Here is a 54,682-nt window from a genome sequence, read left to right as displayed (position 1 = left end):
CTGGGAGAGCCGCTCGACGGTGTCGTTGATGGCGCCCTTGAGTTCGGCAAATTTTCCGCGATAGGCGGTGTCGATGCGGGTGGTCAGGTCGCCACCTGCGATCGCCTGCAGGGCCTGCGAGAACTCGCTGGTGGCGCTGTCGACAACCCCGTTGATCTCGTTGATGCCCTCGACAAGCTCCTTCAGCGGCCCTTCGATCGCACCGGCATCGGCAGCCTGCGAGAAGTCGCCGGCGCGAGCCGCGTTGACGATGATGCCGACCTCGCGGACCAGCGCTTGAATCTCGGCGGCCTGCTCGGCCTCCGCGCGCAGGCCGATCTCGCGGTCATGCCGCGACACTTCCAGCTCGCCGGCATTGCGACGATAGGTTTCGAGCCCGCCGCTCAGCGCACCGATTTCGTCCTGGCAGGGCGCGAGCGGGATTTCCTTTGAGAAATCGCCCGACTGCATTGCCACCAGCGCAGCGTTCAGCGAGACCAGCGGCGTCGCGATCCGGCGCTGCACGCCACGCCAGCTCAAGCCGCATAGGACCAGGAGCGCCGCGAGCAGCCCGCCCATCGCCAGGAGCTTGGTCCAGGCCCAGCTCAGCTGACGGGCGTTGAAGGCTTCCATCTGGTCCAGCGCCTCGACGACGGTCGCAACGATCTGCGTGAAGGGCGCATTGCATTGCTGCGTCCAGTCCTCGGCCCCGATCACGGCGCCCGATCCCTGCCCGAGCTTGCCGACCAGCGCGTCCATGCGCGTATTGGCGGCCTGCACCTCGGTCACCATCACGCCGACCTTGCGGGAGAGTTCAGCCGGCACGCCGCTGCGCGCAGTCAGCTGTTGGAGCTGGGCGATGCCGGCATTGCTGGCCCCGCGCAGTTCGCCGAGAGACCGCAGCTGTGCGGGCTCCAACGCCTTGCCGGAGCCGAGTGCGGGGCGCAGCAGCGAGCATTGCGTGCCGTAGCTCGAGCGCACGCGCCACCCCGCGGATTTGAAGCTCTGGAGGTCGGCCAGCGCGGGATCGGCCAGTCGGACCGCGTTGGAGGTCGCATCGGAAGCCTTGACGATCGCGCCCTCGATCTCGCCGACGCCGTTGTACCAGGGCATGGTCGCAGCCAGGCTGCGCTGGGCCTTTGGTTTGCTGGCCTCGGCCACCATCTGCGGCAGCTTCGCGCGGGTCTGTGCCTCGCGCTCGAGGATGCCCTCGGCCAGCGTGGCGCGCTCGACGAGATCGGTCGCGCGCAGACGGGCGACCATGGCCGCTATCTCGGCCGTGCTGGCCTTGTCGATCGCCTCGATGACAGGCAGCGGGTTGTCGGTCGCCTGGATGCTCGTCTGGGCCTGCCCCCGGTTGGTGCGGATGAGATTTCCGGTCAGCAGGAGCGCGCGGTCTGCGCTGATCAGGGTCGACAGCCGGGAGTTCGTGCGGACATCCGTCAGCGCATCCTGCGCCAGATAGGTCAACGCACCCACGCCCGGGATACAGATGCAGGCCATCGTCGCCAGCAGGTAGCGCTTGATCGAAGTCGAGAACATGGTCGCTGATCGCCCTGGAAATCTGATCGGCCGATGCGACGGCCGTCCGCGATCGGTGAGCGGCATCGCGCCGCTTACCGATGGTCAGATACTGGGTCAGCAATGATAAAATTCGTCCTAACGGCCTAGGCCGCCAGGCCGCACGCTAGAGGTTGAAAACCCTGTGCGGCACGAACTCGCCGTTCTCGATCGATCCGGTGGCGATCAGTACGCCGCCGGCGGTCGCATAGACGGCGCCGGCCTGGATTGGGGCATCGCGCCCGCGCAGCAGCACGCTCTGGCCGCGCTTGAGACGCAGGGCCGCATCGCGATGCATCACGATCTCCGGGATCAGCGAGAGGGCGGTCTCGACCGGCAGCAGCGCCGCGGCCGCAGCCTCGGGGCTCTCCCTCAGGGCATCGACGCTGGCGGCTTCCGTCACCGAGAAGGGGCCGACCCGGGTGCGACGGAGATGCGCGACGTGACCGAGGCAGCCCAGCGCCACGCCGAGATCGCGCGCGATCGCCCGGACATAGGTGCCCTTGCCGCATTCGGCCTCGAAGGTCGTCGTATCGGTCGTATGCGAGACGATGCGCAGCGCGTCGATTTCGACGGGACGCGCTTCGAGCACGACGTCCTCGCCCTCGCGGGCCAGGTCATAGGCGCGCTCGCCGGCGATCTTGATCGCGGAGAACTTCGGCGGGACCTGGCTGATCGTGCCGGTGAAGCGCGGCAGCAGGGCTGCGATGGCCGCCTCGTCGGGACGCGCCTCGGAGGTCGCGATGACCTTTCCCTCGGTATCGTCGGTGTTGGTCTGGGTGCCCCAGGCGACGGTGAACTGGTAGGCCTTCCGTCCGTCCATGACGAAGGGAACGGTCTTGGTCGCTTCGCCAAGGGCGATCGGCAACAGGCCCGACGCCAGCGGGTCGAGTGTCCCGGCATGGCCGGCCTTCTTGGCGGAAAAGGCGCGCTTCACCACCGCGACCGCATGTGTCGAGGTCATGCCGACCGGCTTGTCGAGCACGATCCAGCCATGCACATCGCGCTTCTTGGGCCGAGGCGCAAAGCTGCGGCCCTGCTCCTGGATCGCGTCCTGGGGAGCTTCGCCGCCGTCCTGGACGATCTCGACTTCGCTTTCGGATAGGGTCGCGTCACTCATCGCTCTCACCCTCCTGCTGGATGCGCAGGGGCTGCTTCAGGATATCCTGGCGCACCTTGTCCGAGTAGAGCAGCGCGTCGACGCGCTCGGCCTCGGCAAAGCTCTGGTCGGCGAGGAAGCGGATGTCGGGTGCGTATTTCGCGTTGACGCGATGGGCGATCTCGCCGCGGATATAGCGCTTGTGGTCGGTCAGCGCCTTCAGCACCGGCTTCACGTCACCGCCGCCGAGCGGCATGATGTAGCAGGTCGCGAGCTTGAGATCGGTCGAGAGCCGCACTTCGGGGACGGTGACGACGTGCTTTGCAAGCACCTCGTCATGGATGTCGCCACGGGAGAGCATTTCGGCCAGCGCGTGGCGGATCAATTCCGCGATCCGCAATTGCCGCTGCGACGGGCCGGAGGATTTTGCAGGTTTTGCCATGATTCTCGTCTCTCCGGGATCGGACCGGATCAAACGCCACGGTCGGGCATGACCCGACCATCTCCTGAAAGATGAGGCGCTGGACGCGCTCTTATCGTCACGAGATGGCCGGGCGCGAGCCCGGCCATGACGCGCTGCCTATGGGAAAGCGAAACGCCTTACAGCGTGCGCTTGATCTCTTCGACGCGGTAGCACTCGATGACGTCTCCAGGGCGCATGTCCTGGTAGTTCTCGAAGGACATGCCGCATTCCTGGCCCGCCACGACTTCCTTGGCGTCGTCCTTGAAGCGCTTGAGCTGGGAAAGCTTGCCTTCGTGAACCACGACGTTGTCGCGGATCAGGCGGACATTCGCGCCGCGCTCGATCGTGCCGTCGGTGACGCGGCAACCGGCGATCTTGCCGACCTTCGAAACCGCGAAGATCTCGAGGATCTGCGCGTTGCCAAGCATGGTCTCGCGCAGGGTCGGAGCCAGCAGGCCCGACATCGCCGCCTTCACGTCATCCACGAGGTTGTAGATGATGTTGTAGTAGCGGATTTCGACGCCGGCCCGTTCGGCCGCTTCACGCGCTTCCTTATGGGCACGCACGTTGAAGCCGATCACGGCAGCACCAGAAGCCTGGGCCAGCGTGATGTCGGATTCGGTGATGGCGCCGACGCCCGACTGCAGCACGCGGGCGCGCACCTCGTCATTGCCGACCTTTTCCAGCGTGCCGACGATGGCTTCCACGGAGCCCTGCACGTCACCCTTGATGACGAGCGGGAATTCCTTGCGGCCAGCGCCTTCCTTGAGATCGCGCATCATCTCGGCGAGCGAGCGACCGCCACCCGAGGCACCGCCGCGTGCGGCGACACGATCGCGACGCTGACGCTCGCGGTAGTCGGTGACTTCGCGGGCACGTGCCTCCGACTCGACAACCGCAACGCGGTCGCCGGCCTCGGGTGTGCCGTTGAAGCCGAGCACCTCGACCGGCATGGAGGGCGGAGCCTCCTTGATCTGGGCGCCGGTGTCGGCGATCAGCGCGCGGACGCGGCCCCATTCGGCGCCGGCCACGACGATGTCGCCGGTGCGCAGCGTGCCGCGCTGGACCAGAACCGTCGCCACCGGGCCACGGCCGCGGTCGAGCTTGGCTTCGATCACGGTGCCTTCGGCCGGGCGCTCCGGATTGGCCTTGAGGTCGAGCAGTTCGGCCTGCAGAGCAATCGCCTCGAGCAGCTTGTCGAGATTCATGCGGGTCTTGGCCGACACCTCGATCTCCAGCGTCTCGCCGCCGAGCGACTCGACCTGGATCTCGTATTGCAGCAGCTCGGAGCGCACCCGGTCGGGGTTCGCATCGGGCTTGTCGATCTTGTTGATCGCCACGATCAGCGGCACGCCGGCCGCCTTGGCGTGATTGATGGCTTCCACCGTCTGCGGCATGACGCCGTCATCGGCGGCAACCACGAGCACGACGACGTCCGTCACCTTGGCGCCGCGAGCACGCATCGCCGTGAAGGCGGCATGGCCGGGGGTGTCGATGAATGTCACCTTCGCGCCGTTCGGGGTCGTGACCTGATAGGCGCCGATATGCTGGGTGATGCCGCCGGCTTCGCCCGACACGACATGCGTCTGGCGGATGGCGTCGAGCAGCGAGGTCTTGCCGTGGTCGACATGGCCCATGATGGTCACGACGGCCGGACGTGCCTCGAGCATCTCGTCGGTATCGGGCGTGTCGAACAGGCCCTCCTCGACGTCGGACTCGGCGACGCGCTTGACGGTGTGTCCCATCTCCTCGGCGACAAGCTGGGCGGTGTCGGCGTCGATCACATCGGTGATCTTGTGCATCGCGCCCTGCTTCATCAGCAGGCGGATGACATCGACGCCGCGCTCCGACATGCGGTTCGCGAGTTCCTGGATGGTGATCGTCTCGGGGATGATCACCTCGCGCATCACGCGCTCCTTGGCGACGTCCGAGGCGCGGTGCCCGGTCATGCGCTGGACGCGGCGACGGAAGGCCGCGACCGAACGTGTCCGCTCGTCATCGCCACCCGTGGCGGTGGAGAGCGTCAGGCGGCCGCGCGGCTTCTCGCCGACCTTGGGTGTCTTGGGAGCCGGAGCGGGCGCGCCACGCGGCGGGCCGCCGGCACCACCGCCGGGACGGCGGAAAGCGGGCCTTGCCTCGCCGTCGTCGGGACGGGTGCGGGGCGTGGCGGTAGAGGGAGCCTGGCGCGTCGGGCGGATGACGGCGGGCTCGGCCGGAGCCGTGGTATCGACCGGACGCGGCGGACGCGGCGTGTCGAGACGCGGCGGACGCGAGTCCAGGCGCGGCGGACGGGCGCCGACGTCGCGCATCGGCGAGCGTGGTGCGAAATCGGGACGCGGGCCCGACGATGCGGGACGCGGGGCCGGCGAATGGCTCGGTGCGGGTGCCGACGGCGCAGTCGTCGCTGCGGGTGCAGACGACTGGGCGGGCGCTGCGGCGGGCGCGGCCTGCTGCACGGGGCGGGGAGCCTGGGGCTGCTCGTCCATGCGCTGGCGTGCAGCGCTTTCGGCGCGGCGCTTGCGCTCGTCTTCCTGGCGGCGGCGCTCTTCTTCCTCGCGCTGGCGGGCAAGGGCGGCTTCGCGTTCGCGGCGCTCCTGCTCGGCGGCGAGGGCACGCTGGCGCGCATCTTCCTCGGCGGCGCGACGGGCTTCCGTCTCGCGCTGGCGGGCGTCGGAGAGGACGCGCGAACGGGCGTCCTTCTCGTCATCCGAGAGGGTGCGCAGCAACATGCCGCCGGCGGGACGGGGTGCCGGGGTCGGAACCGGGGGCGCCTGCCGCGGCGCGGCCTGCTGCACCACTGGCTGCGGCGCGCGGGCAACCGGCGCCTGCGGGGAGTCGGGTCCTGCTACGCGCCGCTTGACCTCGACGACGACCTGCTTCGAACGCCCATGCGAAAAACTCTGCCGAACAGTGCTCTGTTCGACAGGACGCTTCAGCGTCAGGGTCTTCGGGGGGCTGACCGTCAAGGTCTTGTCGCCCGGGGTCTTGGTATCGCTCATTATGCTTTCGGTCCTACCGCTTTCGGCCCTGCCGCTTCGGTCGTCAGTTCGTCTACTTCGTCGGGGTCGCCTGGATGATCCAGTTCGATCGCACCGGCGTCGTCTGTCCTGTATCGGACGAGTCGACGCCAGCGGGAGAGGACACCCTCGACCGCCGGTCCCGGAGCAAGCGCCGCATGTATCACATGTGGACGCCCTAACGCCAATTCCAAATCGGCCGCCGCGAAAATTGCGACAACCGGGATTTTGCGCGGCTTCAGTCCGGCCGTTTCGCGGGCCAATTCCGCCCGCCGCAGGGCCTGGCCGATCTTGCGGCGGCCGTCTTCGGCCCCATCACTTGCTTCGAGTACCGCCTTGCAGCGACCGGCCTCGGCGACCGCCTCGACCTTCGAGAAGCCGCTCTGCACCAGCCCGGCCTTGTTGGCCATGGCGAGCGCCTGGAGGGTGTCCCGCAGCATCAAGCCATCCACCATAGCAACCAGATCAGGCGGAACCGTGACCTTCGCCTTGAGCGAACGCTCAAACGATTTGCGCTTGATCGCCTCGGCGACCGTCTTGGCGCTCAGGCTCGTCCAGACGCCGCGACCCGGCAGCTTGCGCCGGATGTCGGGCGTCAGGACACCGTCGGGGCCGACGACGAAGCGGATCAATTCGTCAGCGGGCTTGACCTCCCGGCTGACGACGCAACTGCGCTCGGGGCCGGCCTTGCGGATTTCCTGCCTGGCGGCCGCCCGTTCCATGATCTCGCTCAGGCCTCGGCCGCCTCGCCTTCGGCTTCCGCGTCCCCTTCGGGCGCGGGCTCCTCGGCCGGAGCCTCGATCCAGCCGGCCTTGACGCGCGCGGCCATGATCATGGCCTCGGCATCCTGGCGCGACAGGTCGAAGCCGTCGAGATAGCCGGCATGGCGGGTGGATTCGCCGTCCTTGCGCTCGGTCCAGCCGACCAGGTCGTCGGTGGCGCAGCCTGCGAGGTCGTCGACGCTCTTCACGTCGTTCTCGCCGAGCGAGACCATCATCGCCGTGGTGATGCCCTCGACCTCGCGCAGATTGTCCTCGACGCCCAGCGCCAGGCGCTTTTCGTCGAGCTCTGCCTCGATGCCGGCGAGATATTCCTGCGCGCGCGACTGGATCTCGCCGCCGGTGTCCTCGTCAAAGCCTTCGATCGAGGCAAGCTCGGAGGGGTCGACATAGGCGACCTCCTCGACCGTGCGGAAACCTTCCGAGGCGAGCAACTGGCCGACGGTCTCGTCGACGTTCAGGGCGTTCATGAAGATGTCGGTGCGCGCCACGAATTCCTTCTGGCGACGCTCGGATTCCTCGGCCTCGGTCAGGATGTCGATATCCCAGCCGGTGAGCTGCGATGCGAGGCGCACGTTCTGTCCGCGACGGCCGATGGCGAGCGAGAGCTGCTCGTCGGGCACCACGACCTCGATCTTGTCGGCTTCCTCGTCGAGCACGACCTTGGCGACCTCAGCCGGCTGCAGCGCGTTGACGACGAAGGTCGCCACGTCGGGCGACCACGGGATGATGTCGATCTTCTCGCCCTGGAGCTCGCCGACCACGGCCTGCACGCGCGAGCCGCGCATGCCGACGCAGGCGCCGACCGGATCGATCGAGGAATCGCGCGAGATCACGGCGATCTTGGCGCGCGAACCCGGATCGCGGGCGACAGCCTTGACCTCGACGATCCCGTCATAGATCTCGGGCACTTCCTGGCCGAACAGCTTGGCCATGAACTGCGGATGCGTGCGCGACAGGAAGATCTGCGGGCCGCGCGGCTCGCGGCGCACGTCGTAGACATAGGCGCGGGCGCGGTCGCCGACCTTGAAGGTCTCGCGCGGGATCATCTCGTCGCGACGGATGATGGCTTCTCCACGGCCGAGATCGACGAAGACATTGCCGTATTCGACGCGCTTGACCGCGCCATTGACGATCTCGCCGATGCGATCCTTGTATTCGTCATACTGGCGGTCGCGCTCGGCCTCGCGCACCTTCTGCACGATGACCTGCTTGGCCGACTGCGCCGCGATGCGGCCGAAATCGAAGGGCGGCAGCGGATCGGCGATCACGTCGCCAACCTGCGCTGCCGGATTATGGCGCTTGGCCTCGTCGACGGTGATCTCGGTGGCGCCGTTCTCGACGAGCTCGACGACCTGGAGATGGCGAGCGAGCCGGAGTTCGCCGGTCTTGGTGTTGATCTCGGCGTGGACGTCGGTCTCTATGCCGTAGCGCGAGCGTGCCGCCTTGGCGATGGCATCCTGCATGGCATCGACGACGATCTGGCGATCGATCGACTTTTCGCGGGCAACCGCATCGGCGATCTGCAGCAGTTCGAGCCTGTTGGCGCTGACGACCATGACGCTCACTCCTCTTCGTTCGTGTCTTGCGGATCGGGTCCGCGCTTCTTGTCCGTGCCGGGCTTTTTGTCCGGGCGAGGTCCGAGAGACTTGCCGTGGCCCTTCTTCGGGGTCGCGATCTCATCGGCGGAGGGCATTTCCGGCGGCAGGCCTGCCTTGCCGCGGCGCAGCGATTCGGTGACCAGCGCGTCGGTCAACACGAGGCGTGCATCGGCGATCATCTTCATCGGGATCGCGACGTCGCGCTCTTCCTCGGACTTGGCGTCGTCGCGGGAGAGCAGGGCGTTTTCGCCCTCGACACCGCGCAGGATGCCCCGGAAGCGCTTGCGGCCGGCGACCACCTGCTCGGTATCGATCTTGGCAAGATGCCCGGCCCAGCGCTCGAAATCGCTGGCACGCACGAGCGGGCGGTCGATGCCGGGCGAGGAGATCTCGAGGTGATAGGCGGCCTGGACGGGGTCGTCGACATCGAGCGCCGGCGAGACCGCCTGGCTGACCGCTTCGCAGCCTTCGACGTTCATCGTGCCGTCCGGCCGCTCGGCCATGATCTGCACGGTGCAGCCGTTCTGGGCGCTGATGCGCACGCGCACCAGGCGGTAGCCGAGATCGGCGATGGCCGGTTCGACGATCGCGGCGACACGCGCGGCGACGCCGGTCTCGACCACGAGGCGGGGTTCTGGATGGTCCATGTTTGCTGTCGGCTCGTTCATGCCCGGGCTGCCGGCTCCAACATTGTCGGGAGCATGATGCCGCTGGCTGTCAGGGCCTGTCATGCTCCAGCCCTGGCGGGGCTGCGGCCAATAAAAAAGAGCGGGCCGGTGGGCCCGCTCTTGATCATCGGCTGATACCGAAACCAGAGCTGTTGGCCTCTATTTAGTCTGGCTTGCCCGCGCATGCAAGGTCTCGATGCGCAAGGTCACGATACGGGCTGGCGCCGGCATATCTTTTTGCACTCCCGCTAACCCGATGGTCATTCTTGTCAGCCATAGGTTTCCGCGACGGCGTTGTGTGAGGATTGCGGGATGAGTTCGGTCAGTTCGCTTTTGCGCGACCTCGAAGCCACTGTGCAGCGCGGCTCTGCCGATGACCGTGTCCAGATCCTGTCGCGCCTGACAGATCTGTTCCTTTCGACCGCCGCAGGGATGGATGACGACCAGGTCTCGATCTTCGACGTCGTGATCGGCCGGCTGTCGCGCGCCATCGAAGTCCGTGCACGCATCGAACTGTCCGAGCGACTGGCCCCGATCCCCAATGCGCCCAGCGGCGTGGTGCGCCAGCTCGCGCTCGACGATATCGGCGTCGCCCGCCCGGTCCTGGTCGGCTCCAAGCGCCTGAGCGACCAGGATCTCGTGGCGATCTCGGCCGCCAAGGGCCGCGATCACATGCTCGCCATCACCGAGCGGCCCGATCTCGGCGAGCCCGTCACCGATTTCCTGATCCTGCGGGGCGGCCGCGTCGTCACCCATGCGGTCGCGGCCAACCAGACCGCTCGCTTCTCGCGCCATGGCATGGGCGTGCTGGTGATGCGCGCCGTCCAGGACGACGCGCTGCAGGCGACGTTGGGATCGCGCCGCGACATTCCGCCCGAACTCGTCGACCAACTGATGTCGGCTGCCAAGAATTCCGCCAGGCGTCGTCTGGCGGCGAGCCTCGAGCCCTCGATGGCTGGCGCGGTGGACAGCGCGGTCGAGAAAGGCGCTCATGCGGTGGCTGCCGACGCCGAGATGCAGGAAGGTCTCGGCAAGGTCAGCGCAGCGCTGATCGAGGTCAACCGCCTGCACGATGCTGGCCTGCTCGACGAAGCCAAGCTCGCCGAATACGCTGATTCAGGCTCGAGCGAATATGCCATCTGCGCCGTGGCGGTGCTGGCCCAGCTCGGCCTGCCTGCGACGGAACAGATCGTTCTGGGAGCCGATCGCGATGCGGTGCTGCTCGCGGGGCGCGGCATGGGCTGGTCCTGGGAGACGACGCGGGCCCTGATCGGCCTGCGCAAGGACCACGGCAAATCGGACGCCGCCATCGAACGCGCTCGTCAGAGCTTCCGCAATCTCAACGTCACCACGGCCCAGCGCGTGCTTGGCTTCCTCAGGATGCGCGACGCACAGCCGTGAGATAGCTCGGCACGCGGCCGGCGGCGACAGCCTTGGCCTCGTAGCGCGTCCTGATCCAGCCGGGATAGGGTTTGCGCCAGTCGTCGGCGGCCTCGTCGGTCCAGTCGAAATCCGGCGACTGCAGCAGGCGCGACAAGGTCCAGCCGACATAATCGTCGATATCGCTGGCGAAGCGGAAGCGACCGCCCGGCCTCAGGGTCCGCGCGAACAGGGCGAGCGTCCGCTCCGAGACGAAGCGACGCTTGCGCTGGCGGCGCTTTGGCCAGGGATCGGGGTAAAGCAGGTCGATCGCATCGAGCGAGCCCGCGGGCAACCGCGGCAGCATCAGCGCGGCATCGGCATCCCAGAGCCGGATGTTCTTCAGTCCCTCGCGCTCGATCACCGCCAGGAATTTTGCCATGCCGTTGATGAACGGCTCGACGCCGATGAAACCGATATCGGGGCTTTCGCGCATGCGGTGCAGCAGATGCTCGCCGCCGCCGAAGCCGATCTCCAGCCGAACCGCCGTCACGGGCTGCGGGAACAGCGCATGGAGATCCGCGATCGCGCCATCGGGCAGGCGCAGTCGCGGCAGCGTGCCCTCGATTTGCGCGCTCTGGCCCTCGCGCAACGCTTTGCCCTTGCGCCGCCCGAAAAAGGCGCGGTCGGGATCGTAGTCATGTGTCATGCGGATCGTTCTCGTGGCCTGACCAACCTGGATTGGGCTGCTCTCTAGAGCATTTTCGAGCCAAGTGGGTACCGGCAAAAGAAAAAGGGCCAGAGCGATGCGCTCCGGCCCGATCGTCTCGCCCCGGGTGTGAAGCTCAGGCGACGGCCTTCTTCAGCGCGTCGACGAGATCGGTCTTCTCCCAGGAGAAGCTGCCGTCGCGGCCGGGCTTACGGCCGAAATGGCCATAGGCCGCCGACTTCGCATAGATCGCCTTGTTGAGCTGCAGATGCGTGCGGATGCCGCGCGGGGTCAGGTCCATGACCTCGCCCAGGACCGCCTCGAGCTTGGCCTCGTCGACCTTGCCGGTGCCGTGCAGGTCGACATAGATCGAGAGCGGCTTGGCGACGCCGATGGCGTAGGAGAGCTGGATCGTGCAGCGCTCGGCGAGCTTGGCCGCGACCACGTTCTTGGCGAGATAGCGGGCCGCATAGGCCGCCGAACGGTCGACCTTGGTCGGATCCTTGCCCGAGAAGGCGCCGCCGCCATGGGGAGCCGCGCCACCATAGGTGTCGACGATGATCTTGCGGCCGGTCAGGCCGGCATCGCCGTCGGGGCCGCCGATGACGAACTTGCCGGTCGGGTTGACATGCCAGACCGTGTCCTTGCTGATCCAGCCCTCGGGCAGCGTGGCGCGGATATAGGGCTCGACGATCTTGCGGACGTCGGCGGAGGTCAGGCTCTCGTCGATATGCTGGGTCGAGAGCACGATCTGGGTGACGCCGACCGGCTTGCCGTTCTCGTACTTGATCGTGACCTGGCTCTTGGCGTCGGGGCCGAGCTTGGCGGCGCCGCCCTCCTTGGCGTGGCGGGCCTTGCCCAGCACTTCCAGGATCTTGTGGGCGTAGTAGATCGGCGCCGGCATCAGCTCGGGCGTCTCGCGGCAGGCGTAGCCGAACATGATGCCCTGGTCGCCGGCACCTTCATCCTTGTTGCCGCTGGCGTCGACACCCTGGGCGATATCGACCGACTGCGCATGCAGCAGCACGTCGATCTTGCATTTCTTCCAGTGGAAACCGTCCTGCTCGTAGCCGATCGCCTTGATCGTCTTGCGCGCGGCCGACTTGACCTTGCTCTTCATCGTCTTCTCGTCGAGCGAGGTGCGGACCTCGCCGGCGATCACGACGCGGTTGGTCGTCGCCAGGGTCTCACAGGCGACGCGAACCTGGGCCGCATCCATGCCGGACTTGGCGGCTTCCTTGAAGAACAGGTCGACGACGGCGTCGGAAATCTGGTCGCAGATCTTGTCGGGATGGCCTTCGCCGACGGATTCGCTGGTGAACAGGTAATTCTGGCGGGACACGATCGGTTATCCTTCAGCGGCGGGGAGCGCTCTCCGGCGAGAAGGGCCGAGTGCCAGCGCGAAAACGGGCAAGTTCATTACAGCGGACGGATACGACGTCAAGCCTGATTTCCGTTAATCGGGAGCGCCGTTCGTCTTGCCGAACGAAATGATCGCGAAATCACGTGTTTTCGCCATCACCCTCGGCCAGTGCCTCGACCAGGTCGACGATCCGGCGCCGCACGCGCGCGCTCTTGATCCGCACGAAGGCCTTGGTCAGCTGCACGCCCTCGCTGGTGGCGAGGAAGTCCGAGACATAGGCCGTCGAGGCTGAATCGGAGAAGCCGCCGCTTGGCATGTCGCCCGCGGGCGCCCCGTCGAAGAAGAACGCGACCGGCACGTCCAGGATCTTGGAGATTTGCTGCAGGCGGCTGGCGCTGATGCGGTTCGAGCCCTTCTCGTATTTCTGGATCTGCTGGAAGGTCAGGCCGAGGCCTTCGCCGAGTTTCTCCTGACTGACGCCTGCGAGCATGCGGCGCATCCGAACGCGACTTCCGACATGGCGGTCGATCGGGTTGGGAGTTTTCTGGATCATGATCGCCTGCCTTCGATGCTGTCCGCCTTTGAACCTTTTCGGGGTCAATAAGCCAATTATTTCTGTGGAATTGCACAGTTTGGCGGATAACGCCATCCCGGCCAGAAATGAGCCCTTTTTGTGGCTTCAACGACGCCGGAGGTGCGCCAGCGCCAGCATCAGGAGCATCCCGGCCGCCATGATCAGGTCGCCGAACCGGCCATAGGGCGTGATCGGCTGGGCGCGCGGCAATCCGGCATCGAGGACACCTTGCGTGCCCAGGGGCAGGCTTGCGATGACCCGGCCATGCCCGTCGATGACAGCGGAAACTCCGGTATTGGCGACGCGTACGAGCGGCAAGCCCTCCTCGATCGCGCGCAACCGCGCCTGGGCGAGATGCTGGTAGGGCCCGCTCGTCTGGCCGAACCAGCCATCATTGGTCAGGTTCAGCATCAGCCCGGGGCGGGGCCCCTGACCCGGCACGGCCTCGGCTGGAAATATGACCTCGTAACAGATCAGTGGCGCAACCGGCGGCAGGCCGCGAATGGTCATGGGCGCATGCCGGGCGCCGGCCGCGAAGCCGCCGGGCACCGAGACGAATTCGGAGAGTCCGACGCTGCGGATCAGGCTGGCGAAGATCGCCGGCAGATACTCGCCGAAGGGCACGAGATGCACCTTGTCGTAGCTGCCGGTGATGACGCCCTCGTCATTGACGACCTGGATGGCGTTGAAGATCGGCGGACGGCTCTCGCCCGGCAGTCCCTCTCCGGCCCGGGCCGCGCCGGTGATCAGGGTCGTGTTGGCGGGCAGGGCAGCCGCAATGCGTGCCAGCGCCTGCGGGGTGCGTCCGAGCAGGAAGGGGAAGGCCGATTCCGGCCAGATCAGATGGGTGACGTCCTGGACACCCAGCGTCGTCGGGGAAGTGGCCCGGTCGCTCAGCGCGAGATAGCCGTTCAGGATCGCTTCGCCATTGGGCGAGGTGAACTTCGCATCCTGGGGCAGATTAGGCTGCACCAGCCGCAGCTTGACGCCGGCGACGAGGGGCGTCGCTGCCGCCGGGATGCGCCACGCGCCAAATCCAGCCATGACTGCCAGCGCGAGCGCGGCGAGTGCCGGCGCATGCCAGCGCCGACGTCCGGCCTCGCCGGTTCCCAGCGTTGCCGGCGCGGCGCCGATGGCGACCGCGAGCAAGGTCAGCCCGTAGAGGCCGCCGACCGAGGCGAACTGCGCGAACCAGGCCGGTCCGGCCAGCATCATGCCGTAGACGTTCCAGGGAAAGCCGGTCGGCACATGCCCGCGCAGCCACTCGCTGGCGGTCAGAGCCACGGCCAAGACGAGGATGCGTCCCGCGCCGCTCGTCCAGAGCAGGCGCGCGAGCGCAAAGCCCAGCGCCGGGAAGAAGGCAAGGCAGGCGGGCAGGGCGACGACGCCGAGCGGCATGGCCCAGGCGAACTTGTCGGCCTCGACCAGGAATGCCGCTCCCAGCCACCAGAAGCCGGCCAGGAAGAAGCCGAAACCCCACCACCAGCCAGCGGATGCGGCCGCTTTCAAGCGACCATACAGGGTTTCGCCGACACTGCCGTCGATCAGCCAAACCGCGACCGTCATCGGCACCACGATCAGGGGCCACAGGTCGAGCGGTGCGAGCGCGAGCGCTCCGCTGGCGCCGGCCACGAGCGCGATCAGGCGCTTGCGCCATCCCCAGGCGAGGATGACCCCGTCGGCCAGCGTCGACATCTGCATCAGCTGGCTTCCAGTTGCTCTGCGCTGTCTGGCGCGATCGGGCCGCGCCTGTGGATGCTGAGCCGCTTGATCCGGCGCGGGTCGGCCTCGATGATCTCGAAGGCGAGGCCCTCGGGACCTTCTATCACCTCGCCCGGCGCGGGCACGCGGCCTGCCAGCGTCACGATCAGGCCGCCCAGCGTGTCGATCTCCTCGGCGACCTCGGTCTCGGACAGGTCGATCCCCGTTGCGTCCCGGAGATCGTCGAGCGTGGCGCGTGCGTCGGCGGTGAAGCGATCATCGCCGATCGGCACGATCGCGGGCGCCTCGTCGAGATCATGCTCGTCCTCGATGTCGCCGACGACGATCTCGATCAGGTCCTCGATCGAGACCAGCCCATCGGTGCCGCCATACTCGTCGATCACCAGCGCGATATGGGTGCGGGTCGCCTGCATCCGGACCAGCAGGTCCACCGCCGGCATGGAGGGCGGGACATAGAGCACCGGGCGCAAGATCTTGGCAGCCGAGAGGGTGATCTTCAGGTCGACCGCGCCGAGATCGTGCAGCACCGGCGCCGACAAGCCGGCGCCGGGCTCGACATAGCCACGCTCGGCGATGAACTCGAGGAAATCGCGGATGTGGACCATGCCGCGGGGGTCATCGAGCGAATCGTCGAAGACCGGAAGGCGCGAATGGCCTGCCGTGCGGAACAGCGCGAGCAGTTCGTCGAGCGTCGCATCGGCCGGCACGGCGATGATATCGGCGCGCGGCACCATGACGTCGCCGACGCGTCGCTCGCGCAGGCTGAGCACGTTGGAGAGCATCACGCGCTCCTGCGCGCTGAGATCGGACGACTGGCCGTTCTCGCTGTCCTGCGCCAGCGCCTCGGTGATGTCCTCGCGGATGGTTGCGCCGCTGCGCATGCCGAGACGTTCTAGGAATTGCCCGAGCCAGTGCGACAGGCCGCGGCCCGACTCGGTGGGAATAGATCGACTGTCGTCGCTCATGATGCTGAAGGTAACATGGTTCGAGTGGGGGGATTTGCCGCGGCGACGAGGTCGCTGTCGGCATAGGGGTCGGCGATGCCAAGCCTGGCGAGCGCTGCGACTTCGAGGGCTTCCATCTGCTCGGCCTGGGCCTCGGTCTCGTGGTCCTCGCCGAGCAGGTGCAGCAGTCCGTGGATCACGAGATGGCTGAAATGATCGGCCATCGCCTTGTCCTCGGCCATCGCCTCGCGCTCGACCGTCTCGAAGGCGACCACGATGTCGCCGAGAACGGGACTGCCGGCGATCCGGTCGGGCGGCGCTGCCGGGAAGGACAGGACGTTGGTCGCCTTGTCGAAGCCGCGCCAGTCGCGGTTGACGATGCGGATGCGCTTGTCGTCGGTCAGCAGCAGGCTGAGCTCGGCGCCCTCCAGCGGCTTGAGCGTGGCGACGCTGAGCCCGGCTTCGACGGCGTCAGTGATGCGCGCGCGGAAATCGGCCAGCTCGCGCCAGCGCCTTGCCTGTACCCTGATCGCCAGGCTCAAGGCCGGCGACGTCCCCGGTCGCGGCGCTGAACGCCGCGTGGGAGGTCGATCCTTCATCGCGGCCGCTCCCGCGACAGGGTGCGACGCAAGCCTTCGGCGTCGTCTTCGATCGGTGACTGCACGGATGCCTCGATTGCGCGCATGCGCTCTTCACGTTCGTCCCGCTCACGGCGCGACGCGCTCTCATAGGCCATCACGATGCGGCGCACGAGATCATGACGCACGACGTCGCCTTCCTCGAACTTGGCATGGCCGACGCCTTCGACGCCCGAGAGCAGCTTGACCGCCTCGACCAGCCCCGAGCGCTGGCCCGATGGCAGGTCGATCTGCGAGGGGTCGCCGGTGATGATCATGCGCGAGCCCTCGCCAAGGCGGGTCAGGAACATCTTCATCTGCACCGACGTCGCATTCTGCGCCTCGTCGAGCAACACGACAGCATTGGTCAGCGTCCGTCCGCGCATAAAGGCGAGTGGGGCGATCTCGATCATGCCGGTCTGGAGCGCGCGCTCGACATGGCGGGCCTCCATGAAGTCGTTCAGCGCGTCGTAGATCGGACGCAGATACGGATCGACCTTTTCGCGCATGTCGCCGGGCAGGAAGCCGAGGCGCTCGCCGGCCTCGACAGCCGGACGCGACAGAACCATGCGCTCGACGACGCCCTGCTCGATCAGCGAGACCGCATGGCCGACCGCGAGCCAGGTCTTGCCGGTACCGGCCGGACCTTCCGCGAGCACCAGTTCATTGCGCTTGAGCTGGCGCAGATAGGCGTCCTGCGCCGCATTGCGGGCGCGCACAGGGCCGCGCTTGCGCGTGACGATCGCCTCGAAGGAGGCTTTTCCGGCATTGTCGACCGGGAACAGGGAGCGCTGCACATTGCTCTCCTCGATCGCGCCATCGACCTCGCCCAGCGTGACCGATGCGCCGGCCTTGGCGCGGGTGTAGAGCGTCTTGAGCACGCGGCCGGCCTGCTCGGCGGTCTCGCGCGGGCCCTTGATCGTCGCGTGGTTGCCATTGGGGCTGATCACGACGCCGAGCCTGCGCTCGAGATGAGCGAGGTTCTGGTCGTAGTGACCGAACACCAGGCTTGCGAGCCGATTATCCTCGAAGGAGAGCACGACCTCGGTGGCGGGCATCCCGTCGCGCGTCAATGTCTCGACCTGCACCTGCGAGCCGCTCGCATCGCGCCGCGGGCCTCGTTCCGATCTCGGGTTCACCTGGTCAGCCTGTGCCAAAAGCGTCGTCTCCCTGGCGGTTGGGCCGGCCTGACGGGATCGTGAGGCCGGTTCGGCGTCTCATAAACACGACTTGCAACGACTCATCCTGCTCATAACCGGACGCGACCGCTTCACTGTGATGACAGTCGATCCATCCGGAGCCAGAGATGGGGGCGGGAGGGACTGCGCTCAAGCCGCAAGGTCCTTGCCGTCGCCATCATCCGCTATCCGCCCGAAAAGCGAGTTCGAACCGGCCCGCTCGATCACCACCTGCACGGTGTCGCCGATCTGATTCGTCTGCGTCTCGATCTGCACAGCCTGAAGGTAGGGCGTCTTTCCCGCAAGCTGGCCTGGATGGCGGCCCGCCTTCTCCAGCAGCACCGCGACGGTGCGGCCGACCATGGCATGGTTGAAGGCCTGGCGGTGATGCTCGATGCGCTCCTGCAGGCGCAGCAGGCGCTCATGCATCAGCTCGGGCGCAACCTGCGTGCCGAGCTCGGCGGCCGGCGTGCCGGGGCGCGGCGAATACTTGAACGAGTAGCTCGAGGCGAAGCCGATCTCGTCGACCAGCCGCATGGTGTCATCGAAATCGGCGTCGCTCTCGCCGGGGAAACCGACGATAAAGTCCGAGGACAGCGCGATATCGGGCCGTGCGTCGCGGATGCGTGCGATCAGGCGGCGGTATTCGTCGCCAGTATGCTTGCGGTTCATCGCCGCCAGGATCCGGTCCGAGCCGGCCTGTACCGGCAGATGCAGGAACGGCATCACCTGCGGCAGGTCGCGATGGGCCGCGATCAGCGCCTCGTCCATGTCGCGCGGATGGCTCGTGGTGTAGCGGATGCGCGTGATGCCGGGGATCTCGGCGACGCGATACATCAGCTTCGCCAGCGTCCAGACGCCGTCGGGACCCTCGCCATGATAGGCGTTGACGTTCTGGCCAATCAGCGTGACGTCCTGCACGCCCGATGCGGCAAGGCGCTCGACTTCGGCCAGGATCTGCGCCACGGGGCGCGAGAACTCGGCGCCGCGCGTATAGGGCACCACGCAGAAGGCGCAGAACTTGTCGCAGCCTTCCTGAACGGTGACGAAAGCCGAGATGCCGCGCGCGATGATCGCGGCGGGTTTTGGCGCGGGCAGGTAGCCGAACTTGTCGTCGGCGGGCAGGTCGGTGTCGACGACGCGGCCGGTCTGGGCCAGCAGTTCCGGCAGGCGATGATAGGCCTGTGGCCCGACGACGAGGTCGACGGCCGGCTGGCGGCGCTGGATCTCGGCGCCCTCGGCCTGCGCGACGCAGCCGGCGACGACGATCTTGCTGTGCTGGCCGTCGGCGAGTTGCGCGATCTTCAGCTCGCGCAGCTTGCCGAGCTCGGTGTAGACCTTCTGCACGGCGCGATCGCGGATATGGCAGGTGTTGAGCAGGACGAGGTCCGCGCCTTCCGGCGTCGCCGTCTCCTCATAGCCCTGTTCACTCAGGATGTCGGCCATGCGCTGCCCGTCATAGACGTTCATCTGGCAGCCGAAGGACTTGATATGGACTGTCTTCATCGTGGCGGATCGGGTCTCCAAACCGTCTCCTTACTCCCGTTTTCGCTTCGAGGAAATGACCGCCTCATCGCCTTGACGCTGAAGCAATCGCCGGGCCATCCGCGTCTCAGGGCGATGGCCGTCCCGTGATCGCCTCGCGGCGGGCCCGCCGGATCGTGGTTTCCGCCGCTTGCGTCGCGGCCTTGCGCGAGATGCCGTGGCCCATCACGATCGGCTCGCCCCAGCTGAGCACCACGTCGATGGCGCCTGCCGCCATCATCGCCTTCAGATGCGGTGCGAGTTCGGTGTCGCCATACCAGCCGAGCAGGCTGCGCTCGACCCGCCCGCCGGCCATGCCGTGGAAGCCGGTATAGGTTATCGCGAGCGGATAGACGGTGACATCACCGCCGGCCTCCTTGCCGAGGGCCTGATGCGCTGCGCCCAGCAGGGACGAGCGCAAAGGCAGCAGGCGCGTGCCGTCCCCGGTCGTGCCCTCGGCAAACAGCACCACCGCCTCGCCATCGGAGATGCGCGCGCCCATTTCGGCTGCGACACCCGCGGTCGCGGCGCGGCGCTGGCGGTCGATGAAGACGGTGCGCTGCAGTTTTGCCAGCCAGCCGATCACGGGCCAGTCCGCGACTTCGCTCTTGGCGACGAAGGAGAGCGGGCGCTGGGCTCCGATCACCGCGATGTCAAGCCAGGAGACATGGGCGGCGACGATCAGGCCGCCGGCAGCCGGCGGTGGCGGCGTGCCCTGAACCGAGATCCGCACCCCGAAGCAGCGGCAGGTCAGGCGATGGAACAGCCGCGGCAGGCGCGCACCCGCGGCAGGCCCGAAACGCATGGCGACGAGCTGCGCCGGCAGGAGCGCCAGCGTGCAAAGCCCCAACAGGCCGAGCCTGGCAACGGCACCGGGCGGGAAACCCCTCATGCAAGGAAGATCCGGCTCACGCGAGGTCAAGCCGCATCGTCACGGCGGCGACGCGGCTGCCGTCGGGCTTGGGGTAGTAGGCCTTCCGGCGGCCGACCTCGCGAAACCCACAATGGCGGTACAGCTGCTCGGCCGCGAGGTTGCCCTCCTCGACCTCCAGGAAGACATGACGGACACCCGAGGCTGCGAGCTGGCAGAGATGGGCGTGCAGGAGGCTCCGGCCGAGCCCGTCGCGGCGATGCCGGGGATCGACCACGATGCTCAGGATCTCGGCCTCGTCGGCGGCTTTCCGCGAGATCACGAAGCCTGCGGGATCGGTGGCGCTGCCGGCAAACACGCCATCGCTGACGACGGCGGGGTCGGCGATCAGGGCAGCGCACTCGCCGGGCTCCCAGCCGCGCGCGAAACCGCCCTGGTGATGCAGGGCGGCGACATGGCGCGCATGGCGCGTGTCGAGCCGCCCGGTCCGGGCCGGGGCCGATTCAGGTTTCAGCAATTTTCGCAGCCAATCCATCGGCGCTTGATGGCACAGACCGGCCGGGTGGCAAGCGATCTTTCGCGTCCGGCAGGGAGTTGCAGCGGATTTCGGGCAAAACGGATGTCAGATCGAGCGTCAAGGCGAAATTCAGCGCCGTGGCAGCCTCGCGCGATCCTGCGGCGTGGTCTCGGGCGCCTTGAGATAGAGCGGGCGCGGCGGCGCGGCATCGGGGTCGGCGATCATGCCGAGCCGCGCGACCCAGGCCACGTCCGGCGCCCGGGCATCGTCGATCACCAGGGCATCGAGGCCGATAGCCCAGGCTTCGTTGGCGACGCTCAGCGCCGAGGAGCCGACGAGGCTCACCGGTCCGGCGCCGATCGCGCGGGCGGCGTCGCGATAGCTGACCTGTCGCAGCGAGACCAGCGGCTTGCCTTCGGATGTCAGCGCCTGGAACCAGACCTGGCCGTGCTTGGCATCATGCGCCGCAGCGATGACGCGACCGGCCTCGCGGCCGATCAGAGGCGCGGCGCTGGCCGCCAGCGTCGTCACGCCGATCGCTGGGATTCCGGCGGCCAGAGCGATCGCACGTGCTGCGCTGATGCCGACGCGCAGGCCGGTATAGCTGCCGGGGCCGACGGTGACGGCGACGCGGTCGAGCGAGGAGAACCCGCCCTCGACGGCCTTCATGACGCGCTCGATCAGCGGCATCAGCGCCTCGGCATGGCCGCGCTCCATCGCGACCTGCTCGATCGCCAGGGGGGCGGCCATGGCCGTGGCGTCGAGCACGCAGGCCGAGCAGGCGCCCAGGGCCGTATCGATAGCAAGGATCCGCATCAGCTCAGCAACACGCTCAAACCGCCTCGACCTCGCGCACATCTGGCAGGAAGTGGCGCAGCAGGTTCTGGATGCCGTGCTTCAGCGTCGCCGTCGAGGAGGGGCAGCCCGAGCAGGAGCCCTTCATGGCGAGATAGACCGTGCCATCCTTGAAGCCGCGGAAGGTAATGTCGCCGCCATCGCCGGCGACCGCCGGGCGGATGCGGGTTTCCAGCAGGTCCTTGATGGTCTCGACGGTCTGCGCGTCCTCCGGCGCGAAGAACTCGCCCTCCTCGAGGACATCGGCCTTGGAGCCGTCGGACAGGACCGCCGCGCCCGACATGAAATGTTCCATGATCGCGCCGAGGATCGCCGGCTTGATGTGGGACCATTCGACGTCGGACTTGGTCACGGTGATGAAGTCGTAGCCCAGGAAGACACCGGTGACGCCGTTCACGTCGAACAGGCGCTGGGCCAGCGGCGAGCGCTCGGCCTGCTCGGCATCGCGCAATTCGAGCGTGCCCTCGGGCATCACGGTGCGGCCCGGCAGGAACTTCAGCGTCGCCGGGTTGGGTGTGGCTTCAGTCTGGATGAACATGGTCGCTTCTCCGGTGCCGGCGGGTCAAGGCCGCCGTTCCTGCCCTCGATATAGGGCGCGGCGCCGAATCATTCCAGCGCGAAGCCAATGCCGTATCGCGCGGCAAGGGCTGCCAAGGCTTACGCCAGCGCGTCGATTTCCTCGTCCTCGAGATGGCCGGGCACGATCGCGACGGGAATCGGGAAACTCGCGGCCGATTTGCCGGCGAGCGCGCTGACCAGCGGCCCCGGCCCGTCGCGGCCCGAGCCTGCGGCCAGCACCAGCAGCGAGATGTCCTCGTCGGCCTCGATCAGCTTGACCAACTCGGCGGCCTTGTCGCCGGTTCGAACCACGCGTTCGGGCTCGAGCCCGGCCAAGGCGCGCACGGAGGCCGAGGCCGCGTCGATCAGCTTCTCGGCTTCCGCTTCGGCCTCCGCCTGCATGACCTCGCCGACGCCGAGCCAGGTCTCGTGCTCAGGCGGCATGACCACGCCAAGCAGTACGATCGAGGCGCCCAGGCGGGCGCAGCGCCTGGCCGCGAAGCGCACGGCCTTGGCGCATTCGGGTGTATCGTCCACCACCGCGAGAAACTTCGGGCGATGGCCCGTTTCATAGGACCGCCGTCGCTTGACCATGGGATTACCTGTCGCCGCTTCCAGGAATGGGTATGTGGCCCGCGCCGCTACGTCAGCGCAAGAGCCACAGGGTTGTGCCCCCGCCGGCGAAGGCGAGGCGCACTTGCAGGGGGCCGGACTTAGCGCCGGACGAAGCCGACGATGTCCTTGACGTCGGCGATCACGGGCGCCGCGATCGCATGGGCGCGCTCGGCGCCGTCACCGAGGATCGCATCGATATGGCTGGGATCGTCGAGCAGCTTGCGCATCTCGCCCGCGATCGGGGCGAGCTTTGCAACCGCAAGGTCGACCAGCGCCGCCTTGAAACCAGAAAACTGCCCGCCGCCGAATTCGGCCAGAACGGACGCCTTGGTGACGCCGTTCAGGCCGGCATAGATGCCGACGAGGTTTTCGGCCTCGGGCCGGCCTTCCAAGCCCTTTTCCTCGGAGGGCAGGGCCTCCGGGTCGGTCTTGGCCTTGCGGACCTTGGTGGCGATCGTCTCGGCGTCATCGGTCAGGTTGATGCGCGAATAATCCGACGGATCGGATTTCGACATCTTCTTGGTGCCGTCCCGCAGGCTCATCACGCGCGGAGCCGGGCCTTGCGTCATCGGTTCCGGCAACGGGAAGAAGCCGAGGTCGCCAGTGCCGAGATTGCGCTCGGAGATCTGTGCGGCAAAGTCGTTGTTGAACTTCTGCGCGATGTCGCGGGTCAGCTCGAGATGCTGCTTCTGGTCCTCGCCGACGGGCACATGGGTTGCCTTGTAGAGCAGGATGTCGGCCGCCATCAGGCTCGGATAGGCGTAGAGACCGAGCGAGGCGTTCTCCTTGTCCTTGCCGGCCTTCTCCTTGAACTGGGTCATCCGGTTCATCCAGCCCAGCCGCGCGACGCAGTTGCAGATCCAGGCGAGTTCGGCATGGCCCGAAACCTGGCTCTGGTTGAAGATGATGCTCTTCTTGGTGTCGATGCCGGCGGCGATATAGGCGGCCGTGACCTCGCGGATGGCCCGCTTCAGGTCGGCAGGGTCCTGCCACATCGTGATCGCGTGCATGTCGACGACGCAATAGACGCAATCATGCGTGTCCTGCATCGCGACCCAGTTGGTCAGCGCGCCGAGATAGTTGCCGAGATGGAGCGTCGAGGTCGGCTGCATGCCGGAAAAGACGCGCTGGTGAAATCCCGTCATCGGGGCGCTCCGTCGTCGCGAGGGAGAGAAGGAAAGGGGGGCTTCTGGCTCAACCGTGCCGCTTGCGCAAGTAGCGCGGGGCAAAAGCGCCGAGCCACCAGCCCGCCGCGGCGTAGATCGCAAGCCCGCCACCGCACAGCGTCGCCAGCGCCATGATCCGCCACAGCACGGGTTGATCCGGGGCAAGCTGCGCCGCCATGAGCTCGTGCAGGCCCAGCAGCGCGCCCAGCATCAGCGCGCTGGCGATGAGGCCGGCGATCACGGGGCGCAGGCTGGCCAGGCTCGGCCGCCACAACCCGTCGCGCAGAAGCGTGGCGCCCAGCAGCACGGCCTGCGCGAAAAAGCCGAGGCTGGCGGCCAGCGCCGCCATGCGTGCCGCATCGCCCCCATTGGCGAGGAGAAGACCGACGACAACCGCCACGAGTATGGCGACCCCGCCAGACAGCAGCGGCAGGCGCGGCAGCTGGCGGGCGAAATAGACCTGTCCGAAGACCTTTGCGACGACCGCAAAGGGCAGGCCGACTGCGAAAGCCGCAAGCGCCGAGGCCGTGCGCGTCGAATCCTCAGCCCCAAACCGGCCATGCTCGAACAGCACCGAGACGATGGGGCCTGCGAGCACGACGAGCGCAGTCGCTGCCGGCAAAGCGAGCGCCAGCCCCAGTCCCAGCGCCTGGCCCAGCATGGCATCTGCCTTGGCGGTCCCGGCGGCGGCTGCCATGTCGGAGAGGACCACGGTCCCCATCGCCACGCCGACAAAACCGAGCGGCAGCTGGAAGACGCGATCGGCGTAGTAGAGCGCAGCCACCGCTCCGGGTTCGGTGGAGGCGATCTGGGTTGCGACCAGCAGCACGAGTTGCGCGGCAGAGGCGGCCAGCAGCGTGGCGCCGCCGGTCCGCACCAGGCGAGTCATGTCGGCCGACCAGCGCAGGCGCGGCCAGGGCAGGCCGGTTTTGCGCAGCGCCAACAGGATCATCCCGAGATGGGCAAGCCCGGTCAGGCTGACGGCAATGGCCTGGATCTGCGCGGCAGGCGCGGCATCGGTGCCCCGCACGAGCTGGATCAGGAGCACGCCGAGCAGGATCGCATTCATCAGCGCCGGCGCCAGCGCCGCGACCACGAAGCGCCGCTCGGCATTGAGCAGGGCGGCCAGCATCGCCGCCAGCGTCGTCAGCAGCAGGAAGGGCAGCATCAGTCTCGTATAGGTCGCGGCCAGCGCCAGCGTCGCGGGCTCCTCGGCGAAGCCACCGGCAAAGCCGAGCACCAGCCAGGGCGCAAAGAGCTCCCCAAGCCCGACCAGCGCCAGCAGAAGCACCGCCAGCTGGCCGGTCGCCTCGCCGGCGAAGCGTTTTGCCGCATCCTCGCCGCGCTCGGTCTTGATCGCCAGATAGAGCGGCACGAAGGGCGCGTTGAGCCCGCCCTCGCCGAGCACGCGCCGCACGAGGTTGGGCAGTCGCAGTGCCGCAAGAAAAGCATCCGCCACCGGCCCGGCGCCGAGCAGCCTTGCGATCAGCACGTCACGCGCGAAACCGAGCAGACGCGACAGGATCGTGGCCGCGCCGACGAGGAGGGAGTCGCGGGCGAGGCTGGAGGACTCTGGCGCTCGCGTTTCGCTCACAGGCGGCCCCCCGGCCTGCGGTGCATATGCGATGAGCGAGCCACATCGTCATTGCGAGCGAAGCGAAGCAATCCAGCCGTGCGTAGCGCTCTGCCGCTTCTGGATTGCTTCGCTCCGCTCGCGATGACGGGCCGGTTCACAGAATGAATCGGCTCAGATCGGCATTCTTGGCGAGGTCTCCGATGCGCGCTTCGACATAGGCCGCGTCGATCGTGACCGTATCGCCCGAGCGGTCGGGCGCGGTGAACGAGATCTCGTCCAGGATGCGCTCGATCACGGTCTGCAGCCGGCGCGCGCCGATATTCTCGACGGTGGAGTTCACGTCGACGGCGATGCGGGCGATGGCGTCGATCGCGTCGGGCGTGAAGTCGACCGTGACCTCTTCTGTCGCCATCAGCGCCACCGACTGCTTAATCAGGCTCGCCTCCGTCTCGGTCAGGATGCGCTTGAAATCCTCGACATCGAGCGGCTGCAATTCGACGCGGATCGGCAGACGGCCCTGCAGTTCCGGCAGCAGGTCGGACGGCCGCGAGACGTGAAATGCGCCCGAGGCGATGAACAGGATGTGGTCGCTCTTCACCGCGCCATGCTTGGTCGCGACGGTGGTGCCCTCGATCAGCGGCAGCAGGTCGCGCTGCACGCCTTCGCGCGAGACATCGGCGCCGCTCTTGCCCTCGCGCCCGCAGATCTTGTCGATCTCGTCGAGGAAGACGATGCCGTTCTCCTCGACCTCGCGGATGGCGGCCTGGATGATCGCGTCCTGGTCGATCAGCTTGTCGCTCTCCTCTGTCAGCAACGGGCCATAGGCGTCCTTGACCAGCACGCGGCGCGGCTTGCCCTTCTGACCAAAGGCCTTGCCGAACATGTCGCCGAGATTGATAGCGCCGATCGAGGCACCGGGCATGCCGGGAACCTCGAACATCGGCGCGCCGGACCCTTGCGAGGCGATCTCGACCTCGATCTCCTTGTCGTCGAGCTCATTGGCGCGCAGCTTGCGGCGGAAGGAATCGCGGGTTGCGGGGCTCGATGCCGGGCCGACCAGCGCGTCGAGCACGCGCTCCTCGGCGGCCAGATGCGCCTTGGCCTGCACATCCTTGCGCCGGCTCTCGCGCACCAGCCCGATGGCGATCTCGACGAGATCGCGCACGATCGATTCGACATCACGGCCGACATAGCCGACCTCGGTGAACTTGGTCGCCTCGACCTTGAGGAAGGGCGCGTTGGCCAGCTTGGCGAGGCGGCGCGCAATCTCTGTCTTGCCGCAGCCGGTGGGCCCGATCATCAGGATGTTTTTGGGCGAAACCTCCTCGCGCAGCGGCCCTTCGAGCTGCTGCCGGCGCCAGCGATTGCGCAGCGCGATGGCCACCGCGCGCTTGGCGTCGTGCTGGCCGACGATAAAGCGATCGAGTTCCGAGACGATTTCGCGAGGCGAGAAACTGGTCATGTCTGACGATTATCCGTGTCGAGATAGGCAAATTGAGGGTCTCAAGGCGCTGAAGGCAGCCCGCTCGCGTCCGGCGCCGGCGCTCACGCCTCCAGCGCCTCGATGACGAGACTGTGGTTGGTGTAGACGCAGATGTCGCCGGCGATCTTCATCGCCTTGCGCACGATCGCCTCGGGATCGCTTTCGATATCGATCAGCGCGCGCGCCGCCGACAGCGCATAATTTCCGCCCGAGCCGATCGCCATCACGGCGCCATGCTCGCTCGCTTCCGGCTCCAGCACGTCGCCGGTGCCGGAGATCAGCAGCGAGACCTCCTTGTCGGCGACCAGCAGCATGGCTTCGAGCCGGCGCAGATAGCGATCGGTGCGCCAGTCCTTGGCGAGCTCGACGCAGGCGCGCAGCAATTGCGTCGGATATTGCTCGAGCTTGGTCTCGAGCCGCTCGAACAGCGTGAAAGCGTCGGCGGTAGCGCCGGCGAAGCCCGCGATCACCGCGCCCTTGGCGAGGCGGCGCACCTTCTTGGCGTTGCCCTTCATGATGGTGGGACCGAGCGAGACCTGGCCGTCGCCGCCGATCACGACCTTTCCGCCCTTGCGCACCATCAGGATGGTGGTGGCGTGCATCAGGGGGGCGTTGCTGGCGTTGTCCATAGTCTCGTCTTCCGCTTCGTCTGCTGTGGCGCCAGATGTAAGTCTTTTCTGGCGTCGCACAATCGCGCGGGTGGCGTGAGTGTCAACGCGCTGCTAAAGCACGCGCAAATCTGGCTTCGGAAGGGTTTTCCATGCGTTCGGGCGAAGTGAAGCGCCGCACCAACGAGACCGACATCGCGGTCTCGGTGAATCTCGACGGTACCGGCAAGGCGGATATCGCCAGCGGCGTCGGCTTCTTCGACCATATGCTCGACCTGCTGGCGCGCCACGCGCTGATCGACCTCACCGTCACGGTGAAGGGCGACACCCATATCGACGACCACCATTCGGTCGAGGATGCCGGTATCGCGCTGGGCGAGGCTCTCAAGCAGGCGCTCGGCGACAAGAAGGGCATCCGCCGCTACGCCGACGTGCATCTGCCGATGGACGAGACGCTGACGCGCGTCGCCGTCGATGTCTCCGGCCGGCCTTTCCTGGTCTTCCGCACCGAGTTCAAGGCGCAGAAGATCGGCACCTTCGACACCGAGCTCGTGCGCGAGTTCTTCCAGGCCTTTGCGATGAATGCCGGCATCACGCTGCACGTCGAGACACTCTACGGCGACAATGCCCACCATATCGCCGAGAGCTGCTTCAAGGGGTTGGCGCGCGCGCTGCGCATCGCGCTCGAGGTCGATCCGCGCGAGGGGGGCCGCGTGCCATCCACCAAGGGCGCGCTCTGATGGCGTTCTACACGGTGATGATCCCGCCGCCGGGTTCGGGCGGCCAGCGCGAGGAGATCGAGCGGGCGAGACTCCTGCCCGAGCGCTTCAACTGGGCCGCCTTCGTCTTCAGCGGCCTCTGGCTGCTCGGCAAGCGGCTCTGGCTCGCGACCTTGATCTTCGCGCTGCTCTGGGCCGCGCTGCTTTATGCGCAGCGCAACTTTGCCATGACGGGCAGCGCACTGCTGCTGGCGCATTGGACGATAAGTCTGTTCCTGGGTCTGGAAGGCCACAATCTCGTCGTGCGAAAGCTTGCCCGGCAGGGCTGGCGGATGGCCGATGTCGTCGAGGCCCGTGACCTGCCCGAGGCCGAGCGGCGCTATTTCGAACGCGCATTGGCCAATGAGGCAGCGCCGCCGCGCCGCGAAGCGTTGCCCCCCATGCGACCGCTGACCAACGCCCCGGCGCCGATCATCGGTCTCTTTCCGGAGGCCCTGGGACGATGAGCCAGACCGTCGCCATCATCGATTACGGCTCCGGCAACCTGCACTCCGCCGCAAAGGCCTTCGAGCGTGCCGCCGCCGAGAGCGGCATCGCCTCGACGATCCGCGTCACCAGCGACACCGCAGTCGTGCGCAATGCCGACCGCATCGTGCTGCCCGGCGTCGGCGCCTTCGCCGATTGCCGTCGCGGGCTCGATGCCGTGCCGGGCATGGTCGAGACCCTGGAAGAGGTCGTGCACCAGAAGCAGCGGCCCTTTCTGGGCATCTGCGTCGGCATGCAGTTGTTGGCCTCGCGCGGGCTCGAATACACCGTGACGCAGGGGCTCGGATGGATCCCCGGCGACGTCACATTGATCGTCCCCGACGACCAGAGCCTGAAAATCCCGCATATGGGCTGGAACGTGCTGCACAAGCAGGACGAACACCCGCTGCTAGACGGCATCGAAACGGGTCCGCAGGGTCTGCACGCCTATTTCGTGCATTCCTATGCGCTGGTCGCCGAGCGTGCGCAGGACGTGCTCGCGCTGACCGACCATGGCGGCCCCGTCACCGCGATGGTCGCGCATGGCAACATCGCCGGCACGCAGTTCCACCCCGAGAAGAGCCAAAAACTCGGCCTGAAGCTGATCGCAAATTTCCTGGGTTGGACGCCGTGATCCTGTTTCCTGCAATCGATCTCAAGAACGGCCAGTGCGTGCGCCTGAAGCAGGGCGACATGGACCGGGCGACGATCTTCAATGACGATCCCGCAGCGCAGGGCGCGGCCTTCGAGGCCCAGGGCTTCCACTGGCTGCACGTCGTCGATCTCGACGGCGCCTTTGCCGGCAAGCCGATGAATGCGGCGGCGGTCGAGGCCATCCTGAAGCGCGTGAGCTTCCCCGTGCAGCTCGGCGGCGGCATCCGTGACATGGCGACCGTCGAGGGCTGGCTCTCGAAGGGTATCAGCCGCGTCATCATCGGTACGGCGGCCGTGCGCGATCCCGGCTTCGTGCGCGAGGCGGCAAAGGCGTTTCCGGGCAAAGTGGCGGTCGGCATCGATGCGCGTGACGGCTTTGTCGCGGTCGAGGGCTGGGCCGAAACCTCTGCGCTCGCCGCCGACGATCTCGGGCGCCGCTTCGAGGATGCCGGCGTGTCGGCGATCGTCTACACCGACATCGCCCGCGACGGCATGCTCCAGGGCATCAACTGGGAGGGCACGATCGCGCTGGCGAACGCGCTGACCATCCCCGTGATTGCCTCGGGCGGGCTGGCCTCGATGGCCGATATCGAGCGGCTCTGCGCACCCGATGCCGCCATCCTCGAAGGCGCGATCACCGGTCGCGCCCTCTATGATGGCCGTATCGATCCCGCCACGGCGCTGGCGCGCATCGCCGAGGCCACGAAGGGACTGTGACATGACCCTGAAGACACGCATCATTCCCTGCCTCGACGTGAAGGACGGCCGTGTTGTCAAGGGCGTCAATTTCGTCGACCTCGTCGATGCCGGCGATCCCGTCGAGATCGCCAAGGCCTATGACGCAGCCGGTGCCGACGAGCTCTGCTTCCTCGACATCACCGCCAGCAGCGAGGACCGCGGCATCCTGTTCGATGTCGTGACCCGCACGGCGGAAGCCTGCTTCATGCCGCTGACGGTCGGCGGTGGCGTGCGCAATGTCGACGACATCCGCAACCTCCTGCTCGCCGGCGCCGACAAGGCCTCGATCATGACGGCAGCCGTGCATCGCCGCGAATTCGTCCGCGAGGCCGCCGAAAAATTCGGGGCGCAGTGCATCGTGGTGGCGATCGACGCCAAGCAGGTCTCGCCCGGCCGCTGGGAAGTCTTCACCCATGGCGGGCGCAACCCGACCGGGCTCGATGCTGTCGACTATGCCCGCGAGGTCGTCAGCCTCGGGGCGGGCGAGATCCTGCTGACCTCGATGGACCGCGACGGCGCCAAGATCGGCTTCGACCTCGACCTGACCCGCCGCGTCTCCGACGCGGTCGCGGTGCCGGTGATTGCCTCGGGCGGGGTCGGCACGCTCGACCATCTCGTCGAGGGCGTCACGGAGGGGCGCGCCAGCGCCGTGCTCGCCGCCTCGATCTTCCATTTCGGCACCTACACCATTCCGCAGGCCAAGGCCCATATGGCGGCGGCCGGCATCCCGATGCGATTGGATTGAGGCGATGACGGTCAGCCTCTCGCGAGATAACTCCACGGAACCCCCCATGGCCTTCACACTGACCGATCTCGAAGCCATTGTCGCCGAGCGTGCAAAAGCCTCGCCCGATGAATCCTGGACGGCCAAGCTGATCGCGGCCGGGCCCGAGCGCGCTGCGAAAAAGCTCGGCGAGGAGGCCGTGGAGGCCGTCATCGCGGCTGTGACGGGCGACCGGGACGAGCTGATCGCCGAAAGCGCCGATCTGCTTTATCATCTGCTGGTTGTGCTGAAATCGCGCGATGTTGCATTGCAAGACGTGTTGAGCCAGCTTGAGGCCCGCACCGCGCGTTCCGGATTGACCGAGAAGGCGTCGAGGACCCCGTGAAGTCGAGGATTGTGGCGCGTTGAACCTCGAAGCCTGGAATGCGGGTGGCCTCATGGACCAGCGTCCGATCCCCGCCCCTGCCGATCCCGATCTGGGCTCGCCCTATCGCAGCTTTTCGCGTGACGAGTGGGCGCATCTGCGTGCCGACACGCCGCTGACCCTGTCGGTCGACGACCTCACCAAGCTGCAATCGATCAATGATCCGATCTCGCTCGACGAGATCGTGGCGATCTATCTGCCGCTCTCGCGCCTGCTTTCGCTCTACGTCGCCGCGACGCAAGGGCTGTTCAAGGCGACCCAACGCTTCCTGCTGGCCGAGGCCGAGGTCAAGGTCCCCTACATCATCGGGGTCGCAGGCTCGGTCGCTGTCGGCAAGTCGACCACGGCGCGCGTGCTCAAGGCGCTGCTGTCGCGCTGGCCCAACACGCCAAAAGTCGAGCTCGTCACCACCGACGGCTTCCTCCTGCCCAACGCCGAGCTCGAGCGGCGCGGCTTGATGCAGCGCAAGGGTTTTCCCGAGAGCTATGACGGGGCGGCGATCCTGCGCTTCCTCTCGGATGTGAAGGCCGGCAAGAAGGCCGTTTCCGCGCCGGTCTATTCGCATCTCGTCTATGACGTCGTGCCCGATGAGCAGGTGACCGTCGAGCGCCCCGACATCCTGATCCTTGAGGGCCTCAACGTCCTGCAGCCGAGCCGGATGCCCAAGGACGGCACGGTCATACCCTTCGTCTCGGATTATTTCGACTTCTCGGTCTATCTCGATGCCGACCAGAACGATCTGCACCGCTGGTACGTCAACCGCTTCATGACCCTGCGCCAGACCGCCTTCCGCGATCCGCGCTCGTTTTTCCGGAAGTATGCGGAGATCGGCGAGGAGGAGGCACTCTCCATCGCCGAGAACCTCTGGACCGGGATCAACCTGCCCAATCTCCAGGACAACATCCTGCCCACCCGCCAACGCGCCAGCCTGATCCTGACCAAGGGCGCCAGCCATCGCATCCAGCAGGTCGCGCTGCGGCGGCTGTGATGCCTCACGGGCCGCAACTTTCTCGTCATTGCGAGCGCAGCGAAGCAATCCAGGCCGTCGGTTTCGAAGCCGACTGGATTGCTTCGCTGCGCTCGCAATGACGCCCCCTTTCCCGGTCGGCGGCTGAAGCTATGGAGGCGCTCGCTTCGCTTGCCGGCATGGCGGCCGCCGCCTTCGTCGCGGCCACCCTGCTTCCGGCGCAGTCAGAGGCGGTTTTCGTCGGGCTGCTGGCGGCGCGCACTGTCGATCCGCTGGCGCTCTTCCTCGTCGCGTGTTTGGCCAATACCGTAGGCTCTGTTCTCAACTGGTGGCTCGGGAGCGTCATCGCGCGCGGCGGCATCGAGCGCCTCCCGCAGCGCCTGCGGCCCGATCCGGCTGGGCTGGAGAAGGCGCAGCGCCTGTTCGCCCGCTATGGCTGGCCCTCCCTGCTCCTCGCCTGGCTGCCGATCGTGGGCGACCCCCTGACCTTCGTCGCCGGCACGCTGAATTATCCGCTCGGGCGCTTCGTTCTGCTCGTATTCATCGGCAAGGCCGCACGCTATGGAGCGCTGTGGGCGGGTTGGACCGCGCTTGGCTGAATGCGACTGCCATAACGTTTGCGAAAGCGCCGCGCTCGGGCTACCAGCAGGCGCCCTTCTTCAGGAGACAAGAGCATGAGCATCCAGCGTATCGGCGTCGGCCCCCGCATGTCCAAGGCCGTCGTTCACGGCGATACCGTCTATCTCGCTGGTCAGGTTGCCGATAAGGCAGCCGGCAAGAGCGTCGCCGATCAGACCGCCGACATTCTCGGCATCATCGACGGCCTGCTGGCCGAGGCCGGCACCGACAAGACCAAGCTGCTGATGGTCAACATCTGGCTCTCCGACATGTCGACCTTCGCCGAGATGAACGGCGTCTGGGACAAGTGGATCGTCGCCGGCGCAACCCCGGGCCGCGCCACCGTCGAGGCCAAGCTGGCCGCGCCGCAGTTCACGGTCGAGATCGCGGTCATCGCCGCCAAGTAATCGACCCTTCGGGTCGCACCGGGAGGCCGCCTTGACCAATCCCGACAAGCTCGCGGCTATCCTGGCGCGCGTGGCGAAATTGCGCGGCGTTCCGCCTGTCGCGATGCTCGCCATGGTCGCCACCATCCTGAAGGGGCCGGCTCAACCGGCCCCTGAAACCCTCGAACGCCTGTTTGGCCGCAAGGCTGATGATTTTATCGCGCTCCGGGCGCGGCTCTCGCAGCCGGTTGCCGACCAGGCCGTGGCGCGCTGGCGCGCGACGGCAGCCCAGGCCCTCGAGGCCGGGCAGTTTGCCGACATCGACAAGGCTCTGGCCCAGGCCGAACTGCAGATGCTCGGCGGGGTCTCCGATCTCGGCGCGATGACGGCACAGCGCCGTCTTCTGGCTGGCGAGGCCCGGGCCGATCGCGCCGCCACGAGCCTGCTCGACCTGACCGCTCCCTCCTATCGCGAGGCTGCCAAGCGCTTCGGCGAAGCGGCCGCCATCATCGGCCTCGCCGACGCCGAGCGCAGCCACGCGCTCGCACTGGGCCAGGCGCAGGCCCTGTCACGCCTCGGCGAGGACCTCGCGGACGCCACGGGTTACGAGGCCGCGATCGCGCAGTTGCGCGCTCTGCTGAGCGGGCTCGACAATTTCGACGACACCATGCGCTGGGCTGCGACGCAAAAGCGGCTCGCTTCGGCCTTGTCGGGCCTGTACCGGCTCGACGGCCAGGTCGCCCGTCTCGAGGAGGCCGCCTCCTGCTGCCGGACTGCCCTCGAGGACCTGCGCAAGACGCACGACGCCGCGCTGTGGGCGAGGCTGCAGCGTGGGCTCGGCGTTGCCGCGCTTGAACTCGGCGAGAGGCCCGGCGCTGATATCGGCCTGGTCGAGGAGGCGGTCGAGGCCCTGCAGGCCGCAATCAGCGCCTCCGATCGGGCTCGGGATCCACAGGGCTGGGCGAGGCTCCATTACGATCTCGGTCGCGCGCAGGCGGCGCTGGGCCGCCGCACCGCAGGCATGGCCACGCTCGAGGCCGCCTTCAACGGTTTTCAGTCGGCGCTCGAAATCTGGACGCGCGAAAGCGACGGCGAAAGCTGGTCGGATATCCAGGACCGCATGGGCCAGGTCCTCGCCGCCATGGGCGAGCGCTACAGTGAGCCGGTCGTACTCGAGGAGGCGGTGGCTGCCTTCGGTCGGGCGCTGGAGGAGCGGCAGCGCGACACCGCGCCTCTGCTATGGGCGGCAAGCTCGGCCAACCAGGGCCTGACCACCATGAAGCTGGCTCAGCGCCAGAAGGATCTCGGCCTTGCGCAGCAGGCGCTCGCGCAGATCATGACGGCGGTCGAGGCCATGCGCAGTGCCGGCTTCTCCGCCAATGCAGCCGAACTCCAGAAAAAGCTGCTCGAGGCCGGCGCGCTCGCCGAGACGCTGCGGAAGCGCTGAAGCACGGCCCATACCGGCCTAACCCGCCATGATCCCCGGATCTCCCGTCGGTCGCCCGTGGCCACGGCGTTTGTGGATCAGGCGGCCAGAACGCGGTCCTCAGCCCGCGCGCTTCCAGTCGGCCAGCCGCTCCAGTGCCGCGTCCAATGTCGCGTCGTGCTTGGCGAAGCAGAAGCGCACCACCGTCTTGACGGCGCCCTCGGCATAGAAGGCGCTGACGGGGATCGCGGCGACGCCGTTTCGCGTCACGAGGCGCTGGCAGAAATCGACGTCGTCGCTCTCGCCCAGCGCGGAAATGTCGACGTTGAGGAAATAGGTCCCGACGCTGGGTAGCACAGCGAAGCCGAGCCCCTTCAGCCCGTCGGCGAAGCGGTCGCGCGAGCGCTGGAAGTCGCTGCGCATGCCCTCGAAATAGCTGTCGTCCTTGCCCAGCCCATAGGCCACGGCGGCCTGCAGGTTCGGCGGCGTGGTGAAGGTGATGTACTGGTGCGCCTTGGCCAGCACCTTCATCAGCGAGGGCGCGGCCATCACCAGCCCGACCTTCCAGCCGGTCAGCGAGAAGATCTTTCCGGCCGACGAGATTTTGACGGTGCGTTCGCGCATGCCGGGCCGCGACAGCATCGACTGGTGCCGGCGGCCGTCGAACACGACATGCTCCCAGACCTCGTCGCAGATCGCCACGGCATCGTGCTTGATGCAGAACGACGCGAGCAGGTCGAGATCGGCCTCGCTGAAGATCGTCGCCGTCGGGTTCAGCGGATTGTTGAACAGCACCACCCGCGTCTTCGGCGAGAATGCCTTCGCCAGTGCCTCCTCGGTCAGGCCGAAGGCGGGCGGGGTCAGCGTCACGAATTTCGGGATGCCGCCGGCCCGGCGCACGAGCGGCACATAGGCGTCATACATCGGCTCGAACAGCACGACCTCGTCGCCGGGCGTGATCAGCGCCATCAAGGCGCCGGCGATCGCCTCGGTCGCGCCCGACGTCACCATCACCTCGCTCTCGGGATCGAGGTCGAGCTCCTGCCAGTATTTGTAATGCGCTGCGGTAGCCTGGCGCAGTTCGGGCAGGCCCATCATCGGAGGGTATTGGTTCCAGCCATTCACGACCGCGTCGGCGGCCTTCTGGCGGACATCGAGGGGGCCGGGATCGTCGGGAAAGCCCTGGCCCAGATTGACGGCGCCGGTCTCGCGGGCAAGCCGCGACATCACCTCGAAAACGCTGGTCTGCAATGCGGAGAAGATCGGGTTCATCGGGCCGGCATCGGTTGGAAGCGGGAGCAGGGCAGTCGATCTACCACGCGAGGCCGCTCGGCGCATCCTGGGCCCACCGCAAAATCGATCCGTCAAAATATGATATGACGAATGTTGACAATCATCAGCGTTCAATGTTTATCTGCATTTGCCGGTTCACGACGGGCCCCTGCAGCGGCTTCGCCCCTTTGACGTTGCGGGAAATTGGCGTGAACCGGTGACCCTCCTCACAATTTCGGTCTGCGAGCCGCCTCGGTGCCCCTGTCCTGAGGAGCCGTAGCGGCCCGAAGCCTGATGGGCGAGTTGGTCTCCGGTTGCCGCGATTGCGGCGCCCGCCTAAGCAGGCTCCATGGCCGCGACCCGCACCCCCGCCGTGATGATCCTTGGCACCGGCTCGAATGTCGGAAAGTCCCTGATCGTCGCAGGGCTGTGCCGGCTCTTTTCCGATCGCGGCCTCAAGGTCGCGCCGTTCAAACCCCAGAACATGTCCAACAACGCCGCCGCCACCAGCGGGGGCGAGATCGGTCGCGCCCAGGCCTTGCAGGCGCGTGCCGCCCGGATCGCCGCGCATGTCGACATGAACCCGGTCTTGCTTAAGCCTGAAAGCGATACCGGCAGCCAGATCATCCTGCAGGGTCGCGTCGCCGGGCATCTCTCCTCGGGCGATTTCACCCGGCGCGGCGATTTTCTGCCGCAGGTGCTCGAAAGTTTTTCGCGGCTGGGCGCAGCGTCGGATCTCGTCATCGTCGAGGGCGCGGGCTCTCCGGCCGAGACCAATCTGCGCGCCCGCGATATCGCCAATCTCGGCTTCGCCCGGGCCGCGAACGTGCCGGCAATCCTCGTCGGCGACATCGATCGCGGCGGGGTCATCGCCAGCATGGTCGGCACCCATGCGGTGCTGGACGCGGCCGACCGCGCGATGATCCGCGCCTTTGCGATCAACCGCTTTCGCGGCGAGGCGAAGCTGTTTGCCGCCGGAATGGAGACCATCCACGCCGCCACAGGCTGGACAGGCCTCGGAATCGTGCCCTGGTTTGCCGCCGCGGCCCGGCTCCCTGCCGAGGACGGCCTCGACCTCCATGCGATCCCGCGCCGGGCAGACGCAGCGCTGAAGATCGCGGTGCCGATCCTGCCCGGCATCGCCAATTTCGACGACCTCGACCCGTTGAAGCTCGAACCGTCTATCGATCTCGCGATGATTCCGCCGGGGCAGGCGCTTCCGGGCAATGCCGATCTCGTCATCCTGCCGGGCTCGAAAACCACCCTGCGCGATCTCGCTGCCCTGCGCCGCGAGGGCTGGGACATCGATATCGCGGCCCATCGCCGGCGCGGCGGGCATGTGCTGGGACTGTGCGGGGGCTATCAGATGCTGGGGCGGGTGGTGCGCGATCCGCTCGGGCTCGAGGGCCCGCCCGGCGAGGCGCCGGGGCTCGGCCTGCTCGATGTCGAGACTACGCTTGACGCGACCAAGACGGTGCGCGAGGTCGCCTTCTCGCATACCGGTAGCGCGACAGCCGGGAAGGCCTACGAGATCCATCTCGGTCGCAGCGAAGGCCTCGACACTGCCCGTGCGCCGTTCCGGATCGCCGACCGCGCCGAAGGGGCCGCCAGCGCCGATGGCCGCGTCGTCGGGACTTATCTGCATGGGGTCTTCACATCGGATCAGGTCCGGGCCGCGCTGCTCGGCGCGATCGGCCAGGTCACGGCCTCTACGCTCGCCTATGAGAGCGAGATCGAGGCGACGCTCGATGCGCTCGCGGCCCATCTCGAGACGCATCTCGATGTCGATGCGATCCTGAATCTGGCTCGGGGCGCCGCTGCGCGATGAATCAGCCGAAGCTGGACCAAGGTTAGTTCCAGTTGGGTCTTTGATCGAGTGGCGTCAAAAGAAACCCTTTATCAATCATGAAGTTGACGAATGATAAAATTCGTCATAGTTTGGTATTCGCACCTGAACCTGCAATCAATCGAAACGGGAAACTACGTTGAGTACCCCCGAGCGTGACACGAGGCAGGACATCGTCGATACCGCCGAACGCTTCTTTCGCGAGATCGGCTACCAGAAGACGACTGTCTCCGACATCGCCAAATCGCTGCGCATGAGCCCCGCGAATGTCTATCGCTTCTTCGATTCCAAGAAGGCGATCAACGAGGCTGTCCTGGCCCGCTACAAGGGCGAGCAGGAAGAGGCCCTTGCCGCGATCGCGGGCGGCCCGGGCTCGGCGGCCGAGCGTCTGGGCGAGATGCTGCTGAGCACGAACCGGATCAATGCGGCACGGTTCAAGGACCAGCTGCGCATGAACGAGATGGTCTGCGCCGCGATGGAGGAGAGCTGGGATGCAATCCTTGGCCACATCGCCCGCTTCGATGCGCTGATCCAGGGCGTGGTCGCCGAAGGCGTCGCCAGCGGCGAGTTCAGGCAGCTCGACCCCAAGGCCGCGACGCAGTGCATCCGCACCTCGGTGATCCGCTTCCATCACCCGTTGCTGATGGCGCAATGCGCCCAGATGCCGGGTCCCACCGCCGAGGAGCTGGTGACCTTCATCCTGGACGGCCTGAAGCCGGTCGCGCGCTCCGCCTGAGCCGCCGCAGGGCGGCCTGCGTTGACAAGCCGGTGAGGGAGCGGGATACCCCGCCAGACATGGCCCTTTTTTCGAAGCAGAACCTCAAGAAATTCGCCGTCATCGCCCATGATCTTGTGGTCACGGCGCTGGCGATCTGGCTCGTCTTCGTGATTCGCTTCGAGGGCGCGCAGCTGGCCGAGCATCTGCGCCATCTCCCGCGCACGTTGCCGGTCTTCGTCGCCTATGCCGGCGTGGTCTACTGGTTCTTCTCGCTCTATCGCTCGAAATGGCGCTTCGCCTCGCTGCCGGACCTGTCGAACATCGTCAAGGCGGTGACGCTGCTGGCGCTGACCCTGCTGGTGGCCGACTACATCCTGTTCGCGCCGAATTTCTACGGCGGCTTCTTCTTCGGCAAGATCACGATCGCGCTCTACTGGCTGGTGCAGTGCGCCCTGCTCGGCGGCCCGCGGCTGGCCTATCGCTACTTCAAATATTCGCGCTCGAAGCATATGGCCGCCCGCGGCGCCACGGTTTCCGCCCTGCTGCTGGGCCGCGGCGTTGATGTCGAGATGGCGATCCGAGCCATGGAAGCGGGCACCATGCGCAACCTTCAGCCCGCCGGCATTCTCTCGCCACGCAGCGACGATCTCGGACAGACTATTCGCGGCGTGCCCGTGCTCGGGTTGCTCTCGGAGATCGAGCAGGTCGCCCAGGAAGCGGCCGACCGCGGCGAGCCCTTCCGTCGCATTGTCGCGACGGCAAGCGCGCTGGTGCCAGAGGCAGAGCCCGACAAATGGCTCGCCCGCACGCGAAAACTCGCTTTGCCGATCTCGCGGATCGACACGCTGGGCGAGGGCACGCGCGACACCGAGCTCGCCCCCCTCGAGATCGAGGACCTGCTGGTGCGTCCCAGCGTCGCGATCGACCGCGAGCGTCTCGGCGCCTTCCTGAAGGGCAAGCGCGTCATCGTCACCGGTGGCGGCGGCTCGATCGGCTCCGAAATCTGCTTGCGCTGCGGCGCCTTCGGGGCCGCCGAGCTTCTGATCGTCGAGAGCTCCGAGCCGGCGCTGTTCCAGATCACCGAACAGCTGATCGCGGCCAAGCACGGCATGTTGGTGTCGGGAGCTCTGGCTGATGTGCGCGATCGCGCCCGGATCACCCCGCTGTTCGCAGGGTTTGCGCCCGACATCGTGATCCATGCCGCGGCGTTGAAGCATGTGCCCTATCTCGAGGCGGACTGGACCGAGGGCATCAAGACCAACGTCTTTGGCTCGGTCAACGTGACCGATGCTGCCGTTGCCTCGGGGGCCGGCACCTTCGTGCTGATCTCGACTGACAAGGCGATCGAGCCGGTCTCGATGCTTGGCGCCACCAAGCGCTTCGCGGAAATGTACGCCCAGTCGCGCGACGCCGAGATGGTCGCGACCGATGGCGGCATGCGCCTCGTCGCCGTGCGCTTCGGCAATGTGCTGGGCTCGGTCGGCTCCGTCGTGCCGAAGTTCAAGGCGCAGATCGAGCGCGGCGGACCGGTTACGGTGACCGACCCCGAGATGATCCGCTACTTCATGACCATCCGCGAGGCCTGCGATCTCGTGCTGACCGCGGCCTCCCACGCCCGTGCCAGCGAGCCGCAGGCCGAGCGCGCCGCCGTCTACATCCTCAAGATGGGGCAGCCGGTGAAGATCATGGATCTGGCCGAGCGCATGATCCGGCTGGCTGGTTACGAGCCCGGCATCGACATCGAGATCGCGGTCACCGGTGTGCGGCCGGGCGAGCGCCTGAACGAGATCCTTTTCGCCCATGACGAGCCCAAGGCCGAGATCGGTCTCGACGGCGTGATGGCGGCCAAGCCGATCTTTGCCGGCCGCGCCATCCTGCAAGAATGGCTGGTGCAGCTCGAAGCTGCGATCGCGGCCGATGACCGTTCGGCGGCGGACGCCATCCTGGCCGAGGCGATTCCCGATTTCAGGACGCCGCAGACGCCGCAGTCCGTGCCAGCGAGCCAAGCCGCGCCAGTGCCGCAGCTGTCGTAAGCGGCGGCTGCCAGCCGGCAGCCAGCAGGTCGCCGGGCACCGCTACGAGGCTGCCGCTCAACTTGACGAAGGCATCGTGCTTGCCGGCGAGCCGCGCCGCCAGCCCCAGCCAGGACGCGGGCACGGGGATCAGCCCCGGCGCGCGACCCATGCCGGCCCGCAGGGCGGCGATGATGCCGGCGACGCTGATCGGCTCGGGATCGGCGACGAGATAGGCCCGCCGGGGCGGGCAGGCCGGCGTCAGGGCAAAGACGATCGCCTCGGCCAGGTTCTCGACCGCGACCATCGAGCGCGGCGCGGTCAGTCCACCCAGCGGCAAAGGCACGGGCAGGCGGGCGAGACGCGCAAGCGCTGCCATGTTGGCTTTCACGCCGGGTCCATAGACCAGCACTGGCCGCAACGAGACCCAATCGAGATCGAGTGTTGCCAGCGCCTGTTCGGCCGCCAGTTTCGAGCGGCCATAGGGGTCGTCGGGCGCAGGCGTATCGCTGTCGTGCAGCGGCGGGCCGTCGAAGGCGCCGCTCAGAGCCTTCAGCGAGGACAGGTAGACGAAGCGCGAAACGCCGGCACGCTGCGCGGCCTCGGCCAGTGAGCGGGTCGCCCGCGTATTGATCGCCTGGTAGAGCGCCTCGTCGAGTCCGGGCCCGGCATGGGCGAGCCCGGCCAGATGCACGACATGGTCGACACCGTCGAGTGCCGCGCTCCAGTCCACAGGCAAGGCGAGATCGCCGATGACGACGGTCTCGACGCCGTCGGGCACCGCAACGTTACGGCGCAGAGCCAGCCGCAGGCGGTAACCGGCGGCCTGCAGCGCTGCCGCGACCTGCGGGCCCATGAACCCGCTGGCTCCGGTGACGAGAATGCGTTGACTAGTGGTCATGGACACCCGCACGTGTCATGGCAGGCCGGGAATCCCTGGCCCGTGTACGTCATTGCAAGCGTAGCAAAGCAATCCAGGGAGAGGTAGAGCGCTGCCGCCTCTGGATTGCGTCGTCGCTGGCGCTCCTCGCAATGACGGATGATGTCGCCCCCCGACAATCGGCTTAGCCATGGCTCGCGCGCCTCCGCGAAAACTGGCGCAGCAGCAGACCCGTCAGCACCAGCGCTACGAGCAGGCAGGCGACCTGAATCAAGAACCCCTGCCAATGCACGCTGATCGCCGCCAGTGCGATCAGGCCGAGATTGAGCAGCGCGATCCGCGCCACGATCTCGCGGACCGAAAACCCGTTCACCGTGGCCTGCTGGTAGAAATGCGAGCGATGCGCCTCCCAGACTTTTTCACCGCGCGCCAGCCGGCGCAGCAGCGTGATGGTGGAGTCCATGACATGGTAGAGCGGCAGGATCAGCGCCGCCGCCAGCGCGCCGGTGCCGGCCAGCCTGTAGAGCAGGTAGGCCGTGACGAGCCCGATCGGCAGCGAGCCGACATCTCCCAGGAAGAGCCGCGCCGTCGGCTTGTTGAATGGCGAAAAACCGATCAGCCCGCCGCAGAGCGCGGCCCCGAGATAGCCGGTCGCGGGATCGACCACGCCCGTCGCGCCGGCCAGCGCCAGGGCGCCGCTCAGTGGCACGATGCCGGCGATGGTGATCCAGTCGATCCCGTCCATGAAGTTGGTCAGGTTGACGAACCAGATGCCGGCGAGCAGCGCCAGGCCGCGCTCCAGCGTCAGCGGGAAGGCCGGAAACAGGCGGATATCGGGCGCGGCGAAGATCACGACCAGCCCGACGCAAAGCGCCTGGAGCACCAGCCGGACGCTCGCCGGCAGCGGGCGGATATCGTCCCAGGCGCCGACGATGGCGAGCAGGGTCGCAGCGAGTGCCACGAGCGCGAGGTCGTTTCGTGCCGCCGACGGCACGGCCCAGACCAGCAGCGCCAGCCCCAGCGCCAGAAAGGCTCCGGCAAGGACGGCGATGCCGCCGCCCTGCGGTGTCGGCACGCGATGGCTCGAGCGCGCATTGGGCCGCGCCAGCGCGTACCGGACGAGCAGCGGACGCAACAGCACGCAGAGCAGGCCGGCGGCGATGGCGGCCACCACCGCGATCAGAAGAGGAGCGAGGTCGGTCTGCAAGCTGCGGCACCCATGATGAGATCAGCTGTTTCCCTAGAGCATGGGGCGGGAAAGGGGGAGCCGCTTTCGCATGCGGCGTCGCGCCGGCTTGCCATGGCGAGGACAAAGAGAGAACGTGAGGGCATGTCCCTGGTCGATTCCATCCTCAACCCGCGCCCGGCGCGACCCGACATCACCCGCGCCGTCTGCCGCGGCGCCGGGCGGCATCTGCGTGCGCGCGGCTACGCCATCGTCAAGGAGATGACCTTCGCCAATGGCCGGCGCGGCGACATCGTCGCCCTGTCGCCATCGGGCGAGCTGCTGGTGGTCGAGGTCAAGTCCGGCATCGAGGATTATCGCGTCGACGGAAAATGGCCCGATTACCGCGATTTCTGCGACGGGTTTCTGTTCGCTGTCGCGCCCGAGTTTCCCATGGATGCCCTGCCCGAGGATGTCGGCCTGATCGTCGCCGACGCCTATGGCGGGGAACTCCTGCGCGAGGCGCCGCGCCATCCGCTCAGCCCGGCCCGGCGAAAGGCGCTGACGATCGCCTTCGCGAAGCTGGCGGCCGGGCGTCTCGCGACGCTGGAGGATCCGCAGGTCTAGCGCCCAGGCCCGGTGCCTAAGTCCACCGCCTCGACCAGGAAGTCGATGAAAGCGCGCACGCGCGCCGGCAGGCGCCCGCCATGACCGACATAGACGGCATTGATTTCCTCGGTATCGCCGGGATTGAAGTCCTCCAGCACCGGCACCAGCGCGCCCGAGGCGATGTCTGGCGCGACATGGAACAGCGCCAGCCGCGTCAGACCCTGGCCGGCCAGCGCCAGCCGCCGCGCACTTTCGCCATCGCCGATCATGACGCGGCCATGGGCCGGCAGCGAGATGCGCTTGCCGTCCAGGCGAAAAGGCCATTCGTCGCAATGCCGGGCGAAATTGAAGGTAATCAGGTCGTGCGCCTCGAGCGCGGCCGGCGTGGCCGGAGCCGGGCGGCGCGCGAGATAGTCGGGCGCGCCGACGATCACCATCGCGCTTTCGCCGAGCTTGCGCGCCATCAGCTGGGACGGCCGCAAAGGCCCGACCCGGATCGCGACATCGGCGCGCTCATCCATCAGGTCGATCACGGCATCGGTGATGGTGATGTCGAGCTGCACGCCTGGATGGGCAGCCATGAAGCGCGGCGCCAGTGGCAAGAGGTAGTGCCAGCCGACGGCGACATTGGCGTTGACCCGCAGCCGTCCGCGCGGGATCTGGCAGGACGCGACCGAGCGCTCGGCCTCGTCGAGATCGCTCAGCACCCGGATCGCGCGGGCGTGGAACGTCGCGCCCTCCTCGGTGAGCTGCAGCTTGCGGGTCGAGCGGATGATCAGGCGCACGCCAAGCCGCGCCTCGAGCCGTGCGATCAGCTTGCTCACCGCCGAGGGCGTCATCCGCAGCGACCGAGCCGCCTGCGAAAACCCGCCGAGTTCGACGACGCGCGCAAACACCTCCATCTCGCCGGAGCGGTTGATCTCAGGGCGCGGCATGATGACTTCACCTCACAGATCATTGTCCCGAAGGTAATCTAATTCACTGGCGGGCTCTTCGCCATATGGGAGCGAGATCACTCAACCCTGCGCCACATCGAGGCACGCTCATGCCCATTGCCCTTTATGCCCTCACCGTCGGCGCCTTCGGCATCGGCGTCACCGAATTCGTCATCATGGGGCTGCTGCTGCAGGTCTCGGGCGATCTCGGCGTCTCGATTCCGAGCGCCGGCCTGCTGATGACCGGCTATGCGCTGGGCGTCTTTGTCGGCGCGCCGATCCTGACGATCGCGACGCGAAGCCTGCCGCGCAAGACGACACTGCTGGTACTGATGGCGATCTTCACCCTCGGCAACCTCGCCTGTGCGCTCGCCCCCAGCTATGGCTGGCTGATGGCGGCGCGCGTCGTCACGGCGCTGGCGCATGGCACCTTCTTCGGCGTCGGCGCGGTGGTCGCGACCGGCCTCGTCGCGCCCGACAAGAAGGCCTCAGCCATCTCGGTGATGTTCACGGGCCTGACGCTGGCGACGTTGATGGGCGTGCCCTTCGGCTCCTGGCTCGGCCTCGCCTATGGCTGGCGCGCGACCTTCTGGGCCGTCACCGCCATCGGCATCCTCGCCTTCCTGATCCTCGCCATCTTCGTCCCGCGGGCGCGCGATCCGGTCGTGCCCGGGCCGCTCTCGGAGGAATTCGCGGTGCTCGCCCGGCCGCAGGTGCAGCTTGGCCTGCTGATAACCGTGCTCGGCTTCGGCGGCGTCTTCGCGGTTTTCACCTACATCCAGCCGATCCTCGTCGAGCTGGCAGGCTTCAGCGAGGCCGCGGTCTCGCCAATCCTGCTGGTCTTCGGCGCCGGCCTCGTGGTCGGCAATCTCGCCGGTGGGCGCTGGGCCGATCGCAGCCTGTCGCCGGCGCTGATCGGAACGCTCATCCTGCTGACTGTTGCGCTTCTCGGCGCCGGTTTTGCGTTCCATGACCGGATCGGGGCCGTGATAGCCGCCTTCGCACTGGGGTTTGCGGCCTTTGCCACGGTTGCGCCCTTGCAGATGCGCGTCCTCCAGCAGGCGGGCGGCGCGGGCCAGGGGCTGGCGTCGAGCCTCAACATCGCCGCGTTCAACCTGGGCAATGCCTTTGGCGCCTGGCTGGGCGGTGCCGTCATCGCGCATGGGCCAGGTCTTGCCGGCGTCGCGCCCATCGCGGGGTTGGTGCCGCTGGCCGCGCTCGGCCTCGCCGTCTGGAGTCTCGCCCTCGAACGCCGCGCCACGGCGCGCGCGCTGACCGTCTGACAGGAGGAAACACCATGGATTATCGGCAACTCGGCGCGTCCGGCCTGAAGGTACCCGCGCTCAGCTTCGGCTGCGGCACCTTCGGCGGGCAGGGTCCGTTGTTCAGCGCCTGGGGCGACACAGATGTCGCGCAGGCCGGCCGCCTGATCGATATCTGCCTCGATGCCGGCGTGACCCTGTTCGATACGGCCGATGTCTATTCGAGCGGCGCGTCCGAAAGCATCCTGGGCGAGGCGCTGGGCGCGCGTCGCAACCAGGCGCTGATCTCGACGAAGCTCGGATTGCCGATGGGGGACGGGCCGCTGGATGGCGGAACCTCGCGCCGGCGTCTGGTTTCGGGCGTCGAGGCTGCGCTGAAGCGGCTGCGTACCGACCGGATCGATCTGCTGCAGCTGCACGCCTTCGATGCCGCGACGCCGGTCGAGGAGGTGATGGCGGCGCTTGATGTGCTCGTGCGTGCCGGGAAGGTGCTCTATGTCGGGGCCTCGAATTTCTCGGGCTGGCAGCTGATGAAGGCGCTGGCGGTGGCCGATCGCCATGGCTGGCCGCGCCATGTCGCCCACCAGGTCTATTATTCGCTGGTCGGGCGCGACTATGAGTGGGAACTGATGCCGCTCGGTCTCGACCAGTCGGTCGGCGCCATGGTCTGGAGCCCGCTCGGCTGGGGACGTCTCACCGGCAAGATCAGGCGCGGCCAGGCCCTGCCTGCGGGCAGCCGCCTGCACGAGACCGCCGATTTCGGACCCCCGGTTCCGCAGGAGCGGCTTTACGCGATTGTCGACGTGCTCGATGCGCTAGCCGGCGACACCGGCAGGACCGTGCCGCAGATCGCCCTGAACTGGCTGCTGCGCCGTCTGACGGTCTCCAGCGTGATCATCGGCGCGCGCAACGAGGACCAGTTGCGCCAGAATCTCGGCGCTGTCGGCTGGAGCCTGACCACGGAGCAGGTTGCAAGGCTGGATGCGGTCAGCGCGGTGACACCGGCCTATCCGCATTATCCCTATTGGCGCGAGGGCGGCTTCAAGGCGGTCAACCCGCCACCGGTCTGATGCCCGGAGCATTGCCGAGCGAGGCCGACACCGGTTCGCGTGGAGACAATGCGGTCTGCCAAGGAGGCCTAGCGCGGCGCGCGCTTGGCCAGGATGCGCTGGAGCGTGCGGCGATGCATGCCGAGCCGACGCGCGGTTTCGGAAACGTTGCGGCTGCAAAGCTCATAGACCCGCTGGATATGCTCCCAGCGCACCCGGTCGGCCGACATCGGATTGTCGGGCGGCATCGGGCGCGAATCGCGGGCGGCGGCCAAGGCCGAATGAATCTCGTCGGCATCGGCCGGCTTGGCGAGGAAATCGAAGGCGCCGAGCTTCACCGCACTGACGGCGGTCGCGATGTTGCCGTAGCCGGTCAGCACGATGCCGCGCGCATCGGGACGGCGCTCCTTGAGCCGCGCAATCACGTCGAGCCCGTTGCCATCCGCGAGGCGTAAGTCGATCACGGCGAAGGCCGGTGCCGACTCCTCGACCGCCGCGAGGCCTGCCGAGACGCTCTCGGCGGTCCGGACTGCATAGCCGCGCCCTTCCATGGCGCGGGCGAGCCGGGTCAGGAAAGGCTTGTCGTCATCGACGAGCAGCAGGGACATGTCGGCCGACGGATCGGTCGAGGTCGCTTCGCTCAGCATATCTTGCATCGAAACTCTCCTCCGCCAGGCCTAGTGCGGCGGAATTGTAGCGTGAATGGCCCCGGGACGCACATCATGGCGTGGGAGCCTCGCTAACTCTATGTAGTAGCGAGGCTTCCTGCTGGAAAGAGCCCGAGGGCCGCAAATCGGCCTCGAAGGCCGCGCGCGGCCAGACCATACGGATGGACGCTCCGCTCGCCGGCGCCGGGAGATTGGAGAATTCGAGCGCGGCGCCGCTGCGCTCGAGCAGGGTTTTCGCGATGAAGAGGCCAAGCCCCAGGCCGCCGCCAGCGCGGCCCTCGCTGGAGCCGCGCGAGAGATAGGGCTCGCCCGCCCGCAGCAGCACGTCGGGCGGGAAGCCCGGGCCGTCGTCGGCGATGATCAGCGTCACATGGCCGGCATCCCATTGCGCGGTGATCGAGACGTCGGAGCGCGCGAAATCGACGGCATTGTCGACGATATTGCCAAGCCCATGGATCATGCCGGGATTGCGCCGGCACACAGGCTCGGGCTTCTCGCCGAGCATCTTGATCGCGAAGGGCGTTCCGAAGGGACGCTGCGGACCCGCAGCCTCCTCGATCAGCACGCTCAGCGACAGCCGGTCGAGCGGGCCGGCATCGTCGTCCTGCAGCGAGGTCAGCTTGCCCAGGATCCCGCGGCAGCGCTCGACCTGCTCGCGCAGCAAAGTGATGTCCTCGGCCATCTCGCCCTCATTGGGGGCAAGGCGCGACAGTTCCCGCGCCACCAGCGCGATCGTCGCCAGCGGGGTGCCGAGCTCATGGGCGGCGGCGGCGGCCAGCCCGTCGAGTTGAGAGAGGTGCTGTTCGCGCGCCAGCACGAGTTCCGTCGCCGTCAGGGCATCCGACAGGTCCCGCGCCTCCTTGGCGACGCGCCAGGCATAGATGCCCGTGAAGCTGATACCGAGCACGAGGGCGATCCAGGTCCCGGCCTGATAGAACGGCGGCAGCACCGGGCGCTCGAGCCCTGCCCAGGGCAGCGGCAGGTGGAAGATGTTGAGGAGGCTCGCCAGCACGATCGCCAGCAGCCCCAGCGACAGGGTGCGCTTAGGCGCGAGCGCCGTCGCGGAGATCATCACCGGCGCCAGGAACAGGATCGAGAACGGATTCTGCAGCCCGCCGGTCAGATACAGCAGTGCCGCAAGCTGGACGACGTCGAAGGCCAGCAAGGCGGTCGCAGCGTCCTCGCGCAGCCGGTGGCTCAGCGGAAACTTGATCCGCAGCGCGATGTTGAGCCAGGCGGAAGCGGCGATGACCGCAAAGCACCAGCCGAAGGGCAGGGTGAAGCCGAGCCCGAAATGAACCACGGTCACGGCCAGGCTCTGCCCTGCGGTTGCGAGCCAACGCAGCCTTACCAGCGTGTCGAGGCGCAGATGCCGGTTCGAACGGTCGAGAGCGGTCGCGGAAAATTCGAGGGTCATCACAAGGCCTTGTGCCGGGCGGACGCCGCCGGGCTGAGCAATTTTATGTGGCAAAAGCGCATCGCAGCGAAATCTTAGTCTTTAGCCGGATTGAATGAGAACAAAATCAACCTACGGTGCGTTCCATATTGCAGCGCATCATCCTCTGGTGCATCGCAGGGACACAAAAAACGCATGTACGGGGCTCCCATGTCATTTGCCTACCATGCCTATGAAGCGGTTCACATGATGGTCAGCCCGGCACGCGGCCTGTCCGATGCCATGCAGCTCGCCTTCAAGAATCCCGCAAATCCGCTGACCTATACGCCGTTCGGGCGGACCATGGCCGCATCGTGCGAGCTCTTCGAGCGTTCGACGCGGCGCTATGGCAAGCCGGTCTTCGGGCTGGCCGAGACCACGATCAACGGCGTCAAGGTCGCGATCGAGGAGCGCATCGTCTGGGAGCGGCCCTTCGGCAAGCTGATCTACTTCGATCGCAAGATCGAGGGCCGTCGCAAGCCGCAGCCGAAAGTGCTGCTCGTCGCGCCGATGTCGGGCCATTACGCCACCTTGCTGCGCGGCACTGTGGAGGCCTTCCTGCCCGGCCATGAGGTCTACATCACCGACTGGACCGATGCCCGCATGGTGCCGCTCACGGCCGGCCGCTTCGATCTCGACGACTACATCGACTACGTCATCGCCATGCTGCACAAGCTCGGCCCCGATACCCATGTCATGGCCGTCTGCCAGCCGGCGGTGCCGGTGCTCGCCGCCGTGGCGCGCATGGAGGCTGAGAACGATGCCTCCGCACCGCGCTCGATGACGCTGATGGGCGGCCCGATCGACACCCGGCGCTCGCCGACGGAGGTCAACAAGCTCGCCCAGGATCGCGGCATCGACTGGTTCCGCGACAATTGCATCACCAAGGTGCCGTTCCCGCACCAGGGCTTCTTCCGCGACGTCTATCCCGGCTTCCTGCAGCTTTCGGGCTTCATGGCGATGAATCTCGACCGCCATGTCAGCGCCCATTACGACATGTTCAAGCACCTCGTCAGCGGTGACGGCGATTCCGCCGAGAAGCATCGCGACTTCTACGACGAGTACATGGCGGTGATGGACCTGACCGCAGAGTTCTACCTGCAGACCGTCCAGACCGTCTTCGTCGATCACGCTATGCCGAAGGGCACGATGATGCATCGCGACAAGCCCGTCGACCTCAAGGCCGTGCGCCGCGTGGCGCTGATGACGGTCGAGGGCGAGAAGGACGATATCTCCGGCGTCGGCCAGACGCAGGCCGCCCACGACCTCTGCACCAACATCCCGGCCGACAAGCGCGTCCACTACATGCAGAAGGGCGTCGGCCATTACGGAGTCTTCAACGGCTCGCGCTTCCGCTCCGAGATCGCACCGCGCATCTCGGACTTCATGGTCAGCCTCGACATGGAGGCCGCCAAGGGCCGTCGCGAGACGAGCGTGTCGGATGCCCGCAAGGCCATCAAGGTCGCGGGCTGAGGCGCGTCACTCGGCCCCTTCCGCATCGCCCGCGAATCCCGCACAATCACCGGCGATGCGGTTCTCCCTGTTCAAGCGCCAGCCCGATCCGGACCGGATCGAGGTTCCTCACGGCAGTGTCAGCTATCCCGTCGCGGTGAAGCGGCGGGCAAGCGCGCGCCGCATGACGCTGCGCGTATCGCAGGCGACCGGCGAAATCACCCTGACCCTGCCCGAGCGCGCCGACTTCACCACGGCGCGCGAGTTCGCCGAAAAGCATGGCGGCTGGATTGCAGCGCGCATCGCCAGGCGCCCGCAATCGGTGCCCTTCGAGCCCGGCGCGACCCTGCCCTTTCGCGGCGTGCCACACCGGATCGTGCACTGGTCGAAGATCCGCGGCCTGACCCATGCGACCACCGATAAGGATGGCGCCGCGATCATCGCGGTGGCCGGCGAGGTCGCGCATGTGCCGCGTCGCATCCTGGATTTCCTGCGCCGTGCTGCCCTCGACGATCTCGAGCAGGCCGTCGCCAGGCACACCGCCACGCTCGGCATCCCGGCGCGAAAAATCACGATCCGCGACACCACCAGCCGCTGGGGCTCGTGCTCGTCGAAGGGCCATCTGAATTTTTCCTGGCGGCTGATCCTCGCCCCGCCCTTGGTGCTGGACTATCTCGCCGCGCATGAGGTGGCACATCTCAAGGAGATGAACCACTCGTATCGGTTCTGGGCCCTGACCCACAAGCTCTGTCCGCGCACCGAGGAGGCCGAGATCTGGCTGAAGCGCCATGGCGCAAGCCTGCACGGCTTCGGCTGACCTCGACAGCCCGCCGGGCGCAGCCTAGAGGGATGCGGCTTATTCTCGAAAAACATCCGTCATCGCCGGCGCTCCCCGGTGCCGCGGCCAGGATGACGGCGTGACTTCGAGCCAGGACAGGCCGCCAGACGCATGAAGCTCCGCCCCGATACGCTGGCGATGACCGCCGTCCTCGCCATGTTGACGGCGCTCGGGCCGCTCTCGACCGACTTCTACCTGCCCTCGCTGCCCGAGATCGTGCGGGTGATGGGCACGGATGTCGCCGGCGCGCAGGCGACACTGTCATCCTTCCTGTTCGGTTTCGCTGCGGGTCAGATCATCTGGGGTCCGCTGTCAGACCGGCTCGGTCGCCGGCCCGTGCTGCTGGCCGGCCTGGGCATCTTCTTCGTCGCGACGTGCTTTTGCGCCTTCTCGCCCTCGATCGAGGCCTTGACCATCGGGCGCGCCGTCCAGGCGGTGGGCGCATCGGGACCCATCGTGCTTGGCCGGGCCATGGTGCGCGATCTCTATGAGGGGCCGCGCGCGGGCCGTGAACTGGCGCGGATGGGCATGATCATGGGCCTGGTGCCGGCGATAGCCCCGGTCCTGGGCGGCATCCTCCAGATGGCCTTCGGCTGGCGCTCGACGTTCATCGCCTCGCTGATCTTCGCCCTGGGCCTGGCCGTGGTGATCGTCACGATCATGCCGGAGACGATCCGGGCGCGCACGCCGGGCCCGCTTTCGCTGGTGTCGATCTTCCGGGGCTTCGGCGTGCTGCTGCACAACCGCATGTTCCGCGTCTATGTCGCGCTGACGGCGCTCGCCTATGCCGGGCTGTTCGCCTTCATCTCGGGCTCGTCCTTCGTGCTGATCGGCGTCTACGGGCTCTCGCCGGTCGAGTATGGCTTTTCCTTCGGCTTCGGCGTGCTCGGCTACATCCTCGGCACGATCATCGCCCAGCGCCTCGTCGGGCGCCGCGGCATGGATGGCGTCATCACGATCGGAGTCGCCTGCCTGGCGGCGGGCGGACTGGTCATGCTGCTATGCGTCACCACGGGCCTCGGCGGGCCGCTCGGCGTCGTCGTGCCGATGGCGATCTACGCGTGCGGCGTCGGCCTGACCATGCCGCAGTCGCAGGCCTCGGCGATGATGCCGTTTCCCGATCGCGCCGGCGCCGCCTCGTCCTTCAACGGGCTCTGCCAGATGCTGCTCTCGGCCTGTGTCGGGCTTCTGGTCGGCCATCTGCTCGAGGGCTCGGCCGTGCCGCTGCCGGCGGTGATGTCGGCGCTGGGCGTGGCTGCCTTCGCGCTGTTCCATGCGAGCGCCGGGATCCGCGCCGGGAAGGCTTGAGGGCGAGCCTGCCTTAACGCTTTGATCGCAAGCCTCCTCGGCCCTCGTCCTGAGGGGCGTCGTCGGCAATCCTTCGAGACGCCGCTCTGCGGCTCCTCAGGATGAGGGCTGCAGGAAGGCTGGAGGGAGAGCCCGATGAGGCTGACCGTCGGCCATCGCCCAAAGGGAACCTAACCGCCGAACAGCTTCTGCAGCAGGTTCTTTTCCTGCGGCGCCGGCGGAGCCCAGGCACGATCGTCGCCTCCGGCCTGGACGTTCGCCGGCGGCTGTGCGGAGGCGACCGGGGCACTCTCCTCGACAGGCCGGGGCGCACCGCGCCAGAGCCCGCCCGGAATGGGCGAGGGCTGCATCCCGACATGGGCGGCGCGCATGTACTTGGCCCAGATCTCGGCAGGCAGACCGCTGCCATAGACACGCTTCATGGCGCTGTTGTCGTCATTGCCGACCCAGACCGCGGTAACGAGCTTGGCGGTGAAGCCGACGAACCAGGCGTCGCGGAAGTCCTGCGTCGTGCCCGATTTTCCGCCGACCTCCCAGCCCGCGATGTTGGCCTTGCTGCCGCTGCCGCTGACCATGGTCTCGTGGAACATGGCGTTGATCATCGACAGGGTCTGCGGCTGGATGACCGGGCCGAAGCCGGTGCCCTTGCGGGCATAGATCACCTTGCCATTGAGCGACTTCACCTCGCGGATGACGTACGGCAGCACGGCCTGGCCGCCATTGGCGAAGGACGCATAAGCCGAGGTCAGCTCGATCGCGGTGACCTCGGAGGTCCCCAGCGCCAGCGAGGGGTTGGCCTGCAAGCCCGACGAGATGCCCAGCCGCTGCGCCGTCCGCACCACCTCGCGGGGCGTCACCTCCTGGTTGAGCTTGACCGCGATGGTGTTGAGCGAATGGGCGAAGGCGGTCTTCAGCGTCACCGGCCCGCGATAGGTCCTGCTGTTGTTCTCCGGCGTCCAGTTCTTGATCGTCACCAGCGAATCGTCGCGGATCGTGTCGGGCGTCAGGCCCTGCTCCAGCGCGGTCAGGTAGACGAAGGGCTTGAAGGAGGAGCCCGGCTGGCGCTTGGCGGCGGTCGCACGGTTGAACTGGCTCTTGGTGTAGTCACGGCCGCCGATCAGCGCCCGAAGCGCCCCGTCGGGGGCGAGCGTAACCACGGCGCCCTGGCTCGCGCCGAGCTTGCCGCCCTGGGCGGCCAGCGTCTCGACCAGCGTCGTCTCGGCCGAAGCCTGGAGCTTGGGGTCGATCGTGGTGAGCACGGTGACGTCGCCCTCGACTGCGCCGATGAAGTCGTCGAGCACGTCCATGACATAGTCGGCCGCATAGTTGACCGAGCCGGCGCCGATGCGCTCGGCGGCCTCGGCCGGCGCCACCAGCGCCGTCTTGGCCGAAGCCTGCGAGATCAGGCCCTGATCGGCCATCGCCGCGATCACGAGCTGAGCGCGCTTCTCGGCCGCTTCCGGATTGCGGTTGGGCGCTAGCCTCGAGGGCGCCTGCACGAGGCCAGCGAGCATCGCGGCCTCGGCGATCGTCACCGAGCGCGCGGACTTGTTGAAATAGCGTTGAGCCGCAGCCTCGACGCCATAGGCGCCCGAGCCAAAATAAACGCGGTTCAGGTAGAGCTCGAGGATCTGGTCCTTGGTGTAGGTGCGCTCCAGCCAGAGCGACAGGATCGCTTCCTGGATCTTGCGCGCGGCGGTGCGCTCCTGCGTGAGGAACAGGTTCTTGGCGAGCTGCTGGGTCAGCGTCGAGCCGCCCTGGACGCCGCCGCGACCGCGCAGGTTGTTCACGACCGCGCGGGTGATGCCGACGGGGTCGATGCCGAAATGCTCGTAGAAGCGCCGGTCCTCGATCGCCACGAAAGCCTTCGGCAGATAGGGCGGCACCTCGCCGATGGTGATGGTGCGTCCGCCGGTCTCGCCGCGGTTGGCCAGAAGGCTGCCATCTGCCGCCAGGATCGCGATGTTGGGCGGCCGCTTGGGCACGGTGAGCTGGTTGATCGGCGGCAATTGCGCCGCATGATAGGCCACGAGCCCACCGACGCCGATCGCGCACCACAGCCCGACCACCATCGTCCAGTAGAACAGCCCCCCGAGCAGCGAACGCCCCCTGCGCTTGCGCCCGCCCCGCCTGCCGCCATTGCCGCCGCCGGTTCGTTTGTCGCGTCTGGGCACGTCGCGAGGTTCCTCCTGGCGGTGTGAGGGCTTCTGGTAGCCGCGGCTCGGGCGATCGTCCGCCGACAGGCGCATGTCGAAATCGTCGCGGCTTTCGGCGCGCCCGCTTTCGAATGACGGCTCGCGCCGCTCAGCCCGTCTGTTCCGGTCGTTCATCCTGTCTCGATCACCTATTCTCGGCCAGTTTGTCGGCAAATCGCCAGCGCCTGCCAAACAGGAGTGAAACATGGCGCTTTTAAGGGGGGGTTAAGCCTGGGCGCCCGTCCCGGTCACCGGAGTGTCGCGACAACGTGATGATGTTGCAAATGTGCAAGGACCAACTGTGGCCACACCGATATTGCATCTGCGAGAAGAAACCGCATAACGGATCGCATATCGGGAGCCGTTGCGCGTCCGATCGCTGCCTGGCTCTCTGAGTTGAGCCTGTCATTCATGTTCGGCTCTATATACGTAGAAAGCGAAACTATATGAAC

At 67.2% G+C, this 54,682-nt stretch carries 52 protein-coding genes (1 of these 52 running past the window's edge); 21 read left to right on the top strand and 31 right to left on the bottom strand.

Annotated features, from left to right (window positions below):
- The 7 genes from AC1D2L_RS20665 to rimP all read right to left on the bottom strand — a co-directional run.
- On the bottom strand, nucleotides 1-1,521 hold a 1,521-nt coding region (locus AC1D2L_RS20665), incomplete at its 3' end, for a HAMP domain-containing protein (RefSeq protein WP_476847779.1).
- A 145-nt stretch (nucleotides 1,522-1,666) separates the two neighbouring features.
- A complete protein-coding gene (truB, locus tag AC1D2L_RS20660; protein WP_476847778.1) occupies nucleotides 1,667-2,659 on the bottom strand; it encodes a tRNA pseudouridine(55) synthase TruB in 993 nt (330 codons plus the stop codon).
- Complete coding sequence (gene rbfA, locus AC1D2L_RS20655; protein ID WP_476847777.1) at nucleotides 2,652-3,080, bottom strand: 30S ribosome-binding factor RbfA; 429 nt, start codon at nucleotides 3,078-3,080, stop codon at nucleotides 2,652-2,654. Before rbfA ends, truB begins: the two co-directional genes overlap by 8 nt.
- Before the next feature lie 158 nt (nucleotides 3,081-3,238).
- Complete coding sequence (gene infB / locus AC1D2L_RS20650; protein ID WP_476847776.1) at nucleotides 3,239-6,100, bottom strand: translation initiation factor IF-2; 2,862 nt, start codon at nucleotides 6,098-6,100, stop codon at nucleotides 3,239-3,241.
- Nucleotides 6,100-6,840, bottom strand: coding sequence for an RNA-binding protein (locus tag AC1D2L_RS20645; RefSeq protein WP_476847775.1), 741 nt, complete (start codon nucleotides 6,838-6,840; stop codon nucleotides 6,100-6,102). The genes infB and AC1D2L_RS20645 overlap by 1 nt, the downstream gene beginning before the upstream one ends.
- A gap of 8 nt (nucleotides 6,841-6,848) precedes the next feature.
- Nucleotides 6,849-8,456 carry a transcription termination factor NusA gene (gene nusA / locus AC1D2L_RS20640; protein WP_476847774.1) on the bottom strand — a complete coding sequence of 536 codons (1,608 nt, stop codon included), beginning with the start codon at nucleotides 8,454-8,456 and terminating at the stop codon, nucleotides 6,849-6,851.
- A gap of 5 nt (nucleotides 8,457-8,461) precedes the next feature.
- Nucleotides 8,462-9,166 (bottom strand): ribosome maturation factor RimP, encoded by a 705-nt coding sequence (gene rimP, locus AC1D2L_RS20635; RefSeq protein ID WP_476847773.1) that lies wholly within the window; start codon nucleotides 9,164-9,166, stop codon nucleotides 8,462-8,464.
- A 312-nt stretch (nucleotides 9,167-9,478) separates the two neighbouring features.
- Between rimP and AC1D2L_RS20630 the strand changes: the two genes are divergently transcribed.
- Nucleotides 9,479-10,567: a DUF2336 domain-containing protein gene (locus tag AC1D2L_RS20630; protein ID WP_476847772.1), complete on the top strand. Its 1,089-nt coding sequence runs from the start codon at nucleotides 9,479-9,481 to the stop codon at nucleotides 10,565-10,567.
- Here the strand turns inward: AC1D2L_RS20630 and trmB are convergent.
- The 17 genes from trmB to hslV form a co-directional block, all read right to left on the bottom strand.
- Nucleotides 10,542-11,234, bottom strand: a complete 693-nt coding sequence (trmB, locus tag AC1D2L_RS20625; protein ID WP_476847771.1) for a tRNA (guanine(46)-N(7))-methyltransferase TrmB — start codon at nucleotides 11,232-11,234, stop codon at nucleotides 10,542-10,544. The genes AC1D2L_RS20630 and trmB overlap by 26 nt on opposite strands.
- Before the next feature lie 136 nt (nucleotides 11,235-11,370).
- On the bottom strand, nucleotides 11,371-12,576 hold the full coding sequence (metK, locus tag AC1D2L_RS20620) for a methionine adenosyltransferase (protein WP_476847770.1): 1,206 nt from the start codon (nucleotides 12,574-12,576) through the stop codon (nucleotides 11,371-11,373).
- A gap of 160 nt (nucleotides 12,577-12,736) precedes the next feature.
- The gene (locus tag AC1D2L_RS20615; protein WP_476847769.1) at nucleotides 12,737-13,150 is read right to left on the bottom strand and encodes a helix-turn-helix domain-containing protein; all 414 of its coding nucleotides are present in this window, start codon (nucleotides 13,148-13,150) and stop codon (nucleotides 12,737-12,739) included.
- 126 nt (nucleotides 13,151-13,276) lie between these two features.
- Nucleotides 13,277-14,872, bottom strand: a complete 1,596-nt coding sequence (lnt, locus tag AC1D2L_RS20610; protein WP_476847768.1) for an apolipoprotein N-acyltransferase — start codon at nucleotides 14,870-14,872, stop codon at nucleotides 13,277-13,279.
- The gene (locus tag AC1D2L_RS20605; protein ID WP_476847767.1) at nucleotides 14,872-15,858 is read right to left on the bottom strand and encodes a hemolysin family protein; all 987 of its coding nucleotides are present in this window, start codon (nucleotides 15,856-15,858) and stop codon (nucleotides 14,872-14,874) included. The genes lnt and AC1D2L_RS20605 overlap by 1 nt, the downstream gene beginning before the upstream one ends.
- Complete coding sequence (gene ybeY, locus AC1D2L_RS20600; RefSeq protein ID WP_476847766.1) at nucleotides 15,855-16,379, bottom strand: rRNA maturation RNase YbeY; 525 nt, start codon at nucleotides 16,377-16,379, stop codon at nucleotides 15,855-15,857. Before ybeY ends, AC1D2L_RS20605 begins: the two co-directional genes overlap by 4 nt.
- A gap of 53 nt (nucleotides 16,380-16,432) precedes the next feature.
- Entirely contained in the window at nucleotides 16,433-17,512 is a 1,080-nt protein-coding gene (locus AC1D2L_RS20595; RefSeq protein WP_476847783.1) for a PhoH family protein, read from the bottom strand.
- Nucleotides 17,513-17,782: 270 nt separating this feature from the next.
- Complete coding sequence (gene miaB / locus AC1D2L_RS20590; RefSeq protein ID WP_476847765.1) at nucleotides 17,783-19,138, bottom strand: tRNA (N6-isopentenyl adenosine(37)-C2)-methylthiotransferase MiaB; 1,356 nt, start codon at nucleotides 19,136-19,138, stop codon at nucleotides 17,783-17,785.
- Between the two features lie 106 nt (nucleotides 19,139-19,244).
- Nucleotides 19,245-20,048: a lysophospholipid acyltransferase family protein gene (locus tag AC1D2L_RS20585; RefSeq protein ID WP_476847764.1), complete on the bottom strand. Its 804-nt coding sequence runs from the start codon at nucleotides 20,046-20,048 to the stop codon at nucleotides 19,245-19,247.
- A gap of 16 nt (nucleotides 20,049-20,064) precedes the next feature.
- Nucleotides 20,065-20,544, bottom strand: coding sequence for a GNAT family N-acetyltransferase (locus AC1D2L_RS20580; RefSeq protein ID WP_476847763.1), 480 nt, complete (start codon nucleotides 20,542-20,544; stop codon nucleotides 20,065-20,067).
- Nucleotides 20,545-20,673: 129 nt separating this feature from the next.
- Nucleotides 20,674-21,360 (bottom strand): tRNA (adenosine(37)-N6)-threonylcarbamoyltransferase complex dimerization subunit type 1 TsaB, encoded by a 687-nt coding sequence (gene tsaB / locus AC1D2L_RS20575; protein ID WP_476847762.1) that lies wholly within the window; start codon nucleotides 21,358-21,360, stop codon nucleotides 20,674-20,676.
- A gap of 16 nt (nucleotides 21,361-21,376) precedes the next feature.
- Entirely contained in the window at nucleotides 21,377-21,937 is a 561-nt protein-coding gene (locus AC1D2L_RS20570) for a NifU family protein (protein ID WP_476847761.1), read from the bottom strand.
- Nucleotides 21,938-22,056: 119 nt separating this feature from the next.
- Entirely contained in the window at nucleotides 22,057-22,551 is a 495-nt protein-coding gene (locus AC1D2L_RS20565) for a universal stress protein (protein ID WP_476847760.1), read from the bottom strand.
- Nucleotides 22,552-22,670: 119 nt separating this feature from the next.
- Complete coding sequence (gene trpS / locus AC1D2L_RS20560) at nucleotides 22,671-23,717, bottom strand: tryptophan--tRNA ligase (protein WP_476847759.1); 1,047 nt, start codon at nucleotides 23,715-23,717, stop codon at nucleotides 22,671-22,673.
- Nucleotides 23,718-23,766: 49 nt separating this feature from the next.
- On the bottom strand, nucleotides 23,767-25,332 hold the full coding sequence (murJ, locus tag AC1D2L_RS20555; protein ID WP_476847758.1) for a murein biosynthesis integral membrane protein MurJ: 1,566 nt from the start codon (nucleotides 25,330-25,332) through the stop codon (nucleotides 23,767-23,769).
- Nucleotides 25,333-25,468: 136 nt separating this feature from the next.
- Nucleotides 25,469-26,776: an ATP-dependent protease ATPase subunit HslU gene (gene hslU / locus AC1D2L_RS20550; protein ID WP_476847757.1), complete on the bottom strand. Its 1,308-nt coding sequence runs from the start codon at nucleotides 26,774-26,776 to the stop codon at nucleotides 25,469-25,471.
- Between the two features lie 83 nt (nucleotides 26,777-26,859).
- Nucleotides 26,860-27,426 carry an ATP-dependent protease subunit HslV gene (gene hslV, locus AC1D2L_RS20545; RefSeq protein ID WP_476847756.1) on the bottom strand — a complete coding sequence of 189 codons (567 nt, stop codon included), beginning with the start codon at nucleotides 27,424-27,426 and terminating at the stop codon, nucleotides 26,860-26,862.
- A 131-nt stretch (nucleotides 27,427-27,557) separates the two neighbouring features.
- Here hslV and hisB point away from each other — a divergent pair, with 131 nt between their 5' ends.
- From hisB to AC1D2L_RS20495, 10 genes are all read left to right on the top strand, one after another.
- Nucleotides 27,558-28,145, top strand: a complete 588-nt coding sequence (gene hisB / locus AC1D2L_RS20540; protein WP_476847755.1) for an imidazoleglycerol-phosphate dehydratase HisB — start codon at nucleotides 27,558-27,560, stop codon at nucleotides 28,143-28,145.
- On the top strand, nucleotides 28,145-28,630 hold the full coding sequence (locus AC1D2L_RS20535; protein WP_476847754.1) for a DUF2628 domain-containing protein: 486 nt from the start codon (nucleotides 28,145-28,147) through the stop codon (nucleotides 28,628-28,630). Before hisB ends, AC1D2L_RS20535 begins: the two co-directional genes overlap by 1 nt.
- Nucleotides 28,627-29,283: an imidazole glycerol phosphate synthase subunit HisH gene (hisH, locus tag AC1D2L_RS20530; RefSeq protein WP_476847753.1), complete on the top strand. Its 657-nt coding sequence runs from the start codon at nucleotides 28,627-28,629 to the stop codon at nucleotides 29,281-29,283. Before AC1D2L_RS20535 ends, hisH begins: the two co-directional genes overlap by 4 nt.
- Nucleotides 29,271-30,020, top strand: a complete 750-nt coding sequence (gene hisA / locus AC1D2L_RS20525) for a 1-(5-phosphoribosyl)-5-[(5-phosphoribosylamino)methylideneamino]imidazole-4-carboxamide isomerase (RefSeq protein WP_476847752.1) — start codon at nucleotides 29,271-29,273, stop codon at nucleotides 30,018-30,020. The genes hisH and hisA overlap by 13 nt, the downstream gene beginning before the upstream one ends.
- Nucleotide 30,021: 1 nt before the next feature.
- Complete coding sequence (gene hisF, locus AC1D2L_RS20520; RefSeq protein WP_476847751.1) at nucleotides 30,022-30,786, top strand: imidazole glycerol phosphate synthase subunit HisF; 765 nt, start codon at nucleotides 30,022-30,024, stop codon at nucleotides 30,784-30,786.
- Between the two features lie 46 nt (nucleotides 30,787-30,832).
- The gene (locus AC1D2L_RS20515; RefSeq protein WP_476847782.1) at nucleotides 30,833-31,150 is read left to right on the top strand and encodes a phosphoribosyl-ATP diphosphatase; all 318 of its coding nucleotides are present in this window, start codon (nucleotides 30,833-30,835) and stop codon (nucleotides 31,148-31,150) included.
- Between the two features lie 52 nt (nucleotides 31,151-31,202).
- Nucleotides 31,203-32,177 (top strand): type I pantothenate kinase, encoded by a 975-nt coding sequence (gene coaA / locus AC1D2L_RS20510; protein WP_476847781.1) that lies wholly within the window; start codon nucleotides 31,203-31,205, stop codon nucleotides 32,175-32,177.
- 131 nt (nucleotides 32,178-32,308) lie between these two features.
- Nucleotides 32,309-32,755 carry a YqaA family protein gene (locus AC1D2L_RS20505; RefSeq protein WP_476847750.1) on the top strand — a complete coding sequence of 149 codons (447 nt, stop codon included), beginning with the start codon at nucleotides 32,309-32,311 and terminating at the stop codon, nucleotides 32,753-32,755.
- 75 nt (nucleotides 32,756-32,830) lie between these two features.
- The gene (locus tag AC1D2L_RS20500) at nucleotides 32,831-33,181 is read left to right on the top strand and encodes a RidA family protein (protein WP_476847749.1); all 351 of its coding nucleotides are present in this window, start codon (nucleotides 32,831-32,833) and stop codon (nucleotides 33,179-33,181) included.
- A 31-nt stretch (nucleotides 33,182-33,212) separates the two neighbouring features.
- Nucleotides 33,213-34,607, top strand: coding sequence for a hypothetical protein (locus AC1D2L_RS20495; protein WP_476847748.1), 1,395 nt, complete (start codon nucleotides 33,213-33,215; stop codon nucleotides 34,605-34,607).
- A gap of 99 nt (nucleotides 34,608-34,706) precedes the next feature.
- Here AC1D2L_RS20495 and AC1D2L_RS20490 read toward each other — a convergent pair whose 3' ends face one another.
- Nucleotides 34,707-35,858, bottom strand: a complete 1,152-nt coding sequence (locus AC1D2L_RS20490; RefSeq protein ID WP_476847747.1) for an aminotransferase — start codon at nucleotides 35,856-35,858, stop codon at nucleotides 34,707-34,709.
- Between the two features lie 349 nt (nucleotides 35,859-36,207).
- On the opposite strand from AC1D2L_RS20490, the gene AC1D2L_RS20485 reads away from it, so the two are divergent.
- From AC1D2L_RS20485 to AC1D2L_RS20475, 3 genes are all read left to right on the top strand, one after another.
- On the top strand, nucleotides 36,208-37,686 hold the full coding sequence (locus tag AC1D2L_RS20485; protein WP_476847746.1) for a cobyric acid synthase: 1,479 nt from the start codon (nucleotides 36,208-36,210) through the stop codon (nucleotides 37,684-37,686).
- 157 nt (nucleotides 37,687-37,843) lie between these two features.
- Nucleotides 37,844-38,440: a TetR/AcrR family transcriptional regulator gene (locus tag AC1D2L_RS20480; protein ID WP_476847745.1), complete on the top strand. Its 597-nt coding sequence runs from the start codon at nucleotides 37,844-37,846 to the stop codon at nucleotides 38,438-38,440.
- A gap of 59 nt (nucleotides 38,441-38,499) precedes the next feature.
- Nucleotides 38,500-40,455, top strand: coding sequence for an SDR family NAD(P)-dependent oxidoreductase (locus AC1D2L_RS20475; protein ID WP_476847744.1), 1,956 nt, complete (start codon nucleotides 38,500-38,502; stop codon nucleotides 40,453-40,455).
- On the opposite strand, the gene AC1D2L_RS20470 is transcribed toward AC1D2L_RS20475, so the two are convergent.
- The gene (locus AC1D2L_RS20470) at nucleotides 40,388-41,335 is read right to left on the bottom strand and encodes an NAD-dependent epimerase/dehydratase family protein (protein WP_476847743.1); all 948 of its coding nucleotides are present in this window, start codon (nucleotides 41,333-41,335) and stop codon (nucleotides 40,388-40,390) included. The two genes, AC1D2L_RS20475 and AC1D2L_RS20470, sit on opposite strands and share 68 nt — an antisense overlap.
- A 163-nt stretch (nucleotides 41,336-41,498) precedes the next feature.
- Nucleotides 41,499-42,521: an MraY family glycosyltransferase gene (locus AC1D2L_RS20465; protein WP_476847742.1), complete on the bottom strand. Its 1,023-nt coding sequence runs from the start codon at nucleotides 42,519-42,521 to the stop codon at nucleotides 41,499-41,501.
- A 123-nt stretch (nucleotides 42,522-42,644) separates the two neighbouring features.
- Here AC1D2L_RS20465 and mmcB point away from each other — a divergent pair, with 123 nt between their 5' ends.
- Nucleotides 42,645-43,106 (top strand): DNA repair putative endonuclease MmcB, encoded by a 462-nt coding sequence (gene mmcB / locus AC1D2L_RS20460; protein ID WP_476847741.1) that lies wholly within the window; start codon nucleotides 42,645-42,647, stop codon nucleotides 43,104-43,106.
- On the opposite strand, the gene AC1D2L_RS20455 is transcribed toward mmcB, so the two are convergent.
- Complete coding sequence (locus AC1D2L_RS20455; protein ID WP_476847740.1) at nucleotides 43,103-44,023, bottom strand: LysR family transcriptional regulator; 921 nt, start codon at nucleotides 44,021-44,023, stop codon at nucleotides 43,103-43,105. The genes mmcB and AC1D2L_RS20455 overlap by 4 nt on opposite strands.
- 110 nt (nucleotides 44,024-44,133) lie before the next feature.
- Here AC1D2L_RS20455 and AC1D2L_RS20450 point away from each other — a divergent pair, with 110 nt between their 5' ends.
- Both AC1D2L_RS20450 and AC1D2L_RS20445 read left to right on the top strand, forming a co-directional pair.
- Nucleotides 44,134-45,306 carry an MFS transporter gene (locus AC1D2L_RS20450; protein ID WP_476847739.1) on the top strand — a complete coding sequence of 391 codons (1,173 nt, stop codon included), beginning with the start codon at nucleotides 44,134-44,136 and terminating at the stop codon, nucleotides 45,304-45,306.
- 14 nt (nucleotides 45,307-45,320) lie between these two features.
- Complete coding sequence (locus tag AC1D2L_RS20445) at nucleotides 45,321-46,355, top strand: aldo/keto reductase (protein ID WP_476847738.1); 1,035 nt, start codon at nucleotides 45,321-45,323, stop codon at nucleotides 46,353-46,355.
- Nucleotides 46,356-46,423: 68 nt separating this feature from the next.
- Here AC1D2L_RS20445 and AC1D2L_RS20440 read toward each other — a convergent pair whose 3' ends face one another.
- Nucleotides 46,424-46,990: an ActR/PrrA/RegA family redox response regulator transcription factor gene (locus AC1D2L_RS20440; RefSeq protein ID WP_476847737.1), complete on the bottom strand. Its 567-nt coding sequence runs from the start codon at nucleotides 46,988-46,990 to the stop codon at nucleotides 46,424-46,426.
- 64 nt (nucleotides 46,991-47,054) lie between these two features.
- Nucleotides 47,055-48,419, bottom strand: a complete 1,365-nt coding sequence (locus AC1D2L_RS20435; protein WP_476847736.1) for an ActS/PrrB/RegB family redox-sensitive histidine kinase — start codon at nucleotides 48,417-48,419, stop codon at nucleotides 47,055-47,057.
- A gap of 189 nt (nucleotides 48,420-48,608) precedes the next feature.
- On the opposite strand from AC1D2L_RS20435, the gene AC1D2L_RS20430 reads away from it, so the two are divergent.
- The 3 genes from AC1D2L_RS20430 to AC1D2L_RS20420 all read left to right on the top strand — a co-directional run bounded on the left by AC1D2L_RS20430 (nucleotide 48,609) and on the right by AC1D2L_RS20420 (nucleotide 52,035).
- On the top strand, nucleotides 48,609-49,910 hold the full coding sequence (locus AC1D2L_RS20430) for a polyhydroxyalkanoate depolymerase (RefSeq protein WP_476847735.1): 1,302 nt from the start codon (nucleotides 48,609-48,611) through the stop codon (nucleotides 49,908-49,910).
- Nucleotides 49,911-49,965: 55 nt separating this feature from the next.
- Complete coding sequence (locus tag AC1D2L_RS20425; RefSeq protein ID WP_476847734.1) at nucleotides 49,966-50,706, top strand: M48 family metallopeptidase; 741 nt, start codon at nucleotides 49,966-49,968, stop codon at nucleotides 50,704-50,706.
- A gap of 132 nt (nucleotides 50,707-50,838) precedes the next feature.
- Complete coding sequence (locus AC1D2L_RS20420; protein ID WP_476847733.1) at nucleotides 50,839-52,035, top strand: multidrug effflux MFS transporter; 1,197 nt, start codon at nucleotides 50,839-50,841, stop codon at nucleotides 52,033-52,035.
- Nucleotides 52,036-52,205: 170 nt separating this feature from the next.
- Here the strand turns inward: AC1D2L_RS20420 and AC1D2L_RS20415 are convergent, their stop codons facing one another.
- A complete protein-coding gene (locus tag AC1D2L_RS20415; protein ID WP_476847732.1) occupies nucleotides 52,206-54,365 on the bottom strand; it encodes a transglycosylase domain-containing protein in 2,160 nt (719 codons plus the stop codon).
- Between the two features lie 311 nt (nucleotides 54,366-54,676).
- Between AC1D2L_RS20415 and AC1D2L_RS20410 the strand changes: the two genes are divergently transcribed.
- Nucleotides 54,677-54,682 carry the 5' portion of a DoxX family protein gene (locus AC1D2L_RS20410; protein WP_476847731.1) on the top strand. Its footprint extends 390 nt past the window's final position, so 6 of the gene's 396 nt are visible here — the first part of the coding sequence; its start codon is at nucleotides 54,677-54,679; its stop codon lies beyond the right edge, outside the window.

The organism is Allobosea sp. P1_B10, assembly GCF_056406735.1.
This window is presented reverse-complemented; position numbering and strand designations above follow the sequence as displayed.

What these genes read in the sequence shown, in the direction of transcription:
- AC1D2L_RS20565 (WP_476847760.1), bottom strand. Translation starts at nt 22,551, where the DNA reads ATGGTCAAGCGACGGCGGTCCTATGAAACGGGCCATCGCCCGAAGTTT.
- AC1D2L_RS20630 (WP_476847772.1), top strand. Translation starts at nt 9,479, where the DNA reads ATGAGTTCGGTCAGTTCGCTTTTGCGCGACCTCGAAGCCACTGTGCAG.
- AC1D2L_RS20585 (WP_476847764.1), bottom strand. Translation starts at nt 20,048, where the DNA reads ATGAGGGGTTTCCCGCCCGGTGCCGTTGCCAGGCTCGGCCTGTTGGGG.
- AC1D2L_RS20435 (WP_476847736.1), bottom strand. Translation starts at nt 48,419, where the DNA reads ATGACCCTCGAATTTTCCGCGACCGCTCTCGACCGTTCGAACCGGCAT.
- AC1D2L_RS20420 (WP_476847733.1), top strand. Translation starts at nt 50,839, where the DNA reads ATGAAGCTCCGCCCCGATACGCTGGCGATGACCGCCGTCCTCGCCATG.
- trmB (WP_476847771.1), bottom strand. Translation starts at nt 11,234, where the DNA reads ATGACACATGACTACGATCCCGACCGCGCCTTTTTCGGGCGGCGCAAG.
- AC1D2L_RS20500 (WP_476847749.1), top strand. Translation starts at nt 32,831, where the DNA reads ATGAGCATCCAGCGTATCGGCGTCGGCCCCCGCATGTCCAAGGCCGTC.
- coaA (WP_476847781.1), top strand. Translation starts at nt 31,203, where the DNA reads ATGGACCAGCGTCCGATCCCCGCCCCTGCCGATCCCGATCTGGGCTCG.
- AC1D2L_RS20445 (WP_476847738.1), top strand. Translation starts at nt 45,321, where the DNA reads ATGGATTATCGGCAACTCGGCGCGTCCGGCCTGAAGGTACCCGCGCTC.
- rbfA (WP_476847777.1), bottom strand. Translation starts at nt 3,080, where the DNA reads ATGGCAAAACCTGCAAAATCCTCCGGCCCGTCGCAGCGGCAATTGCGG.
- hslU (WP_476847757.1), bottom strand. Translation starts at nt 26,776, where the DNA reads ATGACCAGTTTCTCGCCTCGCGAAATCGTCTCGGAACTCGATCGCTTT.
- AC1D2L_RS20645 (WP_476847775.1), bottom strand. Translation starts at nt 6,840, where the DNA reads ATGGAACGGGCGGCCGCCAGGCAGGAAATCCGCAAGGCCGGCCCCGAG.
- AC1D2L_RS20570 (WP_476847761.1), bottom strand. Translation starts at nt 21,937, where the DNA reads ATGTTCATCCAGACTGAAGCCACACCCAACCCGGCGACGCTGAAGTTC.
- nusA (WP_476847774.1), bottom strand. Translation starts at nt 8,456, where the DNA reads ATGGTCGTCAGCGCCAACAGGCTCGAACTGCTGCAGATCGCCGATGCG.
- lnt (WP_476847768.1), bottom strand. Translation starts at nt 14,872, where the DNA reads ATGCAGATGTCGACGCTGGCCGACGGGGTCATCCTCGCCTGGGGATGG.
- infB (WP_476847776.1), bottom strand. Translation starts at nt 6,100, where the DNA reads ATGAGCGATACCAAGACCCCGGGCGACAAGACCTTGACGGTCAGCCCC.
- AC1D2L_RS20485 (WP_476847746.1), top strand. Translation starts at nt 36,208, where the DNA reads ATGGCCGCGACCCGCACCCCCGCCGTGATGATCCTTGGCACCGGCTCG.
- AC1D2L_RS20440 (WP_476847737.1), bottom strand. Translation starts at nt 46,990, where the DNA reads ATGCAAGATATGCTGAGCGAAGCGACCTCGACCGATCCGTCGGCCGAC.
- tsaB (WP_476847762.1), bottom strand. Translation starts at nt 21,360, where the DNA reads ATGCGGATCCTTGCTATCGATACGGCCCTGGGCGCCTGCTCGGCCTGC.
- AC1D2L_RS20455 (WP_476847740.1), bottom strand. Translation starts at nt 44,023, where the DNA reads ATGCCGCGCCCTGAGATCAACCGCTCCGGCGAGATGGAGGTGTTTGCG.
- hisB (WP_476847755.1), top strand. Translation starts at nt 27,558, where the DNA reads ATGCGTTCGGGCGAAGTGAAGCGCCGCACCAACGAGACCGACATCGCG.
- trpS (WP_476847759.1), bottom strand. Translation starts at nt 23,717, where the DNA reads ATGACGGGATTTCACCAGCGCGTCTTTTCCGGCATGCAGCCGACCTCG.
- hisH (WP_476847753.1), top strand. Translation starts at nt 28,627, where the DNA reads ATGAGCCAGACCGTCGCCATCATCGATTACGGCTCCGGCAACCTGCAC.
- truB (WP_476847778.1), bottom strand. Translation starts at nt 2,659, where the DNA reads ATGAGTGACGCGACCCTATCCGAAAGCGAAGTCGAGATCGTCCAGGAC.
- AC1D2L_RS20430 (WP_476847735.1), top strand. Translation starts at nt 48,609, where the DNA reads ATGTCATTTGCCTACCATGCCTATGAAGCGGTTCACATGATGGTCAGC.
- hslV (WP_476847756.1), bottom strand. Translation starts at nt 27,426, where the DNA reads ATGGACAACGCCAGCAACGCCCCCCTGATGCACGCCACCACCATCCTG.
- AC1D2L_RS20415 (WP_476847732.1), bottom strand. Translation starts at nt 54,365, where the DNA reads ATGAACGACCGGAACAGACGGGCTGAGCGGCGCGAGCCGTCATTCGAA.
- AC1D2L_RS20515 (WP_476847782.1), top strand. Translation starts at nt 30,833, where the DNA reads ATGGCCTTCACACTGACCGATCTCGAAGCCATTGTCGCCGAGCGTGCA.
- AC1D2L_RS20535 (WP_476847754.1), top strand. Translation starts at nt 28,145, where the DNA reads ATGGCGTTCTACACGGTGATGATCCCGCCGCCGGGTTCGGGCGGCCAG.
- AC1D2L_RS20490 (WP_476847747.1), bottom strand. Translation starts at nt 35,858, where the DNA reads ATGAACCCGATCTTCTCCGCATTGCAGACCAGCGTTTTCGAGGTGATG.
- AC1D2L_RS20605 (WP_476847767.1), bottom strand. Translation starts at nt 15,858, where the DNA reads ATGAGCGACGACAGTCGATCTATTCCCACCGAGTCGGGCCGCGGCCTG.
- mmcB (WP_476847741.1), top strand. Translation starts at nt 42,645, where the DNA reads ATGTCCCTGGTCGATTCCATCCTCAACCCGCGCCCGGCGCGACCCGAC.
- AC1D2L_RS20505 (WP_476847750.1), top strand. Translation starts at nt 32,309, where the DNA reads ATGGAGGCGCTCGCTTCGCTTGCCGGCATGGCGGCCGCCGCCTTCGTC.
- AC1D2L_RS20475 (WP_476847744.1), top strand. Translation starts at nt 38,500, where the DNA reads ATGGCCCTTTTTTCGAAGCAGAACCTCAAGAAATTCGCCGTCATCGCC.
- AC1D2L_RS20595 (WP_476847783.1), bottom strand. Translation starts at nt 17,512, where the DNA reads ATGCCCGCCACCGAGGTCGTGCTCTCCTTCGAGGATAATCGGCTCGCA.
- miaB (WP_476847765.1), bottom strand. Translation starts at nt 19,138, where the DNA reads ATGAAGACAGTCCATATCAAGTCCTTCGGCTGCCAGATGAACGTCTAT.
- AC1D2L_RS20450 (WP_476847739.1), top strand. Translation starts at nt 44,134, where the DNA reads ATGCCCATTGCCCTTTATGCCCTCACCGTCGGCGCCTTCGGCATCGGC.
- AC1D2L_RS20470 (WP_476847743.1), bottom strand. Translation starts at nt 41,335, where the DNA reads ATGACCACTAGTCAACGCATTCTCGTCACCGGAGCCAGCGGGTTCATG.
- hisF (WP_476847751.1), top strand. Translation starts at nt 30,022, where the DNA reads ATGACCCTGAAGACACGCATCATTCCCTGCCTCGACGTGAAGGACGGC.
- AC1D2L_RS20615 (WP_476847769.1), bottom strand. Translation starts at nt 13,150, where the DNA reads ATGATCCAGAAAACTCCCAACCCGATCGACCGCCATGTCGGAAGTCGC.
- rimP (WP_476847773.1), bottom strand. Translation starts at nt 9,166, where the DNA reads ATGAACGAGCCGACAGCAAACATGGACCATCCAGAACCCCGCCTCGTG.
- AC1D2L_RS20425 (WP_476847734.1), top strand. Translation starts at nt 49,966, where the DNA reads ATGCGGTTCTCCCTGTTCAAGCGCCAGCCCGATCCGGACCGGATCGAG.